This is a genomic window from Okeania sp. SIO2C9 (genome assembly GCF_010672455.1).
Classification (GTDB): Bacteria; Cyanobacteriota; Cyanobacteriia; order Cyanobacteriales; family Microcoleaceae; genus Okeania.
Window position 1 is genome coordinate 1 of record NZ_JAAHGO010000079.1, and the last position, 41158, is coordinate 41158.

Here is a 41158-nt window from a genome sequence, read left to right on the forward strand (position 1 = left end):
TAAGTCTGTCCCTACAGGTAACAATAATTGTGAGCTGATCTCCTCGCAATAGTCTGTCCAGTATGGCTCTAAGACCTTTTCGTTTGAAGTTGAGTCCACTGCCAATGTCTTTGATAACTTCTGCTTCAATAGCGACTGCCATAAGTTTTTCAAATTATAGCGGTTTTCAAATAGATAGAAGAGTACACTGGCCAAAGCATTTTTCGGCAGTCCTGCAACGGTAATGGTATTGATTGAACTTGGGACCAATTACCTAATGATGTCAGCTGTTACTACCTCAGCTCCAATTAAAAGAAAGCGGTCGAGAGATGACGAGGAGACCTCGCCATATCCAATTGACCAAGAGAGAGGATGTATTTCGGTTTATTTCCTACCGCTACTTTGACAAAAAATATGTTAAGAACAGCATCAAACCCTTATATAGTCTAGGTTTTACATTTAACCAACCTTTTTCCTGATATATCTAGGTTTGAGCCATTGTTAGCCAGAGTAACGTATTTCCCTTGCCCCTACTAGCTTTGAAGGCATTTTCGCTGTAAAAAATATCAAAGTACCACTACTCACAGTTTTTTCCACTCCAGGTCTTCCCATCTACCTATCTCTCCTAAACTTCCTACTGTCGTGCGCAAAAAAAAATTTGTAGTCTACTTAAATGAAAAGTGCTTTAATGGGGTGGGACTTCTCACGTTATCAATGTAAATATCCTGAATTAAGCAGACTTGATATAATTTTTCAAACATCAATCACTTAATGCCTTGGCCAAAGCATGAATAAATCATCAATATCAACAGGCTTAATTGCAGGAATAGCAGTTTCTCTATTTTTCAGCATTAGCTTTAGCCTACTAGAATATACAATAAAATTAAGTATTGTATTGGGTGTAATTGCAGGCATTTCTGCTGGTTTATTAGGGTATTGGTCACAAATAGAATCAAGACCAGAAATTCCAGAGAAAACAAATACTGAACCTATAGATTCCCCAAAACCACCAAAACCACCAAAACCACCAAAAACATGGCCTAAAACACCTAGAGAACGTAGCGGTGTTTCTATCTTAAGTTGGTTTTCAAGGTCAAGTCAAGTTTCTTCCAGAAGATATCAAAAATCTCGAAAAAAATACTAATCTTTGACTTCTAATGTTTTTGTTTTTTTCTAAATTACTCCCTTTATTTATCTATCCTTTGGGGTTATCTTGCTTGCTAATGCTGATAGCTTTTATTTTATTGTGGTGGTATCCTAAATGGTCAGCATTAGTAATTTTTCTGGCATTTACAGTAACATTTATGTTTAGTAATTCGTGGATTTCTCAAGGACTTATTAAATCCTTAGAATGGCAAAATTTACCGCCGAAAGAATTACCTTCAGCAGAAGCAATTGTAGTTTTAGGTGGTGGAATTAAACCTGCAAATTCACCCCGACCTTGGGTAGATTTTAGTGAAGCAGGCGATCGAATTTTACATGGAGTAAGATTATATCAGCAGGGTAAAGCACCTTTAATGATATTAAGTGGGGGTAGAGTTGATTGGAAAGATGGAGGGAACCCCGAGTCTGGAGATATGGCAGAAATTGCTGAAATTATGGGAGTACCAAAAAAAGCAATTTTACAAGATACTGATTCTTTAAATACATATCAAAATGCTGTTAATGTTAAACAAATTTTAGATAAAAATAACATTAATGGCACTGTCTTGTTAGTCACTTCAGCACTGCATACTCCCCGTTCTATGTTGGTCTTCAAAAAACAGAAAATATCAGTAATTCCTGCCCCAACAGATTTTTTAGTTACTGAAAGAGATTTACAAGAAATACAAGATACTTGGCAAGGTTTTCTGTTAAATATTATTCCTGATGCTGCAAATTTACAAAATTCTACTAAAGCTTTAAAAGAATATATAGGTATAATAGTATATCGTCTGCGAGGGTGGTTATAATATATTTTTTTTGTAGTCAGTAGTTAGAATAGAATAAAGGATTTAATATATAGCAATATTATCTGAATTGCAAGATATTGTGGATTTTTAGGGAATAGTCAATTCAGTTATCAGTTATCAGTTAGCCTCTTTACAGAGGAGCTAGTGGGACTTACACAAAATAGAAGTAGAAAATAGGCTCAAATATATATAGAACCCATTTGATATTTATATAATTATGGTAGCCAAGTCTTTTCGCCCATCAATGAGTGAGGAAAAATCTGAAAAGGAGTGTTGAATTTTTTGTATTATTTCTCCCCACATCTTCCCTCCTCCCTCTTCCCTCCCCCTCCTGGGAGGGGTTAGGGGTGGGTTTTCTCCTGTCTCCTGTCTCCAGTATAGCTGTCTCCTAGCTAGAAAAATTTAATATTTATGAAGATACGATCAGGGCTTCTATAGGGTTTGCTGATTAAATCTCAAAGCATTGACTGATATTGGCTTTAGTCTTTTTAGGGTCGAAAAAAGTGTCTGGTTTTTGGTGCCTCAAGCTCATGTATGTGAGCATTTTGGGCAAGAGTTGGGCAGAAAAATCAAGGGACAAAACATCCAACTACCTCCTCTATAATTCCCATTTCTCCTGACTTCTCCCTTGACCAAAAGACTTTTTCAGAAAACCCTATATAGGAAAAGGCTTTTACGTCAAAAAGCAGAAATCTTTAATTACCAAGGGTTCTAGGGATTTTTAGTGTATTGACGCAATTTCCTGATCTAGACTGACTCTCAGCCATTTTTTGACCATAAAATAAAATTTTTAAGTCCCACTAGGCTATCAGTACCTCCGGCTATCCCTTACCCATAAGTCTTGAAACACTTGTGGGGAGTAGGGGAGCAGGGATCAAGGGAGAAAGGAGAAAAAATCATAGTAGCTAAGTAAAACTACTGAAGTTGTCAAAAAAAATGTATGGAAAAATATATTTTTTCTCCCGAAAAAGCCGAGCCAAGACTAAATAATAACTCGTCTATTTTGTCAAGCTTTATGTTAAGAAAGATGTGGGCAATGGATAGGGCTTAAGCAGGAGGCTTGAAATTCTGAATTTTCTTTCCCTTGGTTGATTGGATATAGCGAGGAGACCTCGTCATCCCACTCTTCGGGAAGCTCCGCTTTTTCCTGCGGAATGCTACGCAAACATGTTGGCGACAGCCGTTAACGTTCGCGCCCTTCATTCCGATAGGAAAGTTGTGCGCCAGCAAAACGAGCGCTTTTTATCCCCTTAAAAGGGGCAGGGCTAATTCTTTGCCTGGGGAGAATATTTACAGCTCTATATTTTTGGTTAACTAATCCTAGCAAAATGTACGAAATTTCAAAGGATACAATTTTTCTAAGGGTGACAATAAATTGACCCTGCCTTAAAAGGGGAGACTTAAGACCTTATTTTTTTGTCAACAGAGAAAAAATATTGCACAGTTATACAAGATGCTTTTAACAATTTTTAGAATAAACAAAAGGTTTAATCTTTATATCAACTTATGTATTTGAATTAAGGGATAAAATATACAATTTACCCCTTCTCTGTTCTTTCTTACTTATCTTGACTATTTAGGAATAAAATCAATGCCTCCAGAATTAAGAAGCATCTTTCCAGAAACAAATTCACCTGCTACAGAAATTTTTCAAATTTCTCAAACTACTCAGGAATTTTATCAAGAGGTAAAATATAGAGAAGATTTTCAAAATTATTGTCAGTGGTATTATGAGATAGCTGAACAACACCAAAAAGAACTACAAAAAATGCAGAGCGATATTAATATTTTAGGTTTTTTCTTGAAATTAATTCACCCTAAAGTCAAAAAATAGGAACATAAATGGGGACAATGCCCCATAAATCCTATTCAGTATTCACTTTAGGTTATTCTATAGCAGTCGAAACAAAGGGCGCGGACATATCAAAAGCTTAAAACTCAGACAACGCCAGATTTTTCCTTCTTCCTTCTTCCTTCTTCCTTCTTTCTTCTGCTATATAAGTTCTAATTCCTCTTCTTTAAGATGAACTTTAAGTTTTGCTGTAAATTTGACAAGAATTGGCATATTAGCGCTAACTGGTCTGCCCTTCCATTCATTTACAATACCAATAACTTCTCCCTCCTCATCTTTAAGATCGAATGGTTGTCCTCTATTTTCAGGATGAATATAAACAACAACAGATTTATTAACGCGAACACGATCGCCTACTTTCATATATTAAAACCTTATACTATCATCTCCTAGAAATTTAACTAGCTCTGGGCTAAAAGGTTTCAGCTATCAGCTTGGATTGAAATCCCCGACTTGTAGAAGCCGAATAATTTAAGAGGGGTTTAAATCCCTTTTTAAATTGTATTTCTCTCAGTTTCAGTATAAATCTAAGCTGAATGCACCAATTGCTGTTTGCGTTTGCGTAGCATCCCGTAGGGAAGCATTCCAGACCGAAACGCTTTTTAACTAATGTAACTCCAAGAATAAATTACACTAGCTTTAAGAATCTTCCTATTCTTTCATAAAACCAACCTTAAATCTACATCAATTTCACGTTGAACAATTTTTTAATCAACTATAGAGATAATATTAAAGATAAAATTACTATCAATTAATCTATATAGCAGTCCTATTTGAGTTGTGCAGAAAATATCTTGGAGCTAGGGGACAGAGAACATTGAAAAGAGGTAAAAAGAGCGACAAAAATTAGTATCTCAGCTATAAGTCCAAAATTGAACATTTAAGAATCAGGAGAAACAGGAACTTCCGCAGGCTGAGGTATCATTGGACTTTCCCAAGATGCAGGAGCATCATTAGGATTTGAGCGAAAATTTTCCCAATTGCGCCACACTGCTACAACTGCCCCTACAAATAATATCAACAATAAACCAACCATAAACATCCAGGGTTTTAGCCTTGGAGAATTTGGTATGGCCTCCACCTCAGAATCAGGGTCAGGGTCAAGGTCAACTTCAGGTTTCAGCTCCGAAACATCATCATTATCATCACTACTATAAAGAAGTGCTTTAGAAGCTTCAGATAATTCTGGCATTACCTCCTTTTCCAGAGGTATTGCTGTAGGATTATTCAATAAAATCAACTGTTCTGGAGAAATACGATAGTAGGCAAGCACCACCGAAGTATTATCGTGACCATTTTTATCATTCGCCAACTCAATCAAATACTCAACTGCCTGCTTGAGAGAAAATTCACCTCGAAAAATCCTAGAAGTATACTCAGTCCAAGACTTCTCAACCCAATCATTATCACTCAAACCATCGGAGCACAATAGCAATAAACCCTCTTCTTCAATCAAAAATCTTTGAATAGTTGGCCGAATAAATTCCCCATCCCTCGTACCAAGAGCTTGAGTCAGGGCACCCGCATCACGACGTTGTAATGCCTGCCAATACAGACAATGACCAAGACGCGTCTCCCTAGAAGCCACATCATCATCCACAGTCAACAATTGACAAGTATTTTTAGTTAGCCAATAGGCACGACTATCTCCCAAATTAGCTATGTACAATTCATGGGCATTATTCGGATTTGATTCTAGAGAAGGTTTAACCTGTTGGGGCAACTGTAGCGCCATGACTAATGTTGTGCCCATACGTTGTCGGGACTCTCTTCCTTGTTCATCATTCTCAGTGGCAATCATGTTATTGACTACCCTAATAATTTCCTCAAGTTGTTTCATTACCAAATCTGGCGATGTTAAATCCTGTTGTTGGGCTACTTCTGTCAATAGATTTTGAACTAATCTTTTAATGGACTGTACTGCTAGTTGACTAGCTACCTCTCCGCCATCATGGCCACCTACACCATCACAAATCATTGCTAAATGGGGCACTAACTGATTACTAACTAAATCTTGTTCCGTTGGATAACAACAATCTTCATTATGGAGACGCACAGGCCCAGTATCCGTAGCCCCTACTATTTCCGCATTTAATGGTAATTTGGCCGCCTGTTCCAATAGGAGTTGGTTCAATTTAGGGGCGATCGCCTCTAGAGATTCCCCAATGTCCCCAATCATTTGACAAATTTCTTGCAATGGCTGTTGGATATGAGGATGAGCAGTAGGAATCAAATTAGACCAAAAAATCCTTAAATCTCTATGTTTAGTGTTCCGGTTTTGTAAGTCCAACTCTAATAGTCGTAACCGCCAACCTTCGACCCTTAAACTATTTGTCAAAAGACTAAAAGCCATGCGCTCTTTTGATAAAGGTTTCCATAACTGCATCATTTGCCATAACCAGTAAACTTGACGTACAGGAGTTGCTGTAGGCCAAGCCTCTACAAAAGCAGGATACAACTGACCTTGAGAGTCTAGAGGAACATTGTCTAACAACAGAATATCTCTAGGATAAGCTTCTTCTCCATATTGATAAAAACCATATACCCCTGGTGTATGGAGTTTATAGGGATATAAATGTAAATATGGCGTTATATTATCTGGTAACTCCTCATACATAAAAGGAGGTTGAGCAGGTTTAGTATCCAGCCAAACTTGTGGGGCTACAACATAGTAGCGATCGCCCAGAAACTCCCCAACAGGAATCTCAACTCCGACATCAACAGCCCATAAATAGCGATAGATTAATTGAGTTTGGCAAGCTTCGCACTCTTGGCGACCCCAGGAATTGGCAGGATAAGGACAGTTAATATTTGGGCAATGAATTAGTGGGGTAGAAGACATTTTATTAACTCAATATTTAAAAATTAAAAATTAAAAACTAGAATATAAATATTAATTTGAGAATTGATATAAGGAATTGTTTTTTTCGGTGTTGATAAATAATTTAGGAGGGTTCCAAACTGACTTTCTTTGTGTCAAGACGCAAAGATATGTTGAGATAGGAGTTATCTTCATAAATTTCAGAATAAACTAAATTATATACTTGACTATTTGTCAAGAAATAATTTTAGGTAGTGATGAAAGCAAACTACAGTAATTTTACTGAAAAATCACTCATAAATTTAACCTCACCACTCCCATTTATCCATGCTATTAAATCCAACGATATTTTGGTTACTGGCTGGGGCAATTCTTTGTTTTTTAGAACTCCTCGTACCCACAGCCTTTGTTGAATTTATTATGGGACTGAGTGCCTTTGTTGTGGCAGGAGTGTCCCTCTTAATTCCTAGTATTAGCGTACAAGTGGCCTTGTGGATGATTTTTTCTGTAGCTTCTATTTTTGCCTTCCGTCGTCTGCTGCCCAATCATACAGTGGCTACTATTGCAGATGCTCAGGAGGCAGAAACTTTAACAGAAATATTACCAGGCCAGCCTGGTCGAGTAATTTATGAAGGTAATTCTTGGCGGGCAAAATGTGACGATGAAAGTGGCACGATCGCTGCTAATGAAAAAGTTATTGTCGTTAGACGTGAAGGTAATACTTTATTTGTACTGCCAGAAAATTTATTAAATTCTTCAGTTTATCTCCCTCACCAAAGTCAATTGAGATAACAACTAATTAGATAATTAGGAGATTAAAAATGGAACAGTTTTTTTTGTTAGTCTTTTTAGCTTTAGGTGGTTCAGGTTTAGCCGGAAGTGTCAAAGTTATTAATCAAGGAAACGAAGCTTTAGTAGAAACTTTAGGTAAATATAATGGCAGAAAATTAGATGCTGGTTTAAAATTTGTTATCCCATTTTTAGATAAAATTTCTTATCAAGAAACTATTCGGGAAAAAGTATTAGATATTCCACCTCAACCATGTATTACTAGAGATAACGTAGCAATTAGTGTAGATGCTGTGGTTTATTGGCGGATTATGGATTTGGAAAAAGCCTACTACAAAGTCGAAGACCTTAAATCTGCAATGGTTAATCTAGTTCTAACTCAAATTCGGGCAGAAATGGGTAAATTAGAATTAGACCAAACCTTTACAGCTCGCACAGAAATTAATGAGGTATTACTCAGAGAATTAGACATTGCTACTGACCCTTGGGGAGTAAAAGTAACTAGGGTAGAATTACGAGATATTAGCCCTTCAAAAGCAGTACAAGATTCTATGGAATTACAGATGACTGCGGAACGGCAAAAACGGGCAGCAATTTTAACTTCAGAAGGGGAAAGAGATTCTGCAATTAACTCTGCCAGAGGTAAGGCCGAATCACAAGTCCTTGATGCCGAAGCTCGTCAAAAAGCAACTATTTTAGAAGCAGAAGCACAACAAAAAGCAATTGTACTTAAAGCTCAAGCTGAACGTCAATCTCAAGTATTAAGAGCTTCTGCAACTTCTGAAGCATTAGCAATTATTACTAAAACCCTCCATCAAGACCCCAATGCTAAAGAAGCACTTCAATTTTTATTGGCTCAAAACTATTTAGATATGGGTCAGAAAATTGGTAGTAGTGACAGTAGTAAAGTTATGTTCATGGACCCCCGAAATATTCCAGCAACTTTAGAAGGTATGCGTTCCATTGTGGCAGATGGCAAAAATTCAGTTCAAAGTCAGTAGAATTTTTTGGCTTTGCTCATCGGAACTGTCTCCTGGCAGGAAGCTTTATGGGGTATAAATTCCCATCATCACCCCCGGTGTCTACAATTATTTGGGGTTATTAAGACATGAAGTGGCCGGTCGTTGACTATCCCCATGCAATTGATTCTGTCTCCAGTATAGCTGTCTCCTGACTCCTTCTTCAAGTTAAAGTGCAGCGGTCACAAAGTCCAAAAAACTCTAAAGTGTGATAAAAAATCTTAAATTTGTGGGACTTCTGTAATTGATTTTCTAAATTATGGACAGGACATTCATTAATCGGAATAGAAGTCCCACATTTTACACAGGTCAAATGATGTTGGGCTTGCTGCAAGGAACTATACACAGATTCGCCATTGGCCAAAGTCCGGACAATCACTACCCCTTCTTGTTTGAGGGCATCTAAAGAACGATAGACTGTTGCTAATCCCAGAGGTTGGTCACATTCGCGCAGTGCTGAATAAATATCCTGAGCAGATAGCGATCGCTTCTGGATTTTTAATAGCTTCAAAATGCGCTCTTGAGACCGGGTACGATTGGATTTCATGGCCAACTTTGTTAACTATAAATATAACTTAACTGATAATATCTAAACGTGTTCAGTTGAAATCTAAGATTTTTTAATCACGTGACAAAACAATATCAGGCACATATATATGTTACCCTAAGACCATCTGTTTTAGACCCTGCTGGTACTGCAGTTAAATCTGGGTTGGCACAGATGGGATATGAAAATGTAGAGCAAATTAGAATTGGTAAATATATTGAGTTGATGCTTCAGGCAACTGATGAAGCAAAAGCTAAGGAACAACTAGAATTAATCTGCGATCGACTATTAGCGAATCCTGTCATTGAAAATTATCGTTTTGATTTAATAGACATCTCTAGAAAAGAGGCAACAGGCAACAGGCAACAGCGGTCAGACCCCGCGACGACGCCAGTCGCAAGCGGTCGGAACCCGCGTCGGCGTCAGACGCAAGGGAACGCCGACCAAGAGAGGGAATGCTGACTCCTGTGAGGCAACAGAGAGAAATAATTGATAATTTCTGGATCAGAGTTGATTTGATTTTTGATTTTTGGAGATGTTTAATGGAAACTGTCAAAGAAGGTGCTAGGTTTTAGGTGGTAGATTTTAGGTGAAACTGTGGACATCAGTTCTGACAGTGGAGTTTTAGACCTAGTTGCTAGTGGATAGTACTCTTGAAAAATCTGCAATAACACCTGAAGTCTCACATCTTCGGAGTATAGCAACTATCATTGAAATTAATATGAAATTTGGTATTATTGTGTTTCCTGGTTCTAACTGCGATCGGGATGTAGCTTGGGTCACTCAAAATTTATTAGGTCAACCAACTCGCATGGTTTGGCATCAAGAAGAAGATATTTCCGGTCTAGATGTAATAGTTATCCCTGGAGGTTTTAGCTATGGCGACTATCTCAGATGCGGAGCGATCGCTCGTTTTTCTCCAGTCATGGCAGCAACTGTTGCTCATGCGCAAAAAGGTAAGTTAGTATTAGGTATCTGTAATGGTTTCCAGATATTGACAGAAATAGGACTATTGCCAGGAGCATTAGTCAGAAATCAGCAATTAAATTTTATCTGCGATCGAGTTCCGGTCAAAGTAGAAAACTCTGATACTGCTTGGACATCTACTTATACAAAAGGAGAAGTGATTCGTTTACCAATAGCTCATGGTGAAGGTCGTTATTATGCTGATGCAGAAACGTTGAAAGAATTAGAGAATAATCGTCAAATTTTATTTCGTTACTGTACGGAAAATGGTGAAATTAGTCAAGTAGCTAATCCCAATGGATCTCTTAATAATATTGCTGGGATCTGCAACCGTCAAGGCAATGTGTTGGGAATGATGCCTCATCCAGAGAGAGCATCAGACCCAATGTTAGGTGATACAGATGGCATCAAATTATTTAAGGGATTATTAATGGCTGTGGTTTAAATTTAGCTACAGTCAAGTATCTCATAGCTTTCCCATAGAATAAAAGTTGATTTCAATTGATTAATTTTTAACTGGGAAAGCTTTGCCTTTTCGGTTTTCGCCAACATAAAAAGCGGTCATTTCAGTTATAAGTTAGCCTCTTTACAGAGGAGCTACACCATCAGTTATCAATTAACAGTACCTCCTGCAATAGGGAGGTAAGAAAATCCGAAATTTCCTTTTTTATCCCCTTTCAAGGGGAGGCTTTGGACCTAATTTATTGGTGAAAATGGGCTTGATTATTGCTTCCAAGACTAGCAGTATGAGGTAACATCTTCTCCACAAATATCCGCTAAATAACACAAAGCTCTAAACCTCAAACCAATTAATTCATCATAAAGAGGGTTAAGTTTGCACATGGGAGGAATATGAAACAAGATATGACCAAAAAAAGTGATATCGCGCTCGAAAGGGCACTGACTGGGAATTAACTGGCACAGAAATCTTGCTAATTTGGGATTGTTAATTTCTATATGATCTAGCCATTGTCGCAAGGGTTTTAATGGCTGAAATTTAGGTACTGTAGTATACATACGAGCAATCATAGTATTTAGAATGTTAATATTTTGGGGCTTCATCCATACCCCTGTTTTTACCAGATTTTGCATAGTGTCTCGAGACTGCTTCATAAAGCTGATACAAAGGGTCACATCGAGTGACAGCTATGATGTTTACTTCCTGCTTCTTGCGGAACTGTCGGCAGCACTCCGTCCACAGGCATTCACGGTAAATAAAGCCGACCGCATATCTTGAGTGTGTCTTACATTATGAGAAGACCTCAGAATTACACACTCGCTTTCTCAAATTAATACTTGCGTTTAGGTCTCTATAAGAGTTCTACAGTGAATTTTTTTACTTTACCGGAAAGGTAATATGTCAATAGTCATGATCGATTAATTTAATTGGCAAAAATCAAAAGTTAATTATCTTTTCCCTTATGGGTTTAAGACTTCACCATCTACACGCTGCAAATGCGCTTGGTAGGGTGAGAATTCCATAGGTCGCATTCTTCTTCAAGATATTGACTTTTGATTTTCCAGTACAATTTTTCCTCACACACTAATGTGGAGAGGTCTAAGTGACCAGAGGGGTTGATTGCAAATAGTCTGAGGATGCTGTAAGTAATTTTTACTGTCCTCAACAGCAGAAGTATTCAGACTAAATTATTTTCCATGGCATCAACAAATTTGATATACTCCCGACGTTGCGCTTACGCGACCACAGGAGATTTTTCAGCCCGGGAAACCCTGACCGCAATTTTGACAGAGGTGATGTCCTCCCCCTGTATTAAAATGATCCGCAGTAATATATTTGAGAGACCTACTACTTAAAGTCTCTAGTTCCAATTTTCAGAACAACATAAAGAAACATCTAAGATTGCTGAGGCAAATAAATTTGCCTAAAAATAGGTTAGTTATGCTTTTAAGCTCTTTATTTAAAAGTGAATAATAGCTAACCTGTTTTTGCCACCTATTTGATTGTTACACCAATCGAGCTAATTGTCGCGTCTTAATCATTCACAAGTATAAATATTATATATAAATTTAATTAGTTTTTCTTATTTTAAAGCTATTGAAAAAAAATAAAATATATGGTATTTAATGTAGTTAAAGAAATTGTGAGTGTTGTCCCTTGCCCAAGTGTAGAATCGCAGATAATCTCATCGCCATGTTCTTCTGTGACAATTTGATGGGCAATACTGCTGATGCAACGCTCCGCGTTAATGTAGTTGTGCGCTAGCAAATGCCATACCTAACCTTGTTTTTTTCTTTTGTAGTGAAACTTTGCTCAAATCCTCTTTTGTTTGCGGTCTTGATGTTATATCAAACCCAGTTGAACAACCTCACTTTAATTTAGTAGTCAGTAGTCAGTAGAGGATACTAAACCCTTAAACGTTGAGTATTGCTAGAAATTTTACTATTCCATATAGGTCTCACATTGGATCTATAGTAGTCGCCATTACTGTATTTGATTATCAAAAGCTTAAAACTCAGACAATGCAAGATTTTTCTTTTTTCCTTCTTCCTTCTCCTATATATGCAATTAAACAGATTTGATATTACTCAAAAATAGTTTGCTTTCAGAATTAGGTAGTCCTGCATGGTAATGGTGAGGATATATATTTTTTAATTTTTCCCACACTCCCCATCTCCCCAAATTCCCCTCCACCGGAGGGGTGCGCGGGTGGGTCCCCATCTCCCCACACTTCCTTTACCATTACTATGCACCACCACCCAGAATTATACTATGTCTGGATGATTAAGTTAAAAATGTTCTATTGAAGCGATATTGAAGTAATATCGCAAATTTGTGCTCCGTTTCCAGTGTGCTCACTTGAATTTACACCTAGGATTTACGACCTCAGACCTACGACCTAAGAATTTTGGTAGTGCGTCAAGGAAGTGTGGGAAGTGTGGTCTGGGTGGGAAGTAGAAGGAATCACTGTACCTGTATCTTTTTGTGCAAGTCTGCCACTGATCATAGCTTTTATGGTCTGATCTCAAATCCGGTTAAACAGTTATAGATTGGTTAACTCAACCATGAGACAGTCCTCACTCCTCAGCAGGAGAAAGAATCACAAACATTTATTAGTGATGACGATTCGAGATTTTTTTTGATGTCCAATTAAACGGATTTGATCTTAAAGGCTGAAAAATTTGCACTTTTTTCCCGACAAAAATCTAAAAAACTCACTCTTGACAGTGCTATAGGATGATTATTGACCAGTCTTACTTACTTATCCCACACTTTACGCTCTGCACAACCAGAATTTTATTATAACTAATTAAACGGACATGATATTACTTCACTTCACACAGACTTTTTAATATAGCAGCGAGGACGAAGCACTTTTGCTGTTGCTATTCTAAACTCCTGACTTCTCGACTATCGCTTTTCTAAACCTATAGTTTACATTTTGTTCTGAAGATATATAAATATATAGATTAGTGAAACTTAGACCATCTAGGTAGATTTTAAATAAATGTACAAGATATAATACTATTTTTAGATAGACTCTATCAAGCTTAAGGAAAAAAAATTATGACCAAAACTGATTTTAAATCATCCCAAAAATTGACACTTTTAACAACATTAGACAATACTAATAGCCAAAACATCTCCGGGTCTAACGGAATTTTTAGTATATTTTCTGCATTTCCAGAATATGACCGTGGCAACAGAATGTATAATATGGGCAGATACGAGTCAGCCATATCCTACTACGAAAATGCCGTTAAAATCAAGCCAGACTGGGCTATAGGTTGGTTAAAACTAGGTCATTGTTTCTATAAACTACAAACATATGAACAAGCAATAGAAGCTTATAAGCGATCGCTATCTATCAAGTCAAACGATGATGATGCTTGGAATTGTTACGGTGTTGTATTATCTAATTTAAAGCAGTATGAAGAAGCGATCGCTTGCTTTGACAAAGGAATAAAAGTCAACCAAAATAATTATGAACTCTGGTACAATAAAGGTATTATTTTAGCTGAATTTAAACAGTATAAAGCTGCCATTCACTGTTATAAAAAATCACTAAAAATACAACCGATGATGGGAGAAATTTGGTATGCTCAAGGGCAAGCTTTATTAAATGTAAAAAAATATGCTGAAGCATTAGCTGCTTATGACTGTGCTGTAAAATTGCAACCTGATAATTATCATATTTGGTTAAATAGAGGATTAGCTTTAGTTGAAACTTACCGTTATGCTGAAGCAGTAGCTAGTTACGACCATGCAATAGAATTACAGCCTGATAATTATTTAGCTTGGTTTAACCGAGGAATTGCTCAAAGTAAACTACACAAATATCACGATTCAGTCTCTTCTTTTAATAAAGTAATTAAATTAAATCCAGATGATTATGAAGCTTGGTTTTATAAAGGATTAGCTTTAAAAAATCATTGGAAAGAAGGAGGAATTGCTTGTTTTGATAAAGCAATTAATATTAATCCTAATTTACCGGAAGCTTGGATTAGTCGTGGTCATACTTTATTAGATTTATTTAAATATGATGAGGCATTAGAATCTTTTAATCAGGCAATTACAATTAATTCTAATTATCCAGAATCTTGGTTAGGTCGAGGCAAAGCATTCATGGCACTTAGTAAGTACAATGAAGCTCTTATTGCCTATGGGAATGCTATTGCTACCCAACCAGATTTTTTAGAAGCTTGGAATTTTCGAGGAGAAGCATTAGAAAAACTCCAGCAGTACGAAGCAGCATTAGCCGCTTATGATAAAGTCATAGAAATGAGTGTAAAACAAGGAGTTTCTGTTGCTAAAGTTGGTTTACAAAGAGGAGCTGCTTTAGAAAAGTTACAAAAATACTCTCAAGCAATAGCAGCTTATGATTTGGTCATAGCTAAACAGTCTGATAATTTTGATGCTTGGTTGCAACGAGGATTATGTTTAGCAAAAATGGGAAATGATCGAGAGGCTGCTATGAGTTATAATCGAGCTATTAAGATTTGGCCTAATAATTATCAAGCTTGGTCAGAACTAGCTACAATTATGGAAAAGTTAGAGCAGTATGAAGAAGCGATCGCTGCCTACGACCAAATAGTTTCTTTAAGACCAGGTAATCATCAAATATGGTTTAAAAGAGGATTAATTTTGGAAAAATTAGGAGATATTCAAAAAGCAGTTATTTCTTACAATATAGCTTTGGAAATTAAGCCTAATTACCAAGAAGCACTTAATAGAAAAAATCAGTTAAGAATGCAAGGTTAATTGAAAAAATGTTGAGTATACTACCCACCTAAAAAGAATATTAGGTGGGTTTAGCAAAACTAATTTAATTTGGCTTTTTTTAGTTTCTGACATATTGTATTCATCTGCCTAATACCAAATTCAAAAAAGGCAGTTACATCTTAATTTGTGATTTATTCCTAAAATAAAAAATTATAAATTCCATAAATTATCAAATTTCCACCTTTTTTCCTCTTTAATATTTATGTTTTTCTTTCTCTGTTCCCAGCTCCGGTGTTCCCTGTTCCCTGTGTCGTCACGCTTTGCAATATTTTATGAAATTGGTATAAAAATACTTGCACTACAGAATATTTAGTTATGAAGCCGTATTATCAATAGTATTGTTGTTTTTAGATTTATTTTCCTGCAATAAATCTGCCCAAGACCAAGCAAAACTGACAATCATAGCTTTAGCTATTGCATTCATCTGTTCTTTGTTATAACTTTTGGGAATTTGTTGTGTTTCTTTAGATGTATTATTATTCATTTTGATTAATCTCATAAAATTAAAATCCATACTTATAGATACAACTTCTATTAACTCTTTTCCGTAAAAATATAACTGTGACAAATAATAAACTGGATAGTGATATATATCATCAAAAATTTACCTAAATATCAGTTTATAGATTGTTCTGAATGTAAATTTATTTAGAGAAAAATGTCTTAACTGTACAAAATTATTAAAGTAGGGGTTTTGCACAAATAAAGTAGAGAAATTACGAAATTTTGAATACTGGGATTATGCCAATTAAAAATATGGTTAAATACGGTTTCACAATCAGCTAAATCCTGTAATATCATGTTCGGATAATTACTTATAATAAAGTTTTTGTTTGTAGTTGGGCTTTAGCCCTTACAATGCTTAGTATTAGGACTAAAGTCCAACTACGAGCCTAATTATAACTGTTCTACCGAACATAATATAAGATGGCTTATTTATGAAATAGAGAGGACACCGGATATCAGAAAAATTATCAACCTTTTATCAACTGGAGTTATACTAAATCCGGTTTAGATACTATCTTTAAATTGCAGGGATAATAGCATATAACTAAAGTTTTCAATAAAAATAGGATGATTTTTAGGCATTGGTATAATACCAATTGATCGAAGAATATTATCAAACCAATAGGGAGGTTTAATAGAGCCTCCGTACAAAAGAATTTTATTTGTTTAGATACAAATACAAAAGCCTACATAGTCTCAACTACATATTTATAATTCTCACCTTTTTGTTCTTAATTTCCTTGTCTTAACATTTTTTTTATAGATGCTCTCTAATTCTAAGATATAATTATTAGGATTACGATTAAAATAACAAATTCATAGATGCCAGTGTTTACTGTCAATAAGCAAAACTCTCGTCAACCTTATGATGGTTGGTCTTTAGATGACCGCGATCCAGAAGTAATTAAATCTTTGATGCCATTATGGGAATGGTTTTATCGTTATTATTTTCGAGTTCAAACCGATGGGTGGCATCATATTCCTAGAGATGAAAAAATACTGATCGTTGGATCTCATAATGGTGGTTTACCCGCTCCAGATATGCATATGTGTATGTATGACTGGTTTAAAAGGTTTGGTACAGAGCGTTTGGTTTATGGACTTATGCACCAGAATGCCTGGTCAGTTTTTCCTACTACTCCCTTAGCAGTACAATGTGGAGCAGTTAGGGCGCATCCGAAAATGGCGATCGCTGCTTTCCAAAGAAATGCCTCTGTGGCTGTTTATCCTGGTGGTGGCCCAGATGTTTTCCGTCCTCATTCTATGCGAGATAAAATCTATTTTGCTGGACGTAAAGGCTTTATTAAGTTGGCTTTGCGTGAAGAGGTACCTATTGTGCCAATGATTTCTAATGGTGCCCACGATACTTTAATAGTGCTGGCAGATGTTTATGAACAAGTGAAACAGCTCCATGAATGGGGTTTGCCTTGGTTATTTAGTCTCGATCCAGAAGTGTTTCCTATCTATATTGGATTACCCTGGGGATTAGCTATTGGGCCTTTACCTAATTTCCCTTTGCCAGTAAAAATTAATACTCGGGTTTGTCCTCCCATTGTGTTTGAGCGTTATGGACGTGAGGCAGCTAGCGATCGCGATTATGTTGATGCTTGTTATGAGCTAGTTATGACTAAAATGCAACAAGAATTAGACCAATTAGTGTTATCAACTTCATGATTTAGTATTGATTTCATTGCCCAAGAAATTTTAGCCTTCTCCTTCTGAACAAAAGACTCTGGTATTTAACAGGGAAAAGTTATTCGATATGGAGTAAAATCCCAATTACAAGTGGAGCAATAATTAACTTTATTCTTCAGTATATTTCGTATGACATATCGGACATTGATTCATATTATTTAATTCTTCTTATTTATTATATAAAATCCGGATAATTACTATATCCAAGTCATTGCTACTGGAACGGATGGAAAGCAAGCAATCTCAGGGTTTTAGGATATTGCTTCCTATCTTTGCAATGACTACTGTTAAACCGGATTCTATATTATACCCAATACTGTTGCCGACAACTTGTAGATAGTCCACGAAATCAACCTATTTAAATATCTTGTGGAAGAGAATTTAGGAAAACTCCATGAAATATCCCTACAAGAGTTTCATAAAAGGAGAATAATCTTGACATACTCCCGACGTTGCGCATAGCGCAACAACGCGGGATTCTTACATTATGAAAAAAATGACCGCTATTCTGACAGAGGTGATGTCCTCCCCCTGTGTTGACCTTGATGATAACATGCATACCTCCTAGCTTGTCAAGGGTATAGGAAGGTTTTATTTGTGGAGGTATCCGACTCTTTGCCCAGGCTTTCCCATCCCTCCGCTCCCCTTCGGGAGAGCGCGGGACTTCCCACCAGGGAAGTTAAATAATTTCCAACTCTAAATTATGACTTTTAGCAAAGTTGTGAGTAAAATGATCTACCTCATTTGTATCACTCAATTCTAAGTTGTAAAAATCTACAAATTCATAATCTGAATATGGTCCCGCGTGCCAGGTTCCCACCTCTAATTTAATAAAACAATTCCCGGGAATTTTAAAAGCAACTACATCTTCTAATTTTGGTGCATTCTCTACACAAGGAGAAGCAACTGCCATTAACCATTCCTTACCTTCTAGGGAACCCAAACATTGAGTACATTTTATATGACGAGTAATTTTAGTAAATTTTCGGTCTTTTCCAAATAACCGCATAATATAGAATCGTGGCGTACCATTTTCTAAATTTAATTGAGCATCGTCTTGGTCATATTGTTTATCATTTCCTGTTGCCCAAATTACTTGTCCAAAAGGTCGAAAATTCTCTGGTGTAATTTTTTGGGCAAACAGTTGTTTAACTACTATTGATTTACTCATTTTTGATTTTGATCAAATTTATAGTAGGGAATAGGGAATAAGCAACAGTGGGAAAAATATTTCCCTGTCTAAGGTTTATTATCATTATAAGCCCTAACCAACCCATTCTTTGCTATAACTATACAAATTTTTTTATCTTTTCTGTGGCAGGTTTAATACTAATGCTCTACCTGACAAGGGATGCTTAAAATTGTTTGGGGTTATAATATCATGTCCGGATAATTAGTTATAAAAAAACTTTCTCCTTCAACTCCAGTTCTTCTTCTTTCTTCCCTCTTTCCTCCTGACTCCTGACTCCTGACTCCTGAGGACTCCGTAGTTATTTATTTATCACTGTTCAACCGGACATGATATAAGACACTAAAGTCGCGTGTCGTTGACCAAAAAGTAAGGTCAATAGCTTCATTTTTTAAGGGGATGACAAAAAATAAACTTCAGTATTTCGAGTCTCCTACTTTATGAGGAGGTACTGATAACTGATAACTGATAACTGAAATGACTATCCCCATACTTCTTCCTTCTTACTTGTTCAAAGTTACTTAATTAGGGCTTGCTGATTAATCCTAAAACCATTGATAGTTCAATAATGAATAATTAATAATGAATAATTAATAATGACCTCTTCTTTTCAAGGAGAGGATTGACAAAGAGATGAAAATTTTTATTCTCTTGGTCGATTGGATATGGCGAGGAGACCTCGCCATCCCATCCTAACGGACTGCTCCGCAAACGACCGCTTATTATCCCCTTAAAAGGGGAGGCGCATACCCACAATTTTTCGGTAAAAGTTTTAGCCTTATTTAATTCTCAAGGGGTGCGCTTTTTTAGTCTAAAACCTTCAAAAAGTTAGCATAAAAGGCAAACCTTCGGACAGAAAAATTGAGGAACAATTCTTACTCCTACCTCCTCGCTCCCAAGCCATTTCTCCTGTCTTCCCCTCCACGGTCGGGGGAGGGGCAAGGGGTGGGTTGTCTCCTGTCTCCTGTCTCCTAACCCTACCAAAAAGCTTTATGAGCGCAAACCCTAATTAGACTTAAACTCAAAACCATTCGCCTCAGCATAACGGTTTAAAAATCGCATCACTCTCTCAAAATTTTCCTCTGATTCTACTTCAAAAGAACACTCTACTTTAGAAAAATCACTTTCATCAGCAGACAAAAATTTAATCCCACTAGGAGCAACTTCAATATTTCCTTCCTCGTCTTTCAACCATAATTTATTTATTTTATTAGTGAAGGAACGAAAACTTTCTGTAGCTTGAAGACGGTCAAACATCAGTACAACTATTTTTGTGTCAGAGTTACGACGTTTTCTCAGACTAACTTCTGTAATTTTCTCATTCAATCCTTCAATAAATTCCACAGATACTGTCATTTTATTTCTCAAGCTGAATATTAATATTAAACAGTGATTATTTTACCAAAAAAAAGTAGAAAGTGAGGAATATAGCAGTCGAAGGAGAGATTATATTATTTCTATATTTTATTGAGCAGGGGAGTAGGGACGTTGCATGCAACGTCCCTACAGAGAAGTAATATCATGTCCGAAGGCAATCGTTTGTGTAAAAGTTGGCGTGGATATTTGCAGGAAATTTAAGTTTTTTTCTTGCCTTCCGGAGCTGTTGCCTTCCGGAGCTGTTGCCTATTTACTATACAAGACCGATGCTACCGGACATGATATAAACATACAGCATACTCCACTTTGTTGAGGTACACCCATCGCGGGCAAGATGCCTACACTACAATACATTTAACAGGACTTACGCATAATATAAAATCTGCTTGAATACTTATTAGAGTTGTTGGGAGAGATAGGGGAGTGGGGAGATGGGGAGATGGGGAGATGGGGAGATTGAATATTGAAGTAATTATAGAATTATGAATATACACTGTATAACCGAATTCTATATAAGGTATGAAAAATTAGGATTTGAGATTGCTTTGCTGTCGGTCGCAATGACGGAAATAGGTTGTACTGCATAAGTAGTTGGCAAAAAAAATTAACTTCAGTCTTTCCTTTTTCCCTCTTCCTTCTTGCTTCTTCCCTCTTCCAAATAATTAATAAATCGCTGAGGAATATCTACCCTACTCCCCCAATGAATATGAAGATAGGAAGCATGAAGTTGATAAAATTTCCAACCTTCAACAGTTGCTTTGCTTCGATTTTTATCCTCATCAATTCGCCACATTTTGTATAGATGTCTTTCAGGTACTTCAGTTAATTCAGAACGATGAAATTCATGTCCATAAACTTGTGTATTTGCCGCTAATAAAGGAGTATCTATATTAGTAATTGCTTGCCGATATCCTAACTTTAAATTTTTACCCATTACTGCTGTCGTTGGTAAAATTCCTACCATCTTCCAAGACTTACTATTAAAGTCAATAATTGCCTGAGATAAATACATCAACCCACCACATTCAGCATAAGTTGGCATTCCAGAAATAATTGCTTTCTCAACAGCTTTTCTCATTAAAATATTTTCGCTTAACTGTTGGGCAAAAACTTCTGGAAATCCACCACCAAAATATAAACCTTCTACTCCCGCAGGTAAATTTTCATCCTTTAGGGGACTCCAAAATACTATTTTTGCTCCTAATTCTTCCAGAATATCTAGGTTGTCTTGGTAATAGAAATTAAATGCGCGATCGCGAGCTACTCCTATCAAAAATTCCGACTTTTTTTTCTCAACATTCTTGACATTTGATAGTGAAAAATGTATAGTATTATTAGGGAGAATTTGTCTAGATAAAAAGTGCTGATACTCCTCATTCTGAATTTTTAAAAGTGGTAGTAATTTCTCCCAATCAAAACAAGTTTTTGCCAAGTCAGCTAAGTCATTAATTAAATAATCTAAATCTGGCATTTCATCAGTAGGAAGTAAACCCAAATGTCGGTCAGGAATAGTAATATTTTGATGTCGTCGCAGTACCCCAAGTACAGGTAAATTTATAAATTTAAGGGAATTTTGAAGTAACTGTAAATGGCGATCGCTCCCTACCCGGTTGAGTATCAAACCAGCAAAATTAATAGTAGGGTCAAAAGAAATCAAACCATGAGCGATCGCTGCCACAGAAGCTGATAACCGACTACAGTCAAGCACCAATAATACAGGTACATTCAGCAATCGAGAAATATGAGCAGTAGAAGCAAAATCAGGAAAGCAGGTATCACTCTCATCTTCTACCCCCCTTTCTAAGGGGGGACAGGGGGGATTGAAAACAAAATTAGGAAAACACCCATCACCATCATCTTTTTCCCCTTTTTTCAACAAAATACTATCATACTCATCTTCTACCTCCCTTTGTAAGGGGGGCGAGTGGGGATTGAAACTTACCCCATCAAACAAACCCATCACCCCCTCAACCAAAGCAAAATCAACATCTTGAATATTTCGTGCAAAACATTGTTGCACATAAACCTCAGAAGTCAACATCGGGTCTAAATTCCGACAAGACTTACCCGTAACATATTGATGAAACATCGGATCAATATAATCAGGTCCCACCTTAAATGATTGCACCTGCAAATTTTGCCACTTTAAATAAGAAAGTAGAGCCAACGTAACAGTAGTTTTGCCAACCCCACTACGCTCTCCCGCAACTATTAAACTCAAGATCTCCCCCGTCTTTTTAACTAAAAAAAATGGGCATTGCTGAATTCAGGTATGAAAGTAGATTTATAGGGAATAGGGAATAGGGAATAGGGAATAGGGAACAGGGAACAGGGAAAAGTTAATATTAACAAGTCGTTCAAACCATCCAAAATCAAAAATCCCAAATACAAAATTATCAAATCATACCCAGAATCAGCAACGCCAAAAATTGAAATCACGAAACACTTTCCTCTTCATAAATTTCATGCTCTCGTTGAATAAAAACCTCTGCCAACGCCTGATAAGCTTCTGTCCAAGCAGATATAACTTCTGGCGTAGCTGCCTCTCCCAAAACATCCTGCATAGCTTGCAACATACATTCTCCCACCACTGGATATTGTTCCGGTAGTACATGAGTTTGCACATGACGGTGAGCAATTTTTTCAACCATTGATTTTAGACCAGCCAAATTATCAATATGAGCAGCATAACTATAGACTGCAGTAGCTAACTTTGCAGGTTGAGATCCATCAGCTTGAGCAGACATATCAAATTGCGATTTGATTTCAGGATGATTTTCAAACATTATTTCATACATCCGAGTAGTAATTTGCTTTCCCTGTTTTTTCAGCACTGGTGCGGTAGATTTGACAATATCGATTGTTTGTTGACTAACCATATATTTTGTTAATAATTTTATACCAACATAATTTTACCTTTCGATAATTTGTTATCGAATTAAATCAACTTTTTCTTTATACATAGGGTTTGCGTATGGAAAGTCTTTTTGCTCGGGTAGGCAGTAGTTAGGACCTAGTGCCGCTACGCGGAAGTTAGAAGTCAAAAGTCAGAAGTCAGAAGTATTGATTGGTAAGGCGGTTGTGCATCACTAAAGTGTGGGATAAGTAATATCATTTCTCAAAAAGAATGCTATATATGATTGGGTGGGGAAGTGTGGGAAGTGTGGGAGGTGTGGGGAGAGGTAGGGACGTTGCATAAGGGCGTCCGTACGAAAAATCTATACTAACCGACTAATAATTGTCAAAAACAGACTTTTAATCTTAGTAACTATTGAGGTGTTGAAGTATAGCTGAAGTATAGCATTACTTTTGGTAATTGGTATAAGTAGGGCTAATAATCATCTAAAAGCACTGTCAGGAGTGAGTTTTTCGGATTTTTGTCGGGAAAAAAGTACAAATTTTTCAGCCTTTAATATCAAATCCGTTTAATTGGACATCAAAAAAATCTCGAATCGTCATCACTAATAAATGTTTGTGATTCTTTCTCCTCCTGAGGAGTTAGGACTGTCTCATGGTTGAGTTAACCAATCTATAACTGTTTAACCGGATTTGAGATCAGACCATAAAAGCTATGATCAGTGGCAGACTTGCACAAAAAGATACAGGTACAGTTATTCCTTCGACTTCCCACCCTCCCCATACTTCCCACCCTCCCCACACTTACCACACTTCCTTGACGCACTACCGGTAAGGCTTTTAGGATTTTGTAACTGGTCAGTTATTTCCGCCATTCTGCACTAGATTGACATCCTCCCGACGCTGCTATACGCGAGACAGCGCGGGATTCCCTAGCATCGCTGGTAGGGGCTTTCTGCTTCATAGCACCCGCCTGACGAGATTTGCTCTCTTCAGGTCTTACAGTCGCTCCACAGACTGACACTGCTCCTCCCGCAGCCTTCTTGGTGGGCGTTCCCTTGCGCCTGTCGGCGACGCGGGTTCCCATCCGCAAAATATTTATACTTGCGTTTATGTCCCTATCATGGTGACTACCACATTCGGGACAATCCCACTCTCTAATATTGAGAGGTAATTTTTCTACTGCATGACCACAATTAGAGCAGCGCTTGGAACTAGGGAAATATCGGTCAATCTTAATTAATTCCCGTCCATACCATTCGGCTTTGTATTCTAATTGTCTAACTAATTCTCCCCAGTTGGCATCACTAATAGCTCTGGCTAATTTGTGGTCTCTTGGTGCGCGTTCCCTTGCGACTAGCGTCGTCGCGGGGTCGCACCGCTTTTTGACCATGTTTTTAACTGCCAAATCCTCAACTACAATAGTTTGGTTTTCTCTAATTAGTCGTAGGGGAGCCGTCGGATTGGCGACGTATGTTAGCTTATGGGTGTAGTCAAGCCTTGAGTCTTTGATCTGAGCGTGTATCTTGGCGACTTTCAGCCTGGCTTTGTAATAGTTGTTAGACTTTTTGTCGGGCTTTCTATCCAGGGATTTCTGGGCTAACCTCAGTTTTTTGTGTAACTTTTGAAGATTCTTTGGATTGGCAACTTTTTCTCCATCGCTGGTAGTTAGTAAACTGGCGATTCCTAAATCAACACCAACTTGCTTCAAAATCTGCTTAAGTTTTAAATCTCTGGTATCATTAATTCTCAAAGATACAGACCATCTACCACTAGGCTCAAGTCTAACAGTAATTGTAGTTGGTACCGGGCCCGGTGGTAGTTGCCTACTCCATCTGATAGATAATGGCTGAGAACATTTAGCTAAATATACTTGGCCATCTTGCCATCTAAATGCTGCCTTCGTAAATTCTGCACTACCACCGTTGCGCTTTTTCTTAAAATTAGGGTATTTAGCCCGTCCACTAAAAAAGTTGGTGAAAGCAGTCTGTAGATGGACTACCGCCTTGCTGCAATGGTACACTGCTGACTTCAGTTAGAAAATCCAAGTCTTCTTGCTTTTTCCAAGCGGTAAGCATAGCTGAAGTTTGTTTGTAACTTACTCGCTCTTTGTTCTCATGCCAGGCTTGAGTTCTAACAGCTAAAGCTTTGTTGTAAATGAGGCGCACACATCCCAATGTCCTCCGCAACAGATTATCCTGTTCTGGAGTTGGGTAAAATCTAAATTTGTACGCCTTTTCAACCATTTACTGACTAAGTTTCAACACTTACATTCTAACATACTATGTGTAAACCCGCAACATTGATTGGTTTTCCCATGCGACGCTCCTCTGCGAGAGAGCGCGGGTCTTCAACCAACATTTTGATAAATGGGAATTACAGAGTCAGTGGCCAAAACAATAGTAAGAGTGATTTTTAGGCTTTTGCTACCCGAAAATCCTCACTTTTTTAACAATCGCTTCGTAAGGATTCAGGTGATTCGCGATCGCTTAACAGGTCTTGGTCTATAACTTCAGGAAATCTGCGACAGGTTGACAAAAAATCAAACTACGATAAACTAAGGACAGTAGAGCGCGCTTCTTCAAAATCTTTAACACAGCAGCTATTTTCTTATAGTTTTTTTTAACCTTTTCTTAACCTTTTCTCTCTTTCAGTTAAGAGATATTTTTAATACTTTTATTTATCTATACGCAGGCGACGCTGCACAACCATGACACAAACCTTCTATTTCCGCCAACTTCTCAAAAATGCATAACCTGACTTAGAGCAGATATACGCATATTTACTGTTAGAGGAAACAACTTAATTCCTTAGATTAATACTATAGCAATGAGCGCTGGTATATTTACAAATTACAAGAACTGTCCAATAGCTAAAAGTCTTATATTATCGGCAATTCATTCCCCCAGATGAGCTGTTGCCTGTTGCCTGTTGCCTGTTGCCTGCGCACAGCGCTATAGCTGAAATGAGGTAAATTCATTTTCAGCTTAGTGAATGCAAAAAACTTAGCACTTAATTACAGTTGATCTAGTTTTAAGGCAACTTCTCAAAAATGCATAACCTAACTTAGACCAGATATACGCATCTTTACAGTTACAGGAAACAACTTAATTCCTGAGATTAATACTAGCTGAAATGACGTAAATTCGTTTTCAGCTTAGTGAATGCAAAAAACTTAGCACTTAATTACAGTTGATCTAGTTTTAAGGCAACTTCTCAAAAATGCATAACCTAACTTAGACCAGATATACGCATCTTTACAGTTACAGGAAACAACTTAATTCCTGAGATTAATACTAGCTGAAATGACGTAAATTCATTTTCAGCTTAGTGAATGCAAAAAACTTAGCACTTAATTACAGTTTCTCTAGTTTTAAGCCATTTACAGATATAGAAATAGAACTGGTGGCAGGGACAGAAATATAGATGTTAGTTTAACCCACATCTGCTCTCTCAAACCTTTCTCCATCATTCTGTTTAGCAAACCCAATCTCAAAGAAAATAAAGCATGATAATTGTTCTCAAAGCAGCCACTCCGACAGTCGAAATTGAACACATTAAAGACGAACTGTCCCAATACAAAGTCAGCGTCGAAAAAATCATTGGCAAACACCGAGTGGTAATTGGTTTAGTCGGTGACACGGCTGAACTCGATCCCTTAAAAATTCAGGCTGTCAGTCCTTTTATTGAAAAAGTCTCACGAGTTGAACATCCCTTTAAACGGGCGAGTCGAGACTTCCGACATGGTGAACCCAGTGAAATTATTGTTAAAACACCCAACGGTTCTGTTGCTTTTGGCGAACACAATCCCATCGTTCAAACTGCCGGTCCTTGTTCGGTTGAAAATGAACAGATGATTGTCGAAACCGCCCAACAAGTTAAAGCAGCAGGTGCTCATTTCCTACGTGGTGGAGCTTACAAACCTCGGACTTCTCCTTATGCTTTTCAAGGACATGGTGAGAGTGGTTTGGAATTGCTAGCCATTGCACGTCAAGAAACTGGCTTGGGAATTATCACCGAGGTAATGGATGCATCCGACATCGAAAAGATAGCAGCTGTTGCAGATATTCTCCAAGTTGGCGCTCGTAATATGCAGAACTTTTCTCTGTTAAAAAGAATTGGTGCTCAAGAGAAACCGATTCTACTGAAGCGGGGAATGTCTGCAACCATTGAGGAATGGTTAATGGCGGCTGAATATATTTTAGCAGCGGGAAATCCCAATGTTATTTTGTGCGAACGGGGAATTCGCACCCATGACCGCAAATATACCCGCAATACCCTCGATTTATCCGTGATTCCTGTCTTGCGGACACTGACTCACCTTCCCATTATGATTGACCCCAGTCACGGGACAGGTAAAGCCGAATACGTCCCGGCAATGGCAATGGCTTCAATTGCAGCAGGAGCTGATGCTCTGATGATAGAAGTTCATCCCAACCCTTCCCAAGCACTGTCTGATGGTCCTCAATCCTTGACGCCTCATCGCTATCAAGAACTGATGCAAGAAATGGCAGTTATTGGTGAAACAGTAGGTCGTTGGCCAGAAAAGTTAGCCCTCACTCCTTCATTCCCTCAAGCTACCAAAAAATTAAGTGCCATTGTTTAAATTTTGTTGTGAGTTGAAGGAAAAATTGAAGGCTAACTTAGATTGATTCAACTCACAATATCTAATCAAACAGGTCTTTTTCACCAATTCTAGAAAAATAATGCATATGAACGCTCAAACCCTAGTCTTAAGGCCAATTTTTTCCCAACACTTTCCACGACAGCGGAATTACATCGAACCTGTATTACTCAGCCCATTTCAGCGAATATTACTCACGACAAACGGCACTGTTACAGATATGATTGAAGCTTACTCGGGGGAAGCAATCAAAATCAAAAAGCTGTTTGAAGACAAGATTCAACTTGAAGAAGACATCCTGCCGATGAACCTCAAAAAAGGCACAGAAGTTATCGCTCGCAAAGTGTTACTTCAAGGTAAGATGAGCGATCGCAACTATGTCTATGCCGATTCAATTTTAGTTCTCGACAGACTGAATGAAAAAATGCGAAACCAACTGTTACAGACCAAAACTCCCATTGGGAAACTCTGGATCGAGAACAAGGTGGAAATCTTCAAAGAAAATGTCGAACTTGGCAAAGAACATGCAGGTGATTTAGCAGATTATTTCCAGATTCAACCCAAAGACAATCTCCTGTATAGAAGCTACTGCGTCATCTCCAATCATCAGTACACCATGATGATTACAGAGAAGTTTCCGGAAAATAGTTTTAGGCGAAATTTCTAATAGACATCTCCAATAATAAAAAAGAAAATCAACTATCGTAAAGAAATTATCAATTCTTTCCCACTACTCCCTACTCCCTACTCCCTCTTTTGGAGGATATGTCTAATAGCATCGGTTGTTCAAGTGGCACAATCAAGGTAAAATTATGATTATTAAACGATTAAAAGAAGCGGCTCATTCCTTTCCAAAACATACAGCAATTGTCTATAATGAGTCCCGAATTAGTTATGAGCAACTTGACTTCAAAGTTCAAGGATTAAGTGAGGGATTAAGTTCTCTAGAAATTGGTAAAGGTGATTGTGTTGCTTTCGTTTTACCCAACTGTCCTGAGTTTGTTTATAGCTTCTATGCAGTTGCTCAGTTACAGGGAATTGTTCTGCCTCTCAATCATTTATTCAAAGCCGAAGAACTGAGTTATTGTCTCAGGGATAGCAAGGCAAAAGCAGTAATTACTGACCTCAAACGTGCCAAAATTTGTCAGGATATTATTGCAAATATTGACCGAAAAATTGAGTTAATTGTTGTGGATGGTGTTTATCCTGAAAGCCACTATCTATACCATCTAATTCTGCCAGGAAAATTTCAACATCAAGACTATTCAGAAAAAGCTCTTTCTTCTGAGCTTCTGTATCAATATTCATCCGGTTCAACGGGGAAACCAAAACGAATTGCACGCACCCAGGGGAGTCTTTGCCATGAGGTAAAAAACTTCGCAGAAACCACCCAAATTCAGCCCTCTGACAATATTCTTTGTGCAGTTCCGATGTATCATGCTCATGGGTTAGGAAATTGTCTCCTCGCAGCAACTTGTAATGGTGCAACCTTAGTTATTTTAGAACAGGTTTTGCAGAAGGATGGTACACCTGTTGAGGTTCCCTTTGTCTTCCGGTGCCCCCGAATTTTTGAACTGATTAAAACGGAGAAGATTACCATCTTTCCGGCAGTACCTTATATATTCAATGCTTTGGCAGAAGCTAGAACAAAAACCTTGGTGAACCTATCTAGTTTGAGATTATGCTTTTCAGCCGGAAACTTTTTATCCAAAGACATTTTTGATAAGTTTTGGCAGCGATTTAAGATTCCTATTCGACAGCTTTATGGCTGTACTGAGGCTGGGTCTGTGGCAATTAATTTAGAGGAAGACATCAACAAAATTTATCACTCTGTTGGGTTTCCGCTCAATAATGTTGAACTCAAAATTGTTAATGAAAGTGGGAATGAGCAACCCATGGGAATGAGTGGAGAAGTTGTGATCAAAAGTCGTTCTCTAACCCAAGGTTATATTAATCAGCCAGAACTGAATCAACAAGTCTTTAAGGAAGGATGTTTCTATACAGGTGATTTAGGGAAAAAAGATGAGTGGGGTCGAGTGTATATTACCGGTCGCAAAAAGCTGCTCATTGATACCGGAGGTCGCAAAGTTGATCCGATAGAAGTCGAGGATATTTTGATGAATCATCCTGAGGTGAAGGAAGCTGTTGTTGTTGGTGTAAAAGGGTCTTATGCTGGCGAGTTGGTTAAAGCTGTAATTGTCAAAAAAAGTCGAAAAAACTTTGACGACCAAGAAATTCTTTTATTTTGTAAGCAGCGTCTAGCGGAGTTTAAAGTTCCCAAAATCATTGAATTCCTTCCAGAGATTCCCAAAAGTCCACTCGGAAAAATTCTCAGAAAGGAATTAGTTTAAACCGATATCATCACAGTCCAAGTAGGGTTTGCGCTCAAAAGTCTGATGGTGATGATAGGCAACAGGCAACAGTTTAGGCTATCTGCTACGGCCAAATTTTTTGATAGTCATAAGAAAAATATTAGCATTTTGAGACTACAACAGCCAAAAACCTTGCACTTTTTCAGCAATATTTAACCCTGGAAGCATTTACAGGTATTGATTATAGCAGTCGAAGCAAAGGTTAGGACAGATAAAAAGCTTAAAACTCAGATAACGTAATACTTTTCCTTCTTCCTTCTTCCCTCTTCCTTCTTTCTTCTGCTATACAATTTTACTCAGCACACTCCAAGTACTAAAATTTTAAGGAACCTAACACCATGATGACAACTACAACAATTCAAGAACAAGTTCAAGGGTTAGTTTTGAAAGTTCTACCCGATGTGACCTTAGAAGAGTTGCAAGACGATGTAGATATCTTCAACTTGGGTCTAGATTCAATTAACACGATGACTCTAATTTCTAACTTGCAAGAGACTTTTGAAATTGAGTTAGATGTGAGTGAGATTAGTTTTGAGAACTTTCAAAATATCTCAACAATTGTGGAGATGATTGAAGAAAAGAAAAGTTGTTAAATCTTTAAATTATATCTAGTGCAGGATGGCGGAAATAACTGACCAGTTAAAAAAGCTTCAAAAGCTTATAAAATAAACTTTCTTCCCTTCTGCCTCCTGCCTTCTGCCTTCGTTCCTCCAAAGTGTAACTATTCAACCAGACATGATATAATATGTCACTCGAAACATTAAACAAAAAACAACAGAAAACTTCTCCAGTTACCAATAATTCAACTCAATCAGTGGCTGCTAAAAAGGAGCTATGGGAAGCAATGAGAACCGTCATTAGCTTACAAAATCAAGCTCCACCCTTAGTCTCTGTTTCCCGAGAAAATCCACTTCCTCTCTCTTTTCCTCAAGAGCGGTTATGGTTTTTACAACAGTTGGAACCAAGTAAAGCTGCTGCTTATAATATGCCATTTTGGTTTCGCATTTCCGGCTCACTCAATGCATTGGTTTTAGAGCAAAGTCTGAATGAACTTATTCAACGTCACGAGGCTTTGCGAACGACTTTTACCTTAGTTGAAGGTCAACCAACTCAAGTCATTCACTCCTCTTTTTCCTTTCGTTTATCTGTAGTTAATTTACAGAGCTTTCCTCAAAAACAACGGGAAAATAAGGTAATGGAATTAGTGAAGGTAGATATTGAGCAACCGATTGAATTGACTCAACTGCCTCTGTTTCGAGGAACACTTTTTAAACTTGATGAACAGGATTATTTTCTGTTACTGAATGTTCACCATATTATCGTCGATGCCTGGTCAAAAGGAGTTTTATTTCAGGAGTTAGCAATACTCTACGAAGCATTTTCTCTCGGTCAATCTTCAGCCCTCCCAGAACTTCCAGTGCAGTATGCAGACTTTTCGGTTTGGCAACGTCAATGTATTCAAGGTGAATTTAAAGAGACTTTGCTAAACTATTGGAAGCAACAACTTGGCGATAATTTACAAGCTTTAAAGCTGCCAACTGACCATCCTTATCCAACTAATCCTACCCATTCTAGTGCCTACAATAAACAGTTACTTTCTGTTGAACTCACGACTCAACTTAAAAGCTTCAGTCGAAAAGAAGGAGCAACATTATTTGCAACGTTATTAGCTGCATTTAAGGTGCTATTATATCGCTACACTAATCAAGACGATTTTTTTGTATGTAGTCCAATTGCGAATCGGAGTCGGAAAGAAACAAAGGGATTAATCGGTTACTTTGCAAACTTACTGATTCTACGGACACAGTTTAAAGTAAACCAAACTTTTCGGGAGTTTTTGAGTCAAGTTCGTCAGGTTGTTTCCGGAGGTTACGCTTATCAAGATTTACCCATTCAAGAAATTATTAACGCTCTAAATTTACTGCAAACTCCTCTATCTAAGGTGATGTTTGCACTGCAAAATACAACAATTCATACCTTAAAATTACCCGGTTTAAATGTCGAAACTTTCAATCTTGATAGCGGAACAGCGGATTTTGACCTCTATCTCTATCTGATTCCAGAAGGTGATACTTTTGCTGCTATCTTCAAATACAATGCTGATTTATTTGAGGAAGCAACCATTGCTCAAATGCAGGAGCATTATCGTACTATTCTGGAAAATATTTTAATCAATCCAGAGCAGTCTATCTTGGAGGTACTCCCTTTAAGCGCAACTGAACAGCAACAATTAGAGGAGAAACGAGCCAATCAATCTACATTCAATCCATCCAGTAATTCGTCTAAACCTGCTTATATTGCACCCCGCAATTCAACTGAACTCAAACTCGTTCAATTATGGAGTAAAGTATTAGGAATTGAATCCATTGGAATTCGAGATAACTTCTTTGATTTAGGTGGACAGTCTTTAATGGCAATGAGTTTGTTTACTCAAATTGAACAAACCTTTGGTAAAACGTTACCTTTGGCAACACTCCTAAAATCTCCAACCATTGAACAACTCGCTAAAATTCTTGCTGAAAACGAATCTTCTCTCCCTTGGTCTTCATTAGTTCCACTTCAACCTCGTGGTTCTAAACCGCCTTTCTTCTGCATTCATGGACAACAAGGAAATGTATTGAACTTACGAGAATTAGCAAAATCTTTAGGTTCAGAACAACCGTTTTATGGATTGCAAGCTAAAGGGTTAGATGGCAAACAAGTGCCTGACTTTACAATCGAAGCAATGGCGGCTAATTATCTTCAAGAAATTCGCAGTGTTCAACCCCATGGTCCCTATTTTCTAGGGGGAAACTCTATGGGAGGTACCATTGCTTTTGAGATGGCACAACAACTTCAACAACAAGGAGAAAAGGTGGCATTACTGGTGATGTTTGACACTTTCAATAAAAGTGCTTTTCCTCGCCTTGTATTCCGAAACCAACACTACTTCAAATACTTATCCCAATTGGGACTATCCAAGTCACTATTTGAGGAACTCAAAGACGTTACTCAACGTCAACTGCAAGCCATCCTTTGCAAGCTTTATCTAGGTTTAGGAAAACCTCTACCTCATCATCTCAGTCGTGCGATCGTAGCTGAGGCGAATATGCAGGCAAAGTGGGTTTATTCACCACAAGTTTATTCCGGTAAAATTACCCTGTTTCGGGCTAAAAAATCTGCTAAATTTAACAAGTTTTATTTACCGAATCAAGCAGATTGGGAAACTCGCGATCCTGAAAATGGTTGGAGTAATTTTTCTAGGGATAAATTAGAAATTTACGATGTACCGGGAGACCATTATTCAATTTTTGATCGACCAAATGTACAAGTCTTAGCTGAGACTTTAAAGGCTTGCTTAGAGGATATCTGAAAAGTTTTTTGATACTTAATGGGAATTGTGCCCCCCTAGCACCCCAACATTGGGGGGTGTGCGAGGGCTTAAGTTTAACCGAAATAATGTTTATATCATGTCCGGATAATAGCATGATAAAAAAGTTTTTGTTCGTAGTTGGGCTTTAGCCCTATCTATCTACAGTTCCGGCTGAAGCCCTACTACAAGCTTTAATTCTAACTATTCAACCGGACATGATATTACTCTCAATACAACAGGATATTTCACAATGAATACAATGACTTATGATGTAGCAATTTGCGGTGGTGGTTTAGCGGGTTCAACTTTAGCTAGACAGTTGAAGTTAACAATGCCCGATCTTTCTATTATTGTCCTGGATCGTTTGGCTCGACCTCTACCTGAAGGTGCTTTTAAAGTTGGAGAATCAACGGTTGAAGTGGGTTCCTATTATCTTGCTGAAATACTTCAGTTTGGCGATAATTATTTCAAAATGAATCATATGCCAAAGTTGGGACTGCGTTTCTTCTTAGGTGATGCTCAAGGTAAATTTGAAGAACGTCCTGAACTCGGACTCTCTAAATTTCATTCGCCTTCCTCATATCAAATTGACCGAGGTAAGTTTGAAAATGACCTGCGAAACTTAAACATCGAAGCAGGAATTGAAGTTTTAGAAAGTTGCAAGGTTCTTGATATTACCCTATCTGAAAATAATCAAGACTTCCATAAAATTGTTTACACTCAAGATGACACGAAGCAAAAGAATACTATTCAAGCTAAATGGGTTATTGATGCGATGGGTCGTCGTCGATTTTTGCAGAAGAAACTGGGTTTAGCTCAACGAAATAGTTCTAAACATAGTGCGGTTTGGTTCTGGGTAAATGAACGGATAGATGTCAGTGATTTTGTTCCCAAAAGTAACCAAAACTGGCATGAGCGTGTCCCTGGAAATCAACGATATTATTCAACTAATCACTTGTGTGGAAAAGGCTACTGGATTTGGATGATTCCGCTCCCCGGTAACTATACCAGTATTGGAATTGTCACTGATGAAACAGTTCATCCTTTCGGAGAACATAATACTGAGGAAAAAACATTTAATTGGCTCCAAACCTATGAACCTACTTTAGCTAATCATCTTCAAGGGATTTCAACTCAAAAATTTATGAAGATGCCTCACTATAGTTATTCCTCCAAGCAAGTTTTCTCAAATAATCGTTGGGCTTGTGTTGGTGAAGCTGGGGTATTTCCCGACCCCTTCTATTCTCCTGGTACTGACCTAATTGGATTTGGAAATTCTCTCGTCACTCAGATGATTGAAGCGGATTTGCAAGGTAAGTTAACCTCAGAAATGGTGGCGGAAGCAAATCGCTTTTTGCTCACCTATGCTGAAGGGGTAAAAGATAATATTCATAAGGTTTACTCCTGCTTTGATAAAGATTTGGTCATGGCAATTAAGGTGATTTGGGATACCCTATCTGGCTGGGCATTTAGTGCGCCTCTGATGTTTAATTCGATTTTCCTTGACTCTGAAAAACGGGCAAAAATTCGTCAAGGTTCAGGTCAATTTTTTCTGTTAGCTCACAGGATGCAAAAGTTGTTTATAGACTGGGCAAAACTATCGCAAAATCGGGGAACTTATGAGTATATTGATTACTTAGAAATGGATTTCATCAAGCAATTGCGATCGCGAAATTTACAATCCAATAAAACGGAACAACAACTCATCGACGATCATATTGCTAGTTTGGAAATGTTTGAGGAACTTGCTCAGGTTATTTTTCGCATGGCGCTTGAAGATACAATGCCTGAAAAATTAGCCGATTTTCCGGAATCTGCCTGGTTAAATGCTTGGGCAATTAGCCTCAATGAACAACGATGGGAAAAGGATGGATTATTCCGCCCCAGAACTCAACCCCGTGACTTACATCCAATGACTCAACAGCTTCGACAAAAAATTCATTTCCCTTCAGTTGTTAAGCAACCTGTTACGGTTTAAGGATTCACTTAATCTCAGTAATAAGGTGGGTATTGAACTCAGAGGTTGTCTGAGAAGTCTTATTTGCGACATTCAAGCCCCCTAAATATCCCAATATTTGGGAACTATAGCAAGCAAATTGACTCTTGTTCCCCCCATGCGTTGGGGGGCTAGGGGGGCAAAATTCAGTATCAAAAAACTTTTCAGATATCCTCTCACCTTAACCTCAAAAAAAAAGGATAATTTTAAGGAGTTGACGATGAAAAATTATACACAGTTACAAACATCTGTCTGTATTCTCGGTTCTGGTCCTGCTGGTATTGTTCTCGGAAGTATTCTGCTGAGAAACGGGATAGACTGTATTATCATTGATAAATACAATCGTGAAGAAATTTATGCCAGAGGACGAGCGGGAGTTATTGAGAGTACAACGGTTGAAATTCTCAGAAAAAATGACCTGGCGGATACCCTGCTGAAAAATGCTTATACTCACGGTTGTTGTGAGTTTCGCTATCCCGATAAAAGCCTAACTTTTGAATATGGAAGCTTAAGTGGAGGAGATGTTCATCATGTTTATCCTCAAAGCGATCTCAACGATGATTTGATTGAAAAATATATCAAGGATGGCGGTAAGTTACTTTTTCATTATGAAGGCAAAAATATTGTTCAAAGTGATGACAAAGTCGAAGTTGAATGTTATGATTTAGATAGTCAAAAAACTGTAACGATTCAAGCGGATTTTGTAGCTGGATGTGATGGTTATCATGGGTTAGCTCGTCAATGTGTTCCCTCTGAAGCTGTAGAGATTTACAGCAAACAATACAACTATCGCTGGTTAGCAATTTTAGCCTACGCTCCCCCTTCAGCCCAGCATACTCTTTATGGTGTACATCCAGATGGTTTTGCGGCTCATATGCTTCGCAATAGTAAGATTTCTCGCTATTACCTTCAAATTCCTAGCACCGATACTTTAGAAGATTGGTCAGATGAACGCATCTGGGCTAACTTACGCCAGCGGCTTGCTAAAGAAGGATGTCCATTAAATGAAGGTGAAATCTTTCAAAAGCGTATTATGGAGTTGCGGAATTATGTGATGGAACCCATGATTTATCAGCGATTATTATTAGCTGGAGATGCCGCTCATATTATTACCCCAATGGGTGGAAAAGGCTTAAATTTAGCGGTGCAAGATGCGGGAGTTTTAGCAGAGACATTGATTAGCTACTATCTCGAAAACCACGATCTTTCTTATCTAAACCGCTACTCCGAAATTCGCTTGCCCTACATCTGGCGTGCTCAAGAATTCTCTTACAGCTTGTTGACCATGTTGCACTCACCGGAAGGAGAGGATTTAGAGGATGTGCGTTTTCGACGTAAACTCAGTGAATCTAAGCTCTCTCAATTAACAACTTCATCAACATTTGCTAAGAATTTTGCGCGAAACTACGTTGGAATTGTTTAATTTTTTAAATTCCTTGGAAGGTTTTAGATAGCTACATTCAGTTGTCATTGTTTGATACTTCTGAGTTGACTACTAGATGTAAAAAGTTTAATAGTGCCCTTCGGGCGATCCATTAAGCTTGTTCTCAAATTTTAGGGGAAAGTAATTTATATGCTGGTTGCTTTCCTCCCAACACTAAAACACACTTTATCAAAATAATTGGGTCTAAAACCCCGCCTTTTAAGGCGAAATATTTTTGGAGCGGGGCTTAAATCCCCTACTTCCCCTCCTGGGAGGGGTTAGAGGTGGGTTAACTTCTAACTTCTGACTTCTGACTTCGTTAAAGTGTGGATCACCAGCAACTATTTTTATTAATGAATACAAAAACTAAGTCTACCGCATTTTACCTCGCTAGCTCATTTCTATTAGCTTTAGGAATCAGTTTCCCCGCACAAGCTCACGTTGGTTTACATTTCCATGACCATGAACAACAGGATTCCTCAACAGAAACATCTAGCTCGACAGAAACATCTAGCTCGATTGATATCTATGATTTTTTGAATGTCCCCATTCCCACGGCTATCACTGATTATGTAGCCGGGTTAGATGATACATCATCGACATCTTTATTCTACCAAGATTTAGAAACTGCATGGGTTGCAGGTGGACGAATTTCCTTTGTTGAAACAGGCGAGACCACTAATGAACAGTACACACTATTAGATGTGGTTGTTGTCCCTGGCGGTGGTACTCCATTACACTTCCATGAAAATGAAGCTGAGTGGTTTTTCATGCTAGATGGTACTTTAGAGTTTCAATTAGAAGACCAAACAGCACTGGCATCACCTGAAACGCTTATCTTGGGTCCCCAAAATGCCACGCACGCCTTCCGAAATCAGACATCAGATTTGGCGAGGCTACTCATTTATTTTGAACCTCCAGCTGAAGACTTTTTCCAGGAAGTCGGTCAGCCAGTCACAGATCCATTTAATCAACCTCCTGTAAATCCTGAAGAACTTTTGGCAGCCGGCCCACCACACGGGCTTACATTTCCTAGTACACTAGAGTTTGCCGGTAATCAATTCTTCACTGACAAAGGGTCTTCTTTTGCAACAGTAGATGTAATCCGCACTGGTAATGTTGATGAGATAGTTGGTGGTAGCATTTTTCTAGGCACTGAAACTGAAATCCCAATTGAGTTTGGTATTGGCGAGAGTTTTCAAAGTATAGATATTCCCCTACCTAATGACATTAACTCCATTGACTTATTCTTAAAAAATCCTACGGGTGGAGCTTTTATTGGTCTGCTAGCAGACCAGGCTATTATTAGCACAAGATCGATTCCTGAGTCTTCTTTCCCTGTTGGTTTGTTAGCTTTTGGAGTAATAGGTACAGGTGTAATGCTCAAAAATCGGAAGTAAAATCAATAGAATGTAGAACTTAGTTTCATGTTTAATTCATCTAAAATAAAGTCTTCTAAAACGTAAGCATTCAGCAGTCAGCTATCAGCTATGAGTTATTCGCTCATTATCGCACCGAAGTCTCCAAGGGGAATTAAAAGTTGTGTTTGCTTCCGCATTCCGCGCAAAAGAAAAAGGTTATCCGATCGCCTTAGTAAGTTATTACGTTCAAAAGTTGATAGCTGAACTGCTAATAGCTGTTTGCGCAGCATTCCGCAGGAAATGCTTACTCTAAAACGGTATAAACAGAAGTTTAGCGTCAGACTTTTTTAATCTCAGAAAATAAAAACTGGAGTGGAAAAAATCCTGCTCCAGGACTTAAATTGATAACTCATATCATGTCCGAAGGCAATCGTTTGTGTAAAAGTTAGCGTGGATATCTACAGGAAATTTCAGTTTTTTTTCTTGCCTGTTGCCTGTTGCCTGTTGCCTATTTACTATACAAGACCGATGCTACCGGACATGATATCAACTAGGAGAAGGAGAAATTTTTGATGAGCATCACTATCGATCAAATCTTTGATGAAGATTTTTATCTTTCTCAATATCCAGAAGTGGCTGATGCGATCGCAAATGGTACAGCCAACAGTCCCCTTGATCATTACCTAACAGTTGGTCAATATCAGGGTTATCTTCCCGGCAAACTTTTTAGCGATGTTTATGTCTTTGGAGATAGTTTTTCTGATGATGGGAATTTGTTTGAACTGACTAACGGTATTTTTCCAGAATTTCCAAATTTTGAAGGACGTTTTACCAATGGTAAAATTTGGATTGAAACTTTAATCCCTGAGTTGGGTTTAGAGATAAATCCTGAAAATAATGTCGCCTATGGAGGTGCAACGACAGGAACCGATAATGTTCTCAATCCGAGAACAGATGTTTTACCCGATAACCTATTGCCTTTACCGGGAATCCAAACACAAATTGATGATTTTGTCGCCGAAAATCCTGTTGCCGATCCCAATGCACTTTATATGGTTTGGGGAGGCGGTAATGATTATGTGGGTTTAAGTCTAACGGAAGTTGATACACCCATTACCAACTTATTAACAACAATTGATAAATTAGCCGATGCAGGGGCAAAAAATATTATGATACCTAATCTTTTTGATTTAGGTGCAATTCCCCTTGCTGTTAATGGTTCTCCTGAAGTTCAGCAAAGACTGGCACAAGTTACTCAAGATCATAATGCAGCGTTGCAAACAGCTTTAGAAGAAGTTGAACAAAATTCAGATATCAATATTATTCAGGTTGATATGTATTCAGCCCTGAATCAAGCTATAGAAAATCCAGCTAACTTTGGGTTTTCTAATGTCACAGAGGCTTTTTTAGAGACGAATGCAACCAATCCTGATGAATTTGTATTCTGGAATCCGATTCATCCTACTGTCCGTTCTCATAATTTATTTGCAAATCAGGCTCAGAAATCTCTTTCTGAGGTTTCTGAAGTGCTGAGTATTGTCGAAGCAACTCAAGAATATCCCCGTCAATCTGTACCTGAACCTTCAATTTTTAATTCCGGATTAGTGATTGTATTGGCATTATTATTTTTGAGTAATAACTTATCAAAAAAAACAAGATAAATTATCCGGAATACTGACATTTTGGGCGTTGGTAATTAGTAAGATGATTTTCTACTAGGGGTGATGCCCATCACTTACTCTGGTAAAATATTTAGAGGTATCAGAAACAGATTACTCTTAAGGTTTCATCTCTTGATTTACCAACGCCGAATTTTGCCCCCCTAGCCCCCCAAATTGGGGGGGGATAAGAGTCAACTTGCTTCTAAAATTCCCCAAAAATTGGGGGATTTAGGGGGCTTTAACATCAATTTCACTCAACATTTCACTGCTCAACCTAGGAGTCTTCAATGATTGAACTGTACACACACAATACCCCAAACGGTCACAAAATTTCTATTTGTTTAGAAGAACTTGAAATTCCTTACACTGTAAAGCATATAAATGTTTATGAGGGAGAACAATTTCAAGAAGAATTTGTTGCACTCAATCCTAATGCTAAAGTTCCAGTAATTGTAGATCGAGAAACTGGACAAACGGTTTTTGAATCCTGTGCAATTTTACTCTATCTTGCAGATAAAACTGAACGGTTAGTACCGCAATCAACTCAAGGTCGTTGGGAAGCAATTCAATGGCTGTTTTTCCAAGCAGCTTCTATTGGACCAATGTTCGGACAACGAGCGCACTTTGCCTTGTTTGCTCCTGAAAAAATCCCTTACGCAATTGAACGCTATACCAAAGAAACTGAAAGGCTGTCTGGTGTCCTTGAACAACGTTTGAAGCAGCAAAAATATCTCTGCGGTGATGAATACTCCATTGTAGATATTGCGCATTGGGGTTGGGTTTATACTGCTAAACGTATGGGATTTGGCTTCGATCAGTTTTCCAGCTTAATCGCATGGCACGATCAAATTGCAGAACGTCCTGCAGTTCAGAAAGGAATTCAAGTTCCTGGACCTCTTCCTTTTTAAGTTCATCACAATAGATAGAGATGTCTGGTGCTATTTCAACAGAAATATTATGCATTATGTAATTTTCTGATTCCAGACATCTTTCTTATCTATCTATTTGTAGGCATTCAGCCATCAGCTATCAGCTATCAGAAGAGTGCTTTTAGTTAACGATAAAAGCTTTATTAATTTTCTTACTACAAAAGTTGACTCCCTTGCCCTTAAAGTATATCTATATTACAGCGCTTTCTGCTGCCCGTGAGATACACTCATAAGCGGGCAAGATGCCCGCACTACAATATTTTCACTATTCATCTTGTACATTATTTGCCAGAAATATGCTGTAATTTAAACGTTATCCTTAAGGAGAGAGTCTTGTTGCTGATAGCTGACAGCTAATAGCTGTTTGCGCAGCATTCCGCAGGAAATGCTTACATCTATTTTTACTTTTACTCCCTTCAGAGCCACCTTATTGAGGGGAGTTGAACTCGACTGTTGAAAAACACTATTCATCAAATATCAACAACCCATCATTTTTTGAGGATCAACTGATTTGCAAAATTTTTACCGAAAAATTGGGTTTAAAGCCTCCCCCTTCTAGGGGGACTTTTTAGTTGATTTTTTTAATAAATATGTTATTATTTTCTTAGTTGAAAAATCATGCCATGAAAGGAAGATTTAAGTACCGTAT

28 protein-coding genes and 2 pseudogenes are annotated in these 41158 nt (G+C 37.8%); 19 read left to right on the forward strand and 11 right to left on the reverse strand.

The window, feature by feature from the left end; all coding sequences use genetic code 11:
* Positions 1–766 precede the first annotated feature (766 nt).
* The 3 genes from F6K23_RS33425 (at position 767) to F6K23_RS33435 (ending at position 3765) form a co-directional block, all read left to right on the forward strand.
* On the forward strand, positions 767–1123 hold the full coding sequence (locus tag F6K23_RS33425) for a hypothetical protein (RefSeq protein ID WP_293164336.1): 357 nt from the start codon (positions 767–769) through the stop codon (positions 1121–1123).
* 13 nt (positions 1124–1136) lie between these two features.
* Positions 1137–1931: a YdcF family protein gene (locus tag F6K23_RS33430; RefSeq protein WP_293164339.1), complete on the forward strand. Its 795-nt coding sequence runs from the start codon at positions 1137–1139 to the stop codon at positions 1929–1931.
* A 1591-nt stretch (positions 1932–3522) separates the two neighbouring features.
* Positions 3523–3765: a hypothetical protein gene (locus F6K23_RS33435; protein WP_293164342.1), complete on the forward strand. Its 243-nt coding sequence runs from the start codon at positions 3523–3525 to the stop codon at positions 3763–3765.
* Positions 3766–3924: 159 nt separating this feature from the next.
* Here F6K23_RS33435 and F6K23_RS33440 read toward each other — a convergent pair whose 3' ends face one another.
* Together F6K23_RS33440 and F6K23_RS33445 are read right to left on the reverse strand one after the other, a co-directional pair.
* Entirely contained in the window at positions 3925–4146 is a 222-nt protein-coding gene (locus F6K23_RS33440) for a ferredoxin-thioredoxin reductase variable chain (protein ID WP_293164344.1), read from the reverse strand.
* Positions 4147–4663: 517 nt separating this feature from the next.
* A complete protein-coding gene (locus F6K23_RS33445) occupies positions 4664–6625 on the reverse strand; it encodes a PP2C family serine/threonine-protein phosphatase (protein ID WP_293164346.1) in 1962 nt (653 codons plus the stop codon).
* A gap of 306 nt (positions 6626–6931) precedes the next feature.
* On the opposite strand from F6K23_RS33445, the gene F6K23_RS33450 reads away from it, so the two are divergent.
* Positions 6932–7396, forward strand: a complete 465-nt coding sequence (locus tag F6K23_RS33450; protein WP_293164349.1) for an NfeD family protein — start codon at positions 6932–6934, stop codon at positions 7394–7396.
* 29 nt (positions 7397–7425) lie between these two features.
* A complete protein-coding gene (locus F6K23_RS33455; protein ID WP_293164351.1) occupies positions 7426–8394 on the forward strand; it encodes an SPFH domain-containing protein in 969 nt (322 codons plus the stop codon).
* 181 nt (positions 8395–8575) lie between these two features.
* On the opposite strand, the gene F6K23_RS33460 is transcribed toward F6K23_RS33455, so the two are convergent.
* Positions 8576–8959 carry a Fur family transcriptional regulator gene (locus tag F6K23_RS33460; protein WP_293164354.1) on the reverse strand — a complete coding sequence of 128 codons (384 nt, stop codon included), beginning with the start codon at positions 8957–8959 and terminating at the stop codon, positions 8576–8578.
* An 81-nt stretch (positions 8960–9040) separates the two neighbouring features.
* On the opposite strand from F6K23_RS33460, the pseudogene purS reads away from it, so the two are divergent.
* Positions 9041–9301 (forward strand): annotated as a pseudogene (gene purS / locus F6K23_RS33465) (phosphoribosylformylglycinamidine synthase subunit PurS); the annotation flags it as partial.
* Positions 9302–9680: 379 nt separating this feature from the next.
* On the forward strand, positions 9681–10370 hold the full coding sequence (gene purQ / locus F6K23_RS33470) for a phosphoribosylformylglycinamidine synthase subunit PurQ (protein WP_293164357.1): 690 nt from the start codon (positions 9681–9683) through the stop codon (positions 10368–10370).
* A 293-nt stretch (positions 10371–10663) separates the two neighbouring features.
* Here purQ and F6K23_RS33475 read toward each other — a convergent pair whose 3' ends face one another.
* Together F6K23_RS33475 and F6K23_RS33480 are read right to left on the reverse strand one after the other, a co-directional pair.
* A complete protein-coding gene (locus F6K23_RS33475) occupies positions 10664–10954 on the reverse strand; it encodes a Mo-dependent nitrogenase C-terminal domain-containing protein (RefSeq protein ID WP_293164411.1) in 291 nt (96 codons plus the stop codon).
* Positions 10955–12452: 1498 nt separating this feature from the next.
* On the reverse strand, positions 12453–12605 hold the full coding sequence (locus tag F6K23_RS33480; protein WP_293164360.1) for a hypothetical protein: 153 nt from the start codon (positions 12603–12605) through the stop codon (positions 12453–12455).
* An 846-nt stretch (positions 12606–13451) separates the two neighbouring features.
* On the opposite strand from F6K23_RS33480, the gene F6K23_RS33485 reads away from it, so the two are divergent.
* A complete protein-coding gene (locus tag F6K23_RS33485; protein ID WP_293164363.1) occupies positions 13452–15146 on the forward strand; it encodes a tetratricopeptide repeat protein in 1695 nt (564 codons plus the stop codon).
* Between the two features lie 334 nt (positions 15147–15480).
* Here the strand turns inward: F6K23_RS33485 and F6K23_RS33490 are convergent, their stop codons facing one another.
* Positions 15481–15651: a hypothetical protein gene (locus F6K23_RS33490; protein ID WP_161565052.1), complete on the reverse strand. Its 171-nt coding sequence runs from the start codon at positions 15649–15651 to the stop codon at positions 15481–15483.
* Between the two features lie 845 nt (positions 15652–16496).
* Between F6K23_RS33490 and F6K23_RS33495 the strand changes: the two genes are divergently transcribed.
* Positions 16497–17348, forward strand: a complete 852-nt coding sequence (locus tag F6K23_RS33495) for a lysophospholipid acyltransferase family protein (protein WP_293164370.1) — start codon at positions 16497–16499, stop codon at positions 17346–17348.
* A 700-nt stretch (positions 17349–18048) separates the two neighbouring features.
* Here F6K23_RS33495 and F6K23_RS33500 read toward each other — a convergent pair.
* From F6K23_RS33500 to F6K23_RS33520, 5 genes and pseudogenes are all read right to left on the reverse strand, one after another.
* A complete protein-coding gene (locus F6K23_RS33500; protein WP_293164373.1) occupies positions 18049–18540 on the reverse strand; it encodes an ureidoglycolate lyase in 492 nt (163 codons plus the stop codon).
* Between the two features lie 1023 nt (positions 18541–19563).
* Positions 19564–19914, reverse strand: coding sequence for a photosystem II reaction center protein Psb28 (psb28, locus tag F6K23_RS33505; protein WP_293164376.1), 351 nt, complete (start codon positions 19912–19914; stop codon positions 19564–19566).
* A 631-nt stretch (positions 19915–20545) separates the two neighbouring features.
* On the reverse strand, positions 20546–22156 hold the full coding sequence (locus tag F6K23_RS33510) for a cobyrinate a,c-diamide synthase (RefSeq protein ID WP_293164379.1): 1611 nt from the start codon (positions 22154–22156) through the stop codon (positions 20546–20548).
* A 214-nt stretch (positions 22157–22370) separates the two neighbouring features.
* Complete coding sequence (locus tag F6K23_RS33515; RefSeq protein WP_293164382.1) at positions 22371–22814, reverse strand: globin domain-containing protein; 444 nt, start codon at positions 22812–22814, stop codon at positions 22371–22373.
* Between the two features lie 839 nt (positions 22815–23653).
* Positions 23654–25037: pseudogene (locus tag F6K23_RS33520) on the reverse strand (RNA-guided endonuclease InsQ/TnpB family protein).
* Positions 25038–26299: 1262 nt separating this feature from the next.
* Here F6K23_RS33520 and aroF point away from each other — a divergent pair.
* The 10 genes from aroF to F6K23_RS33570 all read left to right on the forward strand — a co-directional run bounded on the left by aroF (position 26300) and on the right by F6K23_RS33570 (position 40488).
* On the forward strand, positions 26300–27397 hold the full coding sequence (gene aroF, locus F6K23_RS33525) for a 3-deoxy-7-phosphoheptulonate synthase (RefSeq protein WP_293164385.1): 1098 nt from the start codon (positions 26300–26302) through the stop codon (positions 27395–27397).
* 100 nt (positions 27398–27497) lie between these two features.
* Complete coding sequence (locus F6K23_RS33530) at positions 27498–28082, forward strand: chorismate pyruvate-lyase family protein (protein ID WP_293164388.1); 585 nt, start codon at positions 27498–27500, stop codon at positions 28080–28082.
* 145 nt (positions 28083–28227) lie between these two features.
* Positions 28228–29766 (forward strand): class I adenylate-forming enzyme family protein, encoded by a 1539-nt coding sequence (locus F6K23_RS33535; protein WP_293164391.1) that lies wholly within the window; start codon positions 28228–28230, stop codon positions 29764–29766.
* 359 nt (positions 29767–30125) lie between these two features.
* A complete protein-coding gene (locus F6K23_RS33540) occupies positions 30126–30380 on the forward strand; it encodes an acyl carrier protein (protein ID WP_293164394.1) in 255 nt (84 codons plus the stop codon).
* Positions 30381–30532: 152 nt separating this feature from the next.
* Complete coding sequence (locus F6K23_RS33545; RefSeq protein WP_293164397.1) at positions 30533–33139, forward strand: condensation domain-containing protein; 2607 nt, start codon at positions 30533–30535, stop codon at positions 33137–33139.
* A gap of 250 nt (positions 33140–33389) precedes the next feature.
* Positions 33390–35117 (forward strand): NAD(P)/FAD-dependent oxidoreductase, encoded by a 1728-nt coding sequence (locus tag F6K23_RS33550; RefSeq protein WP_293164400.1) that lies wholly within the window; start codon positions 33390–33392, stop codon positions 35115–35117.
* 118 nt (positions 35118–35235) lie between these two features.
* Positions 35236–36558, forward strand: a complete 1323-nt coding sequence (locus F6K23_RS33555; protein WP_293164403.1) for a 4-hydroxybenzoate 3-monooxygenase — start codon at positions 35236–35238, stop codon at positions 36556–36558.
* Between the two features lie 353 nt (positions 36559–36911).
* Positions 36912–37958 carry a cupin domain-containing protein gene (locus F6K23_RS33560; protein ID WP_293164405.1) on the forward strand — a complete coding sequence of 349 codons (1047 nt, stop codon included), beginning with the start codon at positions 36912–36914 and terminating at the stop codon, positions 37956–37958.
* Between the two features lie 533 nt (positions 37959–38491).
* Entirely contained in the window at positions 38492–39580 is a 1089-nt protein-coding gene (locus F6K23_RS33565) for an SGNH/GDSL hydrolase family protein (RefSeq protein WP_293164414.1), read from the forward strand.
* A gap of 287 nt (positions 39581–39867) precedes the next feature.
* The gene (locus F6K23_RS33570) at positions 39868–40488 is read left to right on the forward strand and encodes a glutathione S-transferase family protein (RefSeq protein WP_293164408.1); all 621 of its coding nucleotides are present in this window, start codon (positions 39868–39870) and stop codon (positions 40486–40488) included.
* The last annotated feature ends 670 nt before the right edge of the window (positions 40489–41158 follow it).

Bases quoted from the DNA above. Each gene is read 5' to 3' on its own strand.
- F6K23_RS33450 (WP_293164349.1), top strand. From the start codon at position 6,932: ATGCTATTAAATCCAACGATATTTTGGTTACTGGCTGGGGCAATTCTT.
- F6K23_RS33485 (WP_293164363.1), top strand. From the start codon at position 13,452: ATGACCAAAACTGATTTTAAATCATCCCAAAAATTGACACTTTTAACA.
- F6K23_RS33535 (WP_293164391.1), top strand. From the start codon at position 28,228: ATGATTATTAAACGATTAAAAGAAGCGGCTCATTCCTTTCCAAAACAT.
- purQ (WP_293164357.1), top strand. From the start codon at position 9,681: ATGAAATTTGGTATTATTGTGTTTCCTGGTTCTAACTGCGATCGGGAT.
- F6K23_RS33475 (WP_293164411.1), bottom strand. From the start codon at position 10,954: ATGATTGCTCGTATGTATACTACAGTACCTAAATTTCAGCCATTAAAA.
- F6K23_RS33460 (WP_293164354.1), bottom strand. From the start codon at position 8,959: ATGAAATCCAATCGTACCCGGTCTCAAGAGCGCATTTTGAAGCTATTA.
- F6K23_RS33490 (WP_161565052.1), bottom strand. From the start codon at position 15,651: ATGAATAATAATACATCTAAAGAAACACAACAAATTCCCAAAAGTTAT.
- F6K23_RS33515 (WP_293164382.1), bottom strand. From the start codon at position 22,814: ATGGTTAGTCAACAAACAATCGATATTGTCAAATCTACCGCACCAGTG.
- psb28 (WP_293164376.1), bottom strand. From the start codon at position 19,914: ATGACAGTATCTGTGGAATTTATTGAAGGATTGAATGAGAAAATTACA.
- F6K23_RS33540 (WP_293164394.1), top strand. From the start codon at position 30,126: ATGATGACAACTACAACAATTCAAGAACAAGTTCAAGGGTTAGTTTTG.
- F6K23_RS33480 (WP_293164360.1), bottom strand. From the start codon at position 12,605: ATGGGGACCCACCCGCGCACCCCTCCGGTGGAGGGGAATTTGGGGAGA.
- F6K23_RS33495 (WP_293164370.1), top strand. From the start codon at position 16,497: ATGCCAGTGTTTACTGTCAATAAGCAAAACTCTCGTCAACCTTATGAT.
- F6K23_RS33455 (WP_293164351.1), top strand. From the start codon at position 7,426: ATGGAACAGTTTTTTTTGTTAGTCTTTTTAGCTTTAGGTGGTTCAGGT.
- F6K23_RS33545 (WP_293164397.1), top strand. From the start codon at position 30,533: ATGTCACTCGAAACATTAAACAAAAAACAACAGAAAACTTCTCCAGTT.
- F6K23_RS33430 (WP_293164339.1), top strand. From the start codon at position 1,137: ATGTTTTTGTTTTTTTCTAAATTACTCCCTTTATTTATCTATCCTTTG.
- F6K23_RS33570 (WP_293164408.1), top strand. From the start codon at position 39,868: ATGATTGAACTGTACACACACAATACCCCAAACGGTCACAAAATTTCT.
- F6K23_RS33425 (WP_293164336.1), top strand. From the start codon at position 767: ATGAATAAATCATCAATATCAACAGGCTTAATTGCAGGAATAGCAGTT.
- F6K23_RS33565 (WP_293164414.1), top strand. From the start codon at position 38,492: ATGAGCATCACTATCGATCAAATCTTTGATGAAGATTTTTATCTTTCT.
- F6K23_RS33435 (WP_293164342.1), top strand. From the start codon at position 3,523: ATGCCTCCAGAATTAAGAAGCATCTTTCCAGAAACAAATTCACCTGCT.
- F6K23_RS33560 (WP_293164405.1), top strand. From the start codon at position 36,912: ATGAATACAAAAACTAAGTCTACCGCATTTTACCTCGCTAGCTCATTT.
- F6K23_RS33500 (WP_293164373.1), bottom strand. From the start codon at position 18,540: ATGAGTAAATCAATAGTAGTTAAACAACTGTTTGCCCAAAAAATTACA.
- F6K23_RS33445 (WP_293164346.1), bottom strand. From the start codon at position 6,625: ATGTCTTCTACCCCACTAATTCATTGCCCAAATATTAACTGTCCTTAT.
- F6K23_RS33550 (WP_293164400.1), top strand. From the start codon at position 33,390: ATGAATACAATGACTTATGATGTAGCAATTTGCGGTGGTGGTTTAGCG.
- F6K23_RS33440 (WP_293164344.1), bottom strand. From the start codon at position 4,146: ATGAAAGTAGGCGATCGTGTTCGCGTTAATAAATCTGTTGTTGTTTAT.
- aroF (WP_293164385.1), top strand. From the start codon at position 26,300: ATGATAATTGTTCTCAAAGCAGCCACTCCGACAGTCGAAATTGAACAC.
- F6K23_RS33530 (WP_293164388.1), top strand. From the start codon at position 27,498: ATGCATATGAACGCTCAAACCCTAGTCTTAAGGCCAATTTTTTCCCAA.